This is a genomic window from Streptomyces sp. GL_141 (assembly GCF_057834385.1).
The window spans coordinates 6,974,914-7,032,584 of sequence record NZ_CM174402.1; the positions used below are offsets into that span (position 1 = coordinate 6,974,914).

General features: G+C 71.0%; 53 protein-coding genes (2 of these 53 only partly in view). 42 read left to right on the forward strand and 11 right to left on the reverse strand.

Annotated elements, in window-relative coordinates:
- Window positions 1-143 carry the end of an HIT family protein gene (locus AC3IX6_RS31085; RefSeq protein ID WP_489366555.1) on the forward strand. The gene continues 418 nt to the left of window position 1, outside the view, so the window shows 143 of its 561 coding nt (coding positions 419-561); its start codon lies beyond the left edge, outside the window; its stop codon occupies window positions 141-143.
- Between the two features lie 68 nt (window positions 144-211).
- Here the strand turns inward: AC3IX6_RS31085 and AC3IX6_RS31090 are convergent, their stop codons facing one another.
- Entirely contained in the window at window positions 212-1,882 is a 1,671-nt protein-coding gene (locus AC3IX6_RS31090) for a hypothetical protein (protein ID WP_489366557.1), read from the reverse strand.
- A gap of 173 nt (window positions 1,883-2,055) precedes the next feature.
- Window positions 2,056-4,269, reverse strand: a complete 2,214-nt coding sequence (locus AC3IX6_RS31095) for an elongation factor G-like protein EF-G2 (protein ID WP_489366558.1) — start codon at window positions 4,267-4,269, stop codon at window positions 2,056-2,058.
- Between the two features lie 349 nt (window positions 4,270-4,618).
- On the opposite strand from AC3IX6_RS31095, the gene pgsA reads away from it, so the two are divergent.
- The 15 genes from pgsA (at window position 4,619) to AC3IX6_RS31170 (ending at window position 20,319) form a co-directional block, all read left to right on the forward strand.
- Window positions 4,619-5,302 (forward strand): phosphatidylinositol phosphate synthase, encoded by a 684-nt coding sequence (pgsA, locus tag AC3IX6_RS31100; protein ID WP_489366559.1) that lies wholly within the window; start codon window positions 4,619-4,621, stop codon window positions 5,300-5,302.
- The gene (locus tag AC3IX6_RS31105) at window positions 5,302-6,225 is read left to right on the forward strand and encodes a phosphatidylinositol mannoside acyltransferase (protein ID WP_489366560.1); all 924 of its coding nucleotides are present in this window, start codon (window positions 5,302-5,304) and stop codon (window positions 6,223-6,225) included. Before pgsA ends, AC3IX6_RS31105 begins: the two co-directional genes overlap by 1 nt.
- Window positions 6,222-7,385, forward strand: coding sequence for a glycosyltransferase family 4 protein (locus tag AC3IX6_RS31110; protein WP_489366562.1), 1,164 nt, complete (start codon window positions 6,222-6,224; stop codon window positions 7,383-7,385). Before AC3IX6_RS31105 ends, AC3IX6_RS31110 begins: the two co-directional genes overlap by 4 nt.
- A gap of 287 nt (window positions 7,386-7,672) precedes the next feature.
- A complete protein-coding gene (locus AC3IX6_RS31115) occupies window positions 7,673-8,212 on the forward strand; it encodes a hypothetical protein (protein ID WP_489366564.1) in 540 nt (179 codons plus the stop codon).
- 153 nt (window positions 8,213-8,365) lie between these two features.
- On the forward strand, window positions 8,366-9,283 hold the full coding sequence (gene pdxS / locus AC3IX6_RS31120) for a pyridoxal 5'-phosphate synthase lyase subunit PdxS (RefSeq protein WP_030294529.1): 918 nt from the start codon (window positions 8,366-8,368) through the stop codon (window positions 9,281-9,283).
- Window positions 9,284-9,291: 8 nt separating this feature from the next.
- Window positions 9,292-9,882: a pyridoxal 5'-phosphate synthase glutaminase subunit PdxT gene (gene pdxT, locus AC3IX6_RS31125; RefSeq protein WP_489366566.1), complete on the forward strand. Its 591-nt coding sequence runs from the start codon at window positions 9,292-9,294 to the stop codon at window positions 9,880-9,882.
- 57 nt (window positions 9,883-9,939) lie between these two features.
- A complete protein-coding gene (locus tag AC3IX6_RS31130; protein WP_243334244.1) occupies window positions 9,940-10,692 on the forward strand; it encodes a YebC/PmpR family DNA-binding transcriptional regulator in 753 nt (250 codons plus the stop codon).
- Window positions 10,693-10,874: 182 nt separating this feature from the next.
- Complete coding sequence (ruvC, locus tag AC3IX6_RS31135) at window positions 10,875-11,411, forward strand: crossover junction endodeoxyribonuclease RuvC (protein ID WP_489366568.1); 537 nt, start codon at window positions 10,875-10,877, stop codon at window positions 11,409-11,411.
- Complete coding sequence (gene ruvA, locus AC3IX6_RS31140) at window positions 11,408-12,040, forward strand: Holliday junction branch migration protein RuvA (protein ID WP_489366570.1); 633 nt, start codon at window positions 11,408-11,410, stop codon at window positions 12,038-12,040. Before ruvC ends, ruvA begins: the two co-directional genes overlap by 4 nt.
- 285 nt (window positions 12,041-12,325) lie before the next feature.
- Complete coding sequence (gene ruvB / locus AC3IX6_RS31145; protein ID WP_489366572.1) at window positions 12,326-13,387, forward strand: Holliday junction branch migration DNA helicase RuvB; 1,062 nt, start codon at window positions 12,326-12,328, stop codon at window positions 13,385-13,387.
- Between the two features lie 165 nt (window positions 13,388-13,552).
- The gene (gene yajC / locus AC3IX6_RS31150; protein WP_489366574.1) at window positions 13,553-14,020 is read left to right on the forward strand and encodes a preprotein translocase subunit YajC; all 468 of its coding nucleotides are present in this window, start codon (window positions 13,553-13,555) and stop codon (window positions 14,018-14,020) included.
- Window positions 14,021-14,173: 153 nt separating this feature from the next.
- Window positions 14,174-15,961: a protein translocase subunit SecD gene (secD, locus tag AC3IX6_RS31155; protein WP_489366576.1), complete on the forward strand. Its 1,788-nt coding sequence runs from the start codon at window positions 14,174-14,176 to the stop codon at window positions 15,959-15,961.
- Window positions 15,962-15,964: 3 nt separating this feature from the next.
- A complete protein-coding gene (secF, locus tag AC3IX6_RS31160; RefSeq protein WP_489366578.1) occupies window positions 15,965-17,017 on the forward strand; it encodes a protein translocase subunit SecF in 1,053 nt (350 codons plus the stop codon).
- Window positions 17,014-17,568, forward strand: coding sequence for an adenine phosphoribosyltransferase (locus AC3IX6_RS31165; protein ID WP_489366579.1), 555 nt, complete (start codon window positions 17,014-17,016; stop codon window positions 17,566-17,568). The genes secF and AC3IX6_RS31165 overlap by 4 nt, the downstream gene beginning before the upstream one ends.
- A gap of 300 nt (window positions 17,569-17,868) precedes the next feature.
- A complete protein-coding gene (locus tag AC3IX6_RS31170; protein ID WP_489366581.1) occupies window positions 17,869-20,319 on the forward strand; it encodes a RelA/SpoT family protein in 2,451 nt (816 codons plus the stop codon).
- A gap of 72 nt (window positions 20,320-20,391) precedes the next feature.
- Here the strand turns inward: AC3IX6_RS31170 and AC3IX6_RS31175 are convergent, their stop codons facing one another.
- Together AC3IX6_RS31175 and AC3IX6_RS31180 are read right to left on the reverse strand one after the other, a co-directional pair.
- Entirely contained in the window at window positions 20,392-21,621 is a 1,230-nt protein-coding gene (locus AC3IX6_RS31175; RefSeq protein WP_489366583.1) for a DUF349 domain-containing protein, read from the reverse strand.
- 207 nt (window positions 21,622-21,828) lie between these two features.
- Entirely contained in the window at window positions 21,829-22,611 is a 783-nt protein-coding gene (locus AC3IX6_RS31180; RefSeq protein ID WP_489366584.1) for a peptidylprolyl isomerase, read from the reverse strand.
- Between the two features lie 154 nt (window positions 22,612-22,765).
- Here AC3IX6_RS31180 and AC3IX6_RS31185 point away from each other — a divergent pair, with 154 nt between their 5' ends.
- Together AC3IX6_RS31185 and hisS are read left to right on the forward strand one after the other, a co-directional pair.
- The gene (locus AC3IX6_RS31185; protein ID WP_489366585.1) at window positions 22,766-23,476 is read left to right on the forward strand and encodes an MBL fold metallo-hydrolase; all 711 of its coding nucleotides are present in this window, start codon (window positions 22,766-22,768) and stop codon (window positions 23,474-23,476) included.
- Window positions 23,477-23,486: 10 nt separating this feature from the next.
- Complete coding sequence (hisS, locus tag AC3IX6_RS31190) at window positions 23,487-24,746, forward strand: histidine--tRNA ligase (RefSeq protein ID WP_489366587.1); 1,260 nt, start codon at window positions 23,487-23,489, stop codon at window positions 24,744-24,746.
- A gap of 138 nt (window positions 24,747-24,884) precedes the next feature.
- Here hisS and AC3IX6_RS31195 read toward each other — a convergent pair whose 3' ends face one another.
- The 4 genes from AC3IX6_RS31195 to AC3IX6_RS31210 all read right to left on the reverse strand — a co-directional run bounded on the left by AC3IX6_RS31195 (window position 24,885) and on the right by AC3IX6_RS31210 (window position 28,495).
- The gene (locus AC3IX6_RS31195) at window positions 24,885-25,517 is read right to left on the reverse strand and encodes a response regulator (RefSeq protein ID WP_489366588.1); all 633 of its coding nucleotides are present in this window, start codon (window positions 25,515-25,517) and stop codon (window positions 24,885-24,887) included.
- Window positions 25,518-25,530: 13 nt separating this feature from the next.
- Entirely contained in the window at window positions 25,531-26,769 is a 1,239-nt protein-coding gene (locus AC3IX6_RS31200) for a sensor histidine kinase (protein WP_489366589.1), read from the reverse strand.
- Window positions 26,727-27,500, reverse strand: coding sequence for an ABC transporter permease (locus tag AC3IX6_RS31205; RefSeq protein WP_489371614.1), 774 nt, complete (start codon window positions 27,498-27,500; stop codon window positions 26,727-26,729). Before AC3IX6_RS31205 ends, AC3IX6_RS31200 begins: the two co-directional genes overlap by 43 nt.
- Before the next feature lie 116 nt (window positions 27,501-27,616).
- Complete coding sequence (locus AC3IX6_RS31210) at window positions 27,617-28,495, reverse strand: ABC transporter ATP-binding protein (protein WP_489366591.1); 879 nt, start codon at window positions 28,493-28,495, stop codon at window positions 27,617-27,619.
- Between the two features lie 136 nt (window positions 28,496-28,631).
- Here AC3IX6_RS31210 and AC3IX6_RS31215 point away from each other — a divergent pair, with 136 nt between their 5' ends.
- From AC3IX6_RS31215 to AC3IX6_RS31225, 3 genes are all read left to right on the forward strand, one after another.
- The gene (locus AC3IX6_RS31215; protein ID WP_489366593.1) at window positions 28,632-29,252 is read left to right on the forward strand and encodes a vitamin K epoxide reductase family protein; all 621 of its coding nucleotides are present in this window, start codon (window positions 28,632-28,634) and stop codon (window positions 29,250-29,252) included.
- A 53-nt stretch (window positions 29,253-29,305) separates the two neighbouring features.
- Entirely contained in the window at window positions 29,306-30,661 is a 1,356-nt protein-coding gene (locus AC3IX6_RS31220) for a replication-associated recombination protein A (protein WP_489366595.1), read from the forward strand.
- Window positions 30,662-30,929: 268 nt separating this feature from the next.
- Window positions 30,930-31,640, forward strand: a complete 711-nt coding sequence (locus AC3IX6_RS31225) for an HNH endonuclease family protein (protein ID WP_489366597.1) — start codon at window positions 30,930-30,932, stop codon at window positions 31,638-31,640.
- Between the two features lie 10 nt (window positions 31,641-31,650).
- On the opposite strand, the gene AC3IX6_RS31230 is transcribed toward AC3IX6_RS31225, so the two are convergent.
- Entirely contained in the window at window positions 31,651-32,541 is an 891-nt protein-coding gene (locus AC3IX6_RS31230; RefSeq protein ID WP_489366599.1) for a DUF2470 domain-containing protein, read from the reverse strand.
- A gap of 55 nt (window positions 32,542-32,596) precedes the next feature.
- Here AC3IX6_RS31230 and rpsD point away from each other — a divergent pair, with 55 nt between their 5' ends.
- Entirely contained in the window at window positions 32,597-33,208 is a 612-nt protein-coding gene (gene rpsD, locus AC3IX6_RS31235; RefSeq protein WP_008740451.1) for a 30S ribosomal protein S4, read from the forward strand.
- Window positions 33,209-33,245: 37 nt separating this feature from the next.
- On the opposite strand, the gene AC3IX6_RS31240 is transcribed toward rpsD, so the two are convergent.
- Window positions 33,246-35,522 carry an ATP-binding protein gene (locus AC3IX6_RS31240; RefSeq protein WP_489366600.1) on the reverse strand — a complete coding sequence of 759 codons (2,277 nt, stop codon included), beginning with the start codon at window positions 35,520-35,522 and terminating at the stop codon, window positions 33,246-33,248.
- 169 nt (window positions 35,523-35,691) lie between these two features.
- Here AC3IX6_RS31240 and AC3IX6_RS31245 point away from each other — a divergent pair, with 169 nt between their 5' ends.
- The 13 genes from AC3IX6_RS31245 to nusB all read left to right on the forward strand — a co-directional run bounded on the left by AC3IX6_RS31245 (window position 35,692) and on the right by nusB (window position 48,553).
- A complete protein-coding gene (locus AC3IX6_RS31245; protein ID WP_274547934.1) occupies window positions 35,692-36,132 on the forward strand; it encodes a DUF948 domain-containing protein in 441 nt (146 codons plus the stop codon).
- Window positions 36,133-36,140: 8 nt separating this feature from the next.
- Window positions 36,141-36,503: a DUF6167 family protein gene (locus AC3IX6_RS31250; RefSeq protein WP_489366602.1), complete on the forward strand. Its 363-nt coding sequence runs from the start codon at window positions 36,141-36,143 to the stop codon at window positions 36,501-36,503.
- Window positions 36,503-39,172 carry an alanine--tRNA ligase gene (alaS, locus tag AC3IX6_RS31255; RefSeq protein ID WP_489366603.1) on the forward strand — a complete coding sequence of 890 codons (2,670 nt, stop codon included), beginning with the start codon at window positions 36,503-36,505 and terminating at the stop codon, window positions 39,170-39,172. The genes AC3IX6_RS31250 and alaS overlap by 1 nt, the downstream gene beginning before the upstream one ends.
- A gap of 2 nt (window positions 39,173-39,174) precedes the next feature.
- Window positions 39,175-39,645 carry a Holliday junction resolvase RuvX gene (gene ruvX, locus AC3IX6_RS31260; RefSeq protein ID WP_243334308.1) on the forward strand — a complete coding sequence of 157 codons (471 nt, stop codon included), beginning with the start codon at window positions 39,175-39,177 and terminating at the stop codon, window positions 39,643-39,645.
- A gap of 127 nt (window positions 39,646-39,772) precedes the next feature.
- A complete protein-coding gene (gene mltG, locus AC3IX6_RS31265; protein ID WP_489366605.1) occupies window positions 39,773-41,518 on the forward strand; it encodes an endolytic transglycosylase MltG in 1,746 nt (581 codons plus the stop codon).
- Window positions 41,519-41,524: 6 nt separating this feature from the next.
- On the forward strand, window positions 41,525-42,352 hold the full coding sequence (locus tag AC3IX6_RS31270; RefSeq protein ID WP_489366607.1) for a shikimate dehydrogenase: 828 nt from the start codon (window positions 41,525-41,527) through the stop codon (window positions 42,350-42,352).
- A 180-nt stretch (window positions 42,353-42,532) separates the two neighbouring features.
- The gene (gene aroC, locus AC3IX6_RS31275) at window positions 42,533-43,717 is read left to right on the forward strand and encodes a chorismate synthase (protein WP_399382164.1); all 1,185 of its coding nucleotides are present in this window, start codon (window positions 42,533-42,535) and stop codon (window positions 43,715-43,717) included.
- Between the two features lie 44 nt (window positions 43,718-43,761).
- Window positions 43,762-44,244, forward strand: coding sequence for a shikimate kinase (locus AC3IX6_RS31280; protein WP_489371615.1), 483 nt, complete (start codon window positions 43,762-43,764; stop codon window positions 44,242-44,244).
- Window positions 44,241-45,332: a 3-dehydroquinate synthase gene (aroB, locus tag AC3IX6_RS31285; protein WP_489366608.1), complete on the forward strand. Its 1,092-nt coding sequence runs from the start codon at window positions 44,241-44,243 to the stop codon at window positions 45,330-45,332. Before AC3IX6_RS31280 ends, aroB begins: the two co-directional genes overlap by 4 nt.
- A gap of 167 nt (window positions 45,333-45,499) precedes the next feature.
- Window positions 45,500-46,258, forward strand: a complete 759-nt coding sequence (locus tag AC3IX6_RS31290; protein WP_489366610.1) for an AAA family ATPase — start codon at window positions 45,500-45,502, stop codon at window positions 46,256-46,258.
- Between the two features lie 119 nt (window positions 46,259-46,377).
- Window positions 46,378-47,487 (forward strand): M24 family metallopeptidase, encoded by a 1,110-nt coding sequence (locus AC3IX6_RS31295; protein WP_489366612.1) that lies wholly within the window; start codon window positions 46,378-46,380, stop codon window positions 47,485-47,487.
- A 59-nt stretch (window positions 47,488-47,546) separates the two neighbouring features.
- On the forward strand, window positions 47,547-48,113 hold the full coding sequence (gene efp / locus AC3IX6_RS31300) for an elongation factor P (RefSeq protein ID WP_383953834.1): 567 nt from the start codon (window positions 47,547-47,549) through the stop codon (window positions 48,111-48,113).
- A 2-nt stretch (window positions 48,114-48,115) separates the two neighbouring features.
- The gene (nusB, locus tag AC3IX6_RS31305; RefSeq protein ID WP_214948214.1) at window positions 48,116-48,553 is read left to right on the forward strand and encodes a transcription antitermination factor NusB; all 438 of its coding nucleotides are present in this window, start codon (window positions 48,116-48,118) and stop codon (window positions 48,551-48,553) included.
- Window positions 48,554-48,728: 175 nt separating this feature from the next.
- Here nusB and bldD read toward each other — a convergent pair whose 3' ends face one another.
- Window positions 48,729-49,229: a transcriptional regulator BldD gene (gene bldD, locus AC3IX6_RS31310; RefSeq protein ID WP_069929708.1), complete on the reverse strand. Its 501-nt coding sequence runs from the start codon at window positions 49,227-49,229 to the stop codon at window positions 48,729-48,731.
- 300 nt (window positions 49,230-49,529) lie between these two features.
- Between bldD and pyrR the strand changes: the two genes are divergently transcribed.
- From pyrR to AC3IX6_RS31345, 7 genes are all read left to right on the forward strand, one after another.
- On the forward strand, window positions 49,530-50,078 hold the full coding sequence (gene pyrR / locus AC3IX6_RS31315; protein ID WP_266881614.1) for a bifunctional pyr operon transcriptional regulator/uracil phosphoribosyltransferase PyrR: 549 nt from the start codon (window positions 49,530-49,532) through the stop codon (window positions 50,076-50,078).
- A gap of 180 nt (window positions 50,079-50,258) precedes the next feature.
- Entirely contained in the window at window positions 50,259-51,248 is a 990-nt protein-coding gene (locus tag AC3IX6_RS31320; protein WP_489366614.1) for an aspartate carbamoyltransferase catalytic subunit, read from the forward strand.
- A 2-nt stretch (window positions 51,249-51,250) separates the two neighbouring features.
- A complete protein-coding gene (locus tag AC3IX6_RS31325) occupies window positions 51,251-52,537 on the forward strand; it encodes a dihydroorotase (RefSeq protein WP_489366616.1) in 1,287 nt (428 codons plus the stop codon).
- Window positions 52,534-53,118, forward strand: coding sequence for a PH-like domain-containing protein (locus AC3IX6_RS31330; protein WP_489366617.1), 585 nt, complete (start codon window positions 52,534-52,536; stop codon window positions 53,116-53,118). Before AC3IX6_RS31325 ends, AC3IX6_RS31330 begins: the two co-directional genes overlap by 4 nt.
- On the forward strand, window positions 53,115-54,263 hold the full coding sequence (gene carA / locus AC3IX6_RS31335) for a glutamine-hydrolyzing carbamoyl-phosphate synthase small subunit (protein WP_489366619.1): 1,149 nt from the start codon (window positions 53,115-53,117) through the stop codon (window positions 54,261-54,263). The genes AC3IX6_RS31330 and carA overlap by 4 nt, the downstream gene beginning before the upstream one ends.
- Window positions 54,256-57,564: a carbamoyl-phosphate synthase large subunit gene (gene carB / locus AC3IX6_RS31340; protein WP_489366621.1), complete on the forward strand. Its 3,309-nt coding sequence runs from the start codon at window positions 54,256-54,258 to the stop codon at window positions 57,562-57,564. The genes carA and carB overlap by 8 nt, the downstream gene beginning before the upstream one ends.
- A 79-nt stretch (window positions 57,565-57,643) precedes the next feature.
- Window positions 57,644-57,671 carry the start of a quinone-dependent dihydroorotate dehydrogenase gene (locus AC3IX6_RS31345; protein WP_489366623.1) on the forward strand. The gene runs 1,082 nt beyond the window's last position, so only the first 28 of its 1,110 coding nucleotides appear in the window; its start codon is at window positions 57,644-57,646; the stop codon falls past the right edge of the window.

Sequence of the window (57,671 nt, forward strand, 5' to 3'; positions counted from 1 at the left end):
TCGCCGCGCACCTGCACCAGCACATCGTGCCCCGCTGGGGCGGGGACACGAACTTCATGCCGGTCGTGGGCCACACCAAGGTGCTGCCCCAACTCCTCGCGGACACCCGCCAGATGCTCGCCGACGCCTGGCCCTCCGACTAGGTTCCCGGGGCCCACCGGCCGGGCCCCGGCCCACCGGCCAGGGTGCGCCGGCGGGCGTCCGCGCGGGCTCACGCGTCGTAGACGTCGGCCTTGCGCGGTGCGGCGTCCTGGACCAGACCGCTGACGATCATCGAGCGGTTGGTGAAGCGTTCGGTGTCGACCCCGTTCTCGTCCAGGACCCGCATCGCGGCGGTGTGCACCGCCCGCAGGACCGGGGTCGCGGCGCGCATCGCGTCGTCCGCCATGAAGCGGTGGCGCCACGGCTGGCCGGCCCAGACGTGGCGGACGCCGAAGGGCTCCGGGAGGACGAGCTTGCCGCCCAGGAAGTCCAGGAGCGGCGGGTACCAGGTGAAGGGCGCGCGCACGGCGAGGCGTACGACCTCGCTCGTGTCGACCACGGGCCGCTTGAGCTCCACGGTTTCCCAGAAGCGCACGGATTTGGCGACCTCGTCGACCGGCGCCGCCGATTTGGTGGTGAACAGGCCGTGCACCGGGCCGAGCGCGTGCCCGGTGACCTCCACGCGCAGGGTCTTGTAGAGCACGGTGACCGTGACCAGCATGGTGATCACGAGCTGGCCGTCCCAGAGCGGGTACTGGATGCCGAGGTAGTGCCGGTTGCCCGCGCTGAACTGCTGCTCGTTGCAGATCCGGGTGATCTCGTGCGGCTTGACCAGGAAGGTGTCCACGTCCGCTCCGCTGGGGCGGGTCACTTCCTTGGCGCCCTCGCCGACCGGGGAGACGACCCAGTGCTGGATCGACGCGGGCGGGAGGCCGCCGGTGTGCAGGGGGCCGCGCTCCAGCTTGCGCAGCTGGGTGTCGATCGCGCGTATGACGTCCCAGCTGCGGAACGGGTGGATCTCGTGGCCCTCGTTCTTGGGGGCGAGCTCCTCGGCCATCTGCCAGCTGCCCCAGCGGGTGCCCATGCCGAGTATGCCCTTGGGGCCGGCGTAGAAGACGGCATTGCTGCGGCCCTCGGCGGTGAGCTTGGCCAGGGAGTGGCGCAGGTCCTCGCGGGCCTTCTCGTCGGGGTTGCCGGGGACGGCCTCCGGGATCTTGGCGGCCACCCCGCCGCCGCCCGCGAGGAGCCCGTCCCAGCGGGAGCGCAGGTCCTCGGCGGTGGCCTCGCAGAGCCGGCGGGCCAGGAACCAGCCGACGACCGGGGCGATGACCATGGCGCGGACGTAGATGCCCGGGATGCCGGTCACGGGGAGCCGGAACATGAGGACGGCGACCACCAGGCCGACGCCGACGAGGAGCGCGGTGCCCATCCAGGAGGCCCGCTTGGCCTCGGAGGCCGCCAGGGCCTTGCGGGCCCAGAACAGGCCGAGCCACAGCAGCAGGCCGGGGAGGAACACGACCCCGCAGACGAGCATGATCATGCGGAGCTTGCGGTCGCGCTCCTTGCGGATGCGGGAGGCGGCCAGGCAGTGCTCGACGACGGTCTGCGGGTCGGCGCCGAAGGACTGGATGAGGGGCTTGCGGGTGGGCGGGATGGTGCGCGCCTCGACGGCGCGGCAGAAGGCCTCGCCGAGATTGGGGGCGAGCAGGGACACCTTGGCGGGTTTGACGACGGACTCGTGGTACTCGTTGTTGGCCTTGAGTATCTCGTCCAGCTTGGTGTCGCGTCCGCCGTCCCGGTAGGCGGCGGATGCGAGGGCGTTGGTCGCGGCGGTCTGGCCGCCGCCGCCCTGGAGTGGGATCTGTGCCCCGGGCCTGAAGTCGAATCCGTCGTCCGCCACCGCTGCCCCCATCGCTGTGCGTCGTGCTCGTGTGCGGGCCCACCCGCTTGGTCTACCCGTTCGGTCTGCCCGCCTCACGCGCGGACGAGCCTATCGGCCGATTCCTCCCCGTGGTCATGGGACAGGTAAATGCCGCCCATCGCAAGCGGGTTGGATGGGCGGCCGGGGTGATGCTATGTCAGCTGGCTTCCCTTCTCGGGCTGTTCGCGCAGCTTGTCCGCTATCTGCGGCGGCATCGGCTCGTGTCGCGCGTACGTACGGCTGAACAGCCCCGTGCCGTGCGATACGGAGCGCAGCTCCACGGCGTACCGGCCGATCTCGATCTCGGGGATCTCGGCGAGGACCCGGGTGCGGCCGGTGCCCGCCGCATCGGTGCCCACGACGCGGCCCCGGCGGCCGGCGAGGTCGCTCATGACGGGGCCGACGTACTCGTCGGGAACGAGCACGGCGAGCTCGGCGACCGGTTCGAGGAGCCGCACGGAGGCCCCGGCGGCGGCTTCGCGCAGGGCGAGGGCGCCCGCGGTCTGGAAGGCGGCGTCGGAGGAGTCCACCGAGTGGGCCTTGCCGTCGAGCAGGGTGATGCGTACGTCGACCAGCGGGTAGCCGGCCGCGAGCCCCCGGGCGGCCTGCGCCCGGACGCCCTTCTCCACGGACGGGACGAACTGGCGCGGAACCGCTCCGCCGACGACCTTGTCGACGAACTCGATGCCGCTGCCCGGCGGCAGCGGCTCCACCTCGATCTCGCAGATGGCGAACTGGCCGTGCCCGCCGGACTGTTTCACGTGCCGTCCGCGGCCGCCGGCCCTGGTGGCGAAGGTCTCGCGGAGGCTGACCTTGTGCGGGACCGGGTCGACCTGGACCCCGTACCGGGTGCGCAGCCGTTCGAGAGCGAGGTCCTGATGTGCCTCGCCGAGGCACCACAGGACGAGCTGGCGGGTGTGCGGGTTCTGTTCGAGCCGCATGGTCGGGTCCTCGGCGACCAGCCGGGCCAGGCCCTGGGAGAGCTTGTCCTCGTCGGGCTTGCTGTGGGCCTCGATGGCGAGGGGCAGCAGCGGGTCGGGCATGGACCAGGCCTCCATGAGGAGGGGGTCGTCCTTGGCGGAGAGGGTGTCGCCGGTCTCGGCGCGGGTGAGTTTGGCCACGCAGGCCAGATCGCCGGCGATGCAGTGGGCGAGGGTGCGCTGCTGTTTGCCGAAGGGCGAGGTCAGGGCGCCGACGCGCTCGTCGACATCGTGGTCCTCGTGCCCCCGGTCGGTCAGCCCGTGCCCGCTGACGTGGACCGTCTCGTCGGGGCGCAGGGTGCCGGAGAAGACGCGGACGAGCGAGACGCGGCCGACGTAGGGGTCGGAGGAGGTCTTCACCACCTCGGCGACGAGCGGGCCGCCGGGATCGCAGGTGACCGCGGGGCGGGCCGCGCCGTCGGGGGTGGTGACGCTGACCGGCGCGCGCTCCAGGGGGGTGGGGAAGCCGCCGGTGATCAGTTCGAGGAGCTCTACGGTGCCCAGGCCCTTGCGGGCGCCTTCGGCGGCGGGGGCGGCCATCAGGACGGGGTGGAAGGTGCCGCGGGCCACGGCGCGCTCCAGGTCGTCGACCAGGGTCTTGAGGTCGATGTCCTCGCCGCCGAGGTAGCGGTCCATGAGGGTCTCGTCCTCGCTCTCGGCGATGATCCCCTCGATCAGCCGGGCGCGGGCGTCGGTGATCAGGGCGAGCTCGCCGGGGTCCGGGTCGCGTTCGACGCGGTCGCCGGAGGTGTAGTCGTAGACGCGCTGGGAGAGCAGCCCGAGCAGTCCGGCCACCGGGGCGTGGCCGTCGGGGGCGGTGGGGCCGTGCAGGGGCAGGTAGAGCGGGCGCACGGCGTCGGGGTCGTCCGCCCCGAAGGCGTCGCCGCACACCGTGGTCATCTGCGTGTAGTCGGCGCGGGCGGCTTCCAGGTGGGTCACGACGATGGCGCGCGGCATGCCGACGGCGGCGCATTCGTCCCAGACCATCCGGGTGGCCCCGGAGAGCCCGTCGCCGTCCTCGGCGGCCGAGACCACGAAGAGGGCCGCGTCGGCGGCGCGCAGTCCGGCCCGGAGCTCTCCGACGAAGTCGGCGTAACCGGGGGTGTCCAGGATGTTGATCTTGATTCCGGCCCACTCCACGGGGACCAGGGAGAGCTGGATGGAACGCTGGCGGCGGTGCTCGATCTCGTCGTAGTCGGAGACGGTGGCGCCGTCCTCGACGCGCCCGGCCCGGTTCACGGCGCCGGCGGTCAGGGCCAGGGCTTCGACCAGGGTGGTCTTGCCGGATCCGCTGTGGCCGACCAGCACGACGTTCCGTACGGAGGCCGGGTGGTCGGCCGCCGGTGCTCTTCCGGCGGCTCCGGTTTGGTGTGATGCGGCTCCCACGATGCTCGTGCCTCCCGACTTGGAGGGGATGGAGGGGAAAAGGCCCCCTTCGAGCTTTGCACTGCCGTCACACCGCGTCCATACGTCGTACCGGAAGGGCCGGGGGCGGCGGAGGGGAACGCGGAGGGGCCGGGTCCGGGAGCGTGCCGGGGAAGGTGTCCGGATACGTGCCCGGAAACAGGCCGGGAAACAGACCCGGCAGGGCGTGCGGAACGTGGCGAACGGCCCGAGAACGGCCCACGTCGTGTGAACCGGTGGGTGCGCGGCGCCGATGGCCCGGGGCCCTGGCTACGATGGGCCAGCCGGTGGCCGTGGTGGCCGTGCGGCCCAGCGACCCTCCGGGAAGGCCATGCTGAACAAGTACGCGCGTGCATTCTTCACGCGTGTTCTCACGCCATTCGCCGCATTTCTGCTCCGGATGGGAGTGAGTCCCGACGCGGTCACCCTCATCGGCACGGCCGGAGTGGTGGCCGGAGCCCTGGTCTTCTTCCCCATGGGCGAGTTCTTCTGGGGCACGATCACCATCACGCTCTTCGTCTTCTCCGACCTGGTGGACGGGAACATGGCCCGCCAGGCCGGCATCTCCAGCCGGTGGGGCGCGTTCCTCGACTCCACCCTCGACCGGGTGGCGGACGCGGCGATCTTCGGCGGACTCGCACTCTGGTACGCGGGTTCCGGGAACAACAACGCGCTCTGCGCGGTCGCCATCTTCTGCCTGGCCAGCGGCCAGGTGGTCTCGTACACCAAGGCCCGCGGCGAATCGATCGGCCTGCCGGTCGCCGTCAACGGGCTCATCGAACGCGCCGAACGCCTCGTGATCACGCTGGTCGCGGCCGGTCTGTCCGGGCTGGAGACCTTCGGCGTCCCCTCGTGGATCGGCCTGCTGCTGCCGATCGCGCTGTGGGTGGTCGCGGCGGGCTCGCTCGTGACCCTGATCCAGCGCGTGGTGACCGTACGGCGCGAATCGGCGGAGGCCGACGCCGCCGCTGCGGCCGCCGGTGCCGGTGCTCCCTCCGAAGGCGGTACGCCCTGATGGGCAAGGCACAGGACAAGCTGGTCGACGGGCTCTACGGGCTCGGCTGGGCCGGGGTCAAGAAGCTGCCCGAGCCGGCCGCGGCCGCCCTCGGCCGGCGGATCGCGGACTTCGCCTGGAAGCGGCGCGGCAAGAGCGTGCTGCGCCTGGAGTCGAACCTGGCCCGCGTGGTGCCGGACGCGACGCCCGAGCGGCTGCGCGAGCTGTCGCACGCGGGCATGCGCTCCTACATGCGGTACTGGATGGAATCCTTCCGCCTGCCGACCATGGCCAAGGAACGATTCAGCGCCGACGTGGAGATGAAGGACGACCACATCCTGCGCGAGGCACTGGCCTCCGGACGCGGAGTGGTCGTCGCCCTCCCGCACCTGGCCAACTGGGACCTCGCCGGCGCCTGGGCCGTCACCCACATCGGAGTCCCCTTCACCACCGTCGCCGAGCGGCTCAAGCCGGAGACCCTCTACGACCGCTTCGTCGCCTACCGCGAGAGCCTGGGCATGGAGGTGCTCCCGCACAACGGCGGCGCCGCCTTCGGCACGCTCGCGCGACGGCTGCGCTCCGGCGGGCTCGTCTGCCTGGTCGCGGACCGGGACCTGTCGGCTTCCGGGGTGGAAGTGGACTTCTTCGGCTCGGCCGCGCGGATGCCGGCCGGCCCGGCGCTGCTCGCCCAGCAGACGGGCGCGGTCCTGCTCCCGGCCACCCTGTACTACGGGAACGCGCCGAAGATGTACGGCCGGATCCACTCCCCGGTGGAGGTGCCCGAGAAGGGCACCCGCCAGGAGAAGACGGCCGTCATGACGCAGGCGGTCGCCGACGCCTTCGCGCAGGGCATCGCCGAACACCCGCAGGACTGGCACATGCTCCAGCGGCTGTGGATCGACGATCTGGAGACCGCCGGCCGGCCCGAGGAGCACTCCGCGTGAAGATCGGCATCGTCTGCCCGTACTCCTGGGACGTCCCCGGCGGGGTCCAGTTCCACATCCGGGACCTGGCGGAACACCTGATCGGCCTCGGCCACGAGGTGTCCGTCCTGGCCCCGTCGGACGACGAGACCGGCCTGCCCCCCTACGCGGTGTCGGCGGGACGGGCGGTGCCGGTGCCGTACAACGGCTCGGTGGCCCGGCTCAACTTCGGCTTCCTGTCGGCGGCCCGCGTACGGCGCTGGCTGCACGACGGGGTCTTCGACGTGGTCCACATCCACGAGCCGATGGCCCCCTCGCTGGGGCTGCTGACCTGCTGGGCGGCGCAGGGACCGATCGTGGCCACCTTCCACACCTCCAACCCGCGCTCCCGGGCCATGCTCGCGGCGTACCCCATCCTGCAGCCGGCGCTGGAGAAGATCAGCGCCCGGATCGCGGTGAGCGAGTACGCGCGGCGCACGCTGGTCGAGCACCTCGGCGGGGACGCGGTGGTCATCCCCAACGGCGTGGACGTCGACTTCTTCGCCAAGGCCGACCCGAACCCGGCCTGGTCGGGCCAGACCCTCGGCTTCATCGGCCGCATCGACGAACCCCGCAAGGGCCTCCCCGTCCTGATGGCGGCCTTCCCGCGCATCGTGGCGCAATGCCCGGACGTACGCCTCCTCGTGGCGGGCCGCGGCGACGAGGAGGAGGCCGTCGCCTCCCTGCCGCCCGAGCTCCGCTCCCGGGTCGAGTTCCTCGGCATGGTCTCGGACGAGGACAAGGCGCGGCTGCTGCGCAGCGTCGACGTGTACGTGGCCCCGAACACGGGCGGCGAGAGCTTCGGCATCATCCTCGTCGAGGCCCTCTCGGCCGGGGCGGCCGTCCTGGCCGCCGACCTCGACGCCTTCGCGCAGGTCCTGGACCAGGGCGCGGCGGGGGAGCTCTTCTCGAACGAGGACCCCGAATCCCTGGCGGCCTCGGCGATCGCCCTCCTCCGCGACCCCGCCCGCCGCGAGGAACTGAGCACCCGCGGCTCCGCCCACGTACGCCGCTTCGACTGGTCGACGGTGGCGGCGGACATCCTGGCCGTCTACGAAACGGTGACGGACGGCGCGGCAGCGGTCGCCGAGGACGAGCGGATCCCACTCCGCACCCGCCTGGGCCTCACCCGCGACACGTAACCCCACCGGCCGGGTCCCGGACCGGGTGCGGTCGCGGCGGCCCGTCCCCCGCGGGACCCCGGCTGCGGGTGTGCCGCTGCGCGGAACGGAGTCCCCCACCCGCCCTCGCCCGTTCCCCGGGGCTCCGCCCCGGACCCGCTGCCGGGTGCGGCGCCGTTCCCGGGGTCCAGCCCCCGGACCCCCGCCCGACCACCGCCGGACGGAGTCCGGCGCAGCGGGGCGAAGCCCGGGAAGCGCGCCGGCGCTGAGCGGTGCGAGCTCCGCGTCGAAAGGTAGAGTCGCGGCCCGTGATCGAAACCCTTGTCTGGATTGCCCTCGGCCTCGGCCTCGTCGGGGTTTACCTCAGTTGGACCGCCGGTCGGCTCGACCGGCTGCACTCGCGGATGGACGCCGCGCGGGCCGCGCTCGACGCGCAGCTCGTCCGGCGGGCGTCCGTGGTGCTGGAGGTCGCGACCTCCGGGGTGCTCGACCCCGCCTCCTCCCTCGTGCTGTACGAGGCCGCGCACGCCGCCCGCCAGGCGGAGGAGGAGCACCGCGAGGTTGCCGAGAGCGAGCTCAGCCAGGCACTGCGCGCGGTGTTCGCCGACGTCGGGCAGGTGGACGCGCTCAAGGCGGCCCCGGGCGGCGCGGAGGCCGCCGAGGAGCTCGCGGCGGCGGTCCGGCGGGTACCGATGGCGCGGCGGTTCCTCAACGACTCCGTCCGCGCGGCCCGGGCCCTGCGCCGCCACCGCAAGGTCCGCTGGTTCCGGCTGGCGGGCCACGCGGCGTTCCCGCTGGCCTTCGAGATGGACGACGAGCCTCCGGTGGATCTGGCGGAACGGCCGTAACTTGTACCCAATGGCCAAATCGCAAAGGGCCACCGGCTGCACATTGGCCCTTGCCGTGGACTGGTCGAGAAGGTTTCCTCGGTCGAGTACCACCAGATCGCCAGCCGCGATCGCCAGTAGCGCCTGAATCTTCCTTTCGAGTGAGGTCAATCCGTGAGCACGCTTCCCTCCACCCCGCAGTCCGCTGAGTCGGCGATCGGCACCTCCCGCGTCAAGCGCGGCATGGCCGAGCAGCTCAAGGGCGGCGTGATCATGGATGTGGTCAACGCCGAGCAGGCGAAGATCGCCGAGGACGCCGGCGCCGTGGCCGTCATGGCCCTGGAGCGGGTTCCCGCCGACATCCGCAAGGATGGCGGCGTCGCCCGGATGTCCGACCCGAACATGATCGAAGAGATCATCGAGGCCGTCTCCATCCCCGTCATGGCCAAGTCCCGCATCGGCCACTTCGTCGAGGCCCAGGTGCTCCAGTCCCTCGGCGTCGACTACATCGACGAGTCCGAGGTCCTGACCCCGGCCGACGAGGTCAACCACTCCGACAAGTGGGCGTTCACCACCCCCTTCGTCTGTGGCGCCACCAACCTGGGCGAGGCCCTGCGCCGCATCGCCGAGGGCGCGGCCATGATCCGCTCGAAGGGCGAGGCCGGCACGGGCAACGTGGTCGAGGCCGTCCGCCACCTGCGCCAGATCAAGAACGAGATCGCCCGCCTGCGCGGCTACGACAACAACGAGCTGTTCGCCGCCGCCAAGGAGCTGCGCGCGCCGTACGAGCTGGTCAAGGAAGTTGCCGAGCTCGGCAAGCTCCCGGTCGTGCTGTTCTCCGCCGGTGGCGTCGCCACCCCGGCCGACGCCGCGCTGATGCGCCAGCTCGGTGCCGAGGGCGTCTTCGTCGGCTCCGGCATCTTCAAGTCGGGCGACCCGGCCAAGCGCGCCGCCGCCATCGTGAAGGCCACCACCTTCTACGACGACCCGAAGATCATCGCGGACGCCTCCCGCAACCTGGGCGAGGCCATGGTCGGCATCAACTGCGACACCCTCCCCGAGTCCGAGCGCTACGCCAACCGCGGCTGGTAGTCATCACCATGACCACCCCCGTGATTGGTGTCCTGGCACTCCAGGGCGACGTACGGGAGCACCTGATCGCCCTGGCCTCGGCTGACGCCGTGGCCAGGCCGGTCCGGCGTCCCGAGGAGCTCGCCGAGGTCGACGCCCTGGTGATCCCCGGCGGCGAGTCCACGACCATGTCGAAGCTCGCCGTGCTGTTCGGCATGCTGGAGCCGCTGCGCGAGCGGGTACGCGCCGGGATGCCGGTCTACGGCACCTGCGCCGGCATGATCATGCTCGCCGACAAGCTGCTGGACGGCCGTGAGGACCAGGAGACCCTGGGCGGCATCGACATGATCGTGCGCCGCAACGCCTTCGGCCGTCAGAACGAGTCCTTCGAGGCGCAGGTCGACTTCGCCGGCATCGAGGGCGGCCCCGTCGAGGGCGTCTTCATCCGGGCACCCTGGGTCGAGTCCGTCGGCGGCGCCGTCGAGGTGCTCGCCACGTACGACGGCCACACCGTCGCCGTGCGCCAGGGCAATGTCCTCGCCACCTCGTTCCACCCGGAGCTCACGGGTGACGACCGGGTCCACGCGTACTTCGTCGACATGGTGCGCGCGGGGCTGTAACGGCGTCCCGGTAGGATCTGAGGCGAACATTGTTGGTGACGCGAAGGAGACAGGCAGATGTCCGGCCACTCTAAATGGGCTACGACGAAGCACAAGAAGGCCGTGGTTGACGCCAAGCGCGGCAAGCTCTTCGCGAAGCTGATCAAGAACATCGAGGTCGCGGCCCGTATGGGCGGCGCCGACATCGATGGCAACCCGACCCTCTTCGACGCCATCCAGAAGGCGAAGAAGAGCTCGGTCCCGAACAAGAACATCGACTCCGCGGTCAAGCGCGGCGGCGGCCTCGAGGCCGGCGGCGCCGACTACGAGACGATCATGTACGAGGGCTACGGCCCGAACGGTGTCGCGGTGCTCATCGAGTGCCTCACCGACAACCGCAACCGTGCCGCGTCCGACGTGCGGGTCGCCATGACCCGCAACGGCGGTTCGATGGCCGACCCGGGCTCGGTCTCGTACCTGTTCAACCGCAAGGGCGTCGTGCTGCTGCCCAAGGGCGAGCTGTCCGAGGACGACGTCCTGGAGACCGTGCTGGAGGCGGGGGCCGAAGAGGTCAACGACCTCGGCGAGCAGTTCGAGATCATCAGCGAGGCCACCGACATGGTCGCGGTCCGTACCGCGCTCCAGCAGGCCGGCATCGACTACGACTCGGCCGACTCCAACTTCCTGCCGACCATGCAGGTCGAGCTGGACGAAGAGGGCGCGCGCAAGATCTTCAAGCTGATCGACGCGCTGGAGGACAGCGACGACGTGCAGAACGTCTTCGCCAACTTCGACGTCTCGGACGAGGTCATGGAGAAGGTCGACGCCTGAGCTCGCCTTTGCGGCTAAACCGCCGCCGCTCTCGCGGATGTGGTTGCTCGCCGTTGGGGTTGCTCAATTGATGGCTGCTGTTTTCGGCGGGCCGACAGGACACACCTGTCGGCCCGCTGCTTTGTCAGTGGCACCCGATAGCCTGCATAGCTGCACGTACAGGCGATCGAAGGAGGGGCACGGTGCGCGTACTGGGCGTTGACCCCGGCCTGACCCGATGCGGTGTCGGCGTGGTCGAGGGGGTGGCGGGCCGCCCCCTGACGATGCTGGGCGTGGGGGTCGTACGGACGCCCGCGGACGCCGAGTTGGGGAACCGGCTCGTCGGGATCGAGCAGGGCATCGAGGAGTGGCTCGACGAGTACCGGCCCGAAGTCGTCGCCGTGGAGCGGGTGTTCAGTCAGCACAACGTCAGCACGGTGATGGGCACCGCCCAGGCCAGTGCCGTTGCCATGCTGTGCGCGGCGCGCCGCGGCATACCGGTCGCGCTGCACACCCCGAGCGAGGTCAAGGCCGCCGTCACCGGCAGCGGGCGCGCCGACAAGGCACAGGTCGGAGCCATGGTCACCCGGCTGCTGCGGCTGTCCGCCCCGCCCAAGCCCGCCGACGCCGCGGACGCCCTCGCCCTCGCCATCTGCCACATCTGGCGCGCCCCCGCGCAGAACCGCCTCCAGCAGGCCGTCAACCGGCATGCCAGCGCCCTGAAAGGCCGCACCACATGATCGCCTTCGTCAGCGGCCCGGTCGCCGCGCTCGCCCCCAACCTGGCCGTCATCGAGGTCGGGGGAGTGGGCATGGCCGTGCACTGCACGCCGAACACCCTCGCCGGCCTGCGGACCGGTGAGCCGGCCCGGCTGGCGACCTCTCTGGTCGTACGGGAGGACTCGCTGACCCTGTACGGCTTCGCCGAGGACGACGAGCGCCAGGTCTTCGAGCTCCTGCAGACCGCCAGCGGGGTCGGGCCGAAGCTCGCACAGGCGATGCTGGCGGCGCACAGCCCGGACGCGTTGCGCATCGCCGTCTCGGTGGGGGACGAGAAGGCGCTGATGGCCGTCTCCGGCATCGGGAAGAAGGGCGCGCAGAAGCTCCTGCTGGACCTCAAGGACAAGCTGGGCGCGCCGCTGGGATCGAGCGGGATGGTCGGCGCGCAGCGCGCGGCCGCCTCCGGCCCGGCGCCGTGGTCGGAGCAGCTGTCCGCCGCGCTGGTCGGACTGGGCTACGCGCCCCGCGACGCGGAGGACGCGGTCTCGGCCGTCACCCCGCAGGCGGAGGCCGCGATCGCCGCCGGCGGGGCGGCCCCCGTCCCGCAGCTCCTGAGGGCGGCCCTCCAGTCCCTGAACCGGGCCCGGTGACCGAGGTGCGGCGCCATTGAGGTCGCCTCAAACGCAGGCGGGGCCGAAGGTGGCCGGCGTCCGGCCGCACGTGCGCGCAGCGCTGTGCGTGCCCGGCGGGCCGGGATTCCTCCGAAGGGCACGCTCAGGCCCCGCCCGGGTACCCCTCCCGGCCCCGCAGGCGTGTGAGGCGCGGGTCAGGGGCGGAGCCCGGGAAACGGAGAAGGGGCGGGGCGGGGAGAATGCCCCGCAGGGCCACCCGCAGGCGACGGACCACCGCATCACCCGAGAAGGCAGACTGACACCGTGAACTGGGATGACGAGAGCGACGACCGGATCGTCGCAGCCGCGGCGGACGGCGAGGACACCGCCGTCGAGGCGGCCCTGCGGCCCAAGGACCTCGGCGAGTTCGTCGGGCAGGAGAAGGTCCGCCAGCAGCTGGACCTCGTCCTGAAGGCGGCCCGCCAGCGCGGTGCCACCGCCGATCACGTGCTGCTGTCGGGCGCCCCGGGCCTGGGGAAGACCACCCTGTCCATGATCATCGCGGCCGAGATGGGCGCGCCCATCCGGATCACCTCCGGCCCCGCCATCCAGCACGCGGGCGACCTCGCCGCCATCCTCTCCTCCCTCCAGGAGGGCGAGGTCCTCTTCCTCGACGAGATCCACCGCATGTCCCGGCCCGCCGAGGAAATGCTCTACATGGCCATGGAGGACTTCCGCGTCGACGTGATCGTGGGCAAGGGCCCGGGAGCCACCGCCATCCCGCTGGAGCTGCCCCCGTTCACCCTGGTCGGGGCCACGACCAGGGCCGGTCTGCTCCCGCCCCCGCTGCGCGACCGCTTCGGCTTCACCGGGCACATGGAGTTCTACGCCCCCGAGGAGCTGGAGCGCGTCATCCACCGCTCCGCCCGCCTCCTCGACGTGGAGATCGACACCGCCGGGGCCGCCGAGATCGCCGGCCGCTCGCGCGGAACCCCCCGTATCGCCAACCGGCTGCTGCGCCGCGTCCGCGACTACGCCCAGGTCAGGGCCGACGGCGTGATCGACCGCGCGGTCGCCGGCACCGCCCTGAAGGTCTACGAGGTCGACGAGCGCGGACTCGACCGGCTGGACCGGGCCGTCCTGGAGGCGCTCCTGAAGCTCTTCGGCGGGGGACCCGTCGGCCTGTCGACGCTCGCCGTCGCCGTCGGCGAGGAGCGGGAGACCGTGGAAGAGGTGGCCGAGCCGTTCCTCGTCCGGGAGGGGCTGCTGGCCCGGACCCCGCGGGGGCGGGTCGCGACCCCGGCCGCATGGGCTCACCTGGGACTTGTTCCGCCGCAGCACGGCGGGAACGGATCAAGCGGACAACAGGGCCTCTTCGGGACCTGACGGCGCGGAGGTTGGCCCCCTCAGGAACTGCGGTGACATGCTGGGCGTTGTTCCATCGGTGCGGACTCGCCTAGACTCCGCCGATGCCGACCCTTACGGTCGGCGTACCCACCCCCCGTACAAAGGCCGTGCGCTTGTGCGGTCGATGCGAAGGACCTGCGTCCCGTGAATATCATGTCCCTCCTTCCGTTCGTGCTGATCATCGGGGCGATGTTCCTGCTGACCCGCAGCCAGAAGAAGAAGCAGCAGGCGGCCGTGCAGATGCGCGACCAGCTGACCGCCGGCACCGGCGTCCGCACCATCGGTGGCATGTACGCCACGGTGAAGGAGATCGGCGAGGACACCGTCACGCTCGAGGTGGCCCCCGGCGTCCACGCGATCTACGCGAAGAACTCCATCGGCGCCGTACTGGAGGACGAGGAGTACAACCGCATCGTCCACGGCATCACCGATGATCTGACGATCGACACGCCGGTCGTCCCGGACGACGCGTCCTCCCTGACCGGGGACGAGGCCCCCAAGCTCGACCTGGGCAAGAAGGACGAGCCCCAGGCCGACGAGCCCGCGGCGGAGGAGTCCAAGGGCGACGAGCCCAAGGACGGCAAGAGCGACGGCGAGCCCGGCGCGAAGTAGCGCTGGGCCGGGGATCGTGCGGAGCGCCTGACCGGCAGCTCCGACGGTCCCCGCCAGTGACCCTTCTGCGGGGGGCAGGGGTCCCCACACACATTTCGTGGCCGTCCACGCGCTGACCCGGCGCGGGGCGGTTGGACAGGGAGATACGACAAGGTGGCAGCACCGAAGAAGGGCCGGCGGCCCACGGGGGCTCAGGGGAGGCCGGGGCGTTCCCTGGCCATCATCCTGATCGCGATGGTGGCGCTCACCGCGGGGATGTTCCTCACGAAGCAGACGACTCCGCGACTCGGCATCGACCTCGCCGGCGGCACGAGCATCACGCTCAAGGCCAAGAGCGAGCCCGGCAAGCCGGACGCGATCAACGAGACCAACATGAACACGGCGGTCGGCATCATCGAGCGCCGCGTCAACGGTCTCGGTGTGTCGGAGGCCGAGGTCCAGACCCAGGGCCGCGACCACATCATCGTGAACATCCCCAAGGGGACGAACGACCAGCAGGCGCGCGAGCAGGTCGGCACCACCGCCCAGCTCTACTTCCGCCCCGTGCTCGCCACGGCGGACGGTGCCCCGGTCGCCCCCGAGGCCAATCCGAGCGGCTCCCCGAGCGCCGCCCCGAGCGGCTCCGGCAGCCCGTCCGCCAGTGCGCCCACCCCGTCGTCCAGCGCCACTTCCCAGGGCCGTGCGGTCAGTGAGGCCCTCAAGGCCCCGAACGCCCCCTCTCCCTCGCCCTCGGCGAGCGAGTCGAAGAAGGCAGACGACAAGGCCACCCCGTCCACGTCGCCGTCCGCACCGACCGCCGACCAGGCCGCGGCCGCGGACCTGCAGGCGAAGTTCGCCGCGCTGGACTGCAGCAACGAGGCGCAGCGCACTGCCGTCAAGCAGAACGTCAAGCCCGAGGACCCGACGCTCGCCTGTGGCAAGCGCGGGGACGCCTGGGGCAAGTGGGTGCTCGGTCCGGCCCAGGTCAACGGCCAGGACGTGAAGGACGCCAAGGGCATCATCGACCCGCAGCGCGGCATCTGGATCGTCACGATGCAGTTCACCGACAAGGGCGCCGACAAGTTCGCCAAGATCACCGGTGAGCTCGCGGCCAAGCAGTCCCCGCAGAACCAGTTCGCCATCGTGCTCGACGGCGAGGTCATCTCCGACCCGTCCGTCAGCCAGGCGCTGACCGGCGGCAACGCCGAGATCTCCGGCGGCTTCACCCAGCAGTCCGCGATGGACCTGGGCAACATGCTCTCGTACGGCGCCCTGCCGCTGTCCTTCCAGGAGGACAGCGTCACCACCGTCACCGCCGCGCTCGGCGGCGAGCAGCTGAAGGCCGGCCTCATCGCCGGCGCCATCGGCCTCGCCCTCGTCGTGATCTACCTGCTGGCGTACTACCGGGGCCTGGCGTTCGTCGCCATCATCAGCCTCATCGTCTCCGGCATCCTCACGTACACGATCATGGTGCTGCTCGGTAAGGGCATCGGCTTCGCGCTGAACCTGCCGGCCGTCTGCGGTGCGATCGTCGCGATCGGCATCACCGCCGACTCGTTCATCGTGTACTTCGAACGCATCCGGGACGAGATCCGCGAGGGCCGCACCCTGCGTCCGGCCGTCGAGCGCGCCTGGCCGCGCGCCCGTCGCACCATCCTGGTCTCCGACTTCGTGTCGTTCCTGGCCGCCGCGGTGCTGTTCATCGTCACCGTCGGCAAGGTGCAGGGCTTCGCCTTCACCCTCGGTCTGACCACCCTGCTCGACGTGGTCGTGGTGTTCCTCTTCACCAAGCCCGTCATGACGCTGCTGGCCCGTACGAACTTCTTCGCCAGCGGTCACCCGTGGTCCGGGCTGGACCCGAAGCGACTGGGCGCGAAGCCGCCGCTGCGACGCTCGCGTCGTACCGGCTCCGACGCGGCCGCCGCGACCGTCTCCGTTCCCGTCGACGCAAAGGAGGCGTGAGAGATGTCGAAGCTCGGAGATCTCGGCGCCAAGCTGTACCGAGGTGAGGTCGGCTACGACTTCGTCGGCAAGCGCTTCGTCTGGTACGGCGTTTCCATCCTGATCACCATCACGGCGATCGCGGCCGTGGCCGTCTCGGGCCTCAACATGGGCATCGAGTTCAAGGGCGGTGCCGTCTTCACCACCCCGAAGACCTCCGTCTCGGAGGCCCAGGCCCGCGAGGACGCGGAAGAGGCCTCCGGCCACGCCGCGATCGTCCAGAAGCTCGGCACCGGCGGCCTGCGCATCCAGATCTCGGAACTGGGCACCGAAGCCGCGGCCGAGGTGAAGGCCAAGCTCGCCACCGACCTCAAGGTCGACGCGGCCCAGATCAACGCGGACCTGGTCGGCCCCAGCTGGGGCGAGCAGATCGCCAACAAGGCCTGGACCGGCCTCGGCGTCTTCATGGTCCTCGTGGTGATCTACCTGGCCATCGCCTTCGAGTGGCGGATGGCGGTCGCGGCGCTCATCGCGCTGATCCACGACCTCACGATCACCGTCGGCGTCTACGCGCTGGTCGGCTTCGAGGTCACCCCGGGTACGGTCATCGGTCTGCTGACCATCCTCGGTTACTCCCTCTACGACACCGTCGTCGTCTTCGACGGTCTCAAGGAGGGCTCGAAGGACATCACCAAGCAGACCCGGTACACGTACAGCGAGATCGCGAACCGCAGCATCAACGGCACGCTGGTCCGCTCGATCAACACCACCGTGGTGGCGCTGCTCCCCGTCGGCGCGCTGCTCTTCATCGGTGGCGGCATCCTCGACGCCGGCATGCTGAACGACATCTCGCTGTCGCTGTTCGTCGGCCTCGCGGCCGGCGCCTACTCGTCGATCTTCATCGCGACCCCGCTGGTCGTGGACCTGAAGGAGCGCGAGCCGGCGATGAAGGCCCTGAAGAAGCGGGTGCTCGCGAAGCGGGCGTCGGCGGAGGCCAGGGGCGAATCGTCCGAGGGTGCCGGGACCGAGGACGCGCCGGAGGTAGTGGCGCAGGGCCGTTCGGGACGCCGCCGGTGACCGCGGAGCTGCCCTCCGGCGTACGGGACCTGCTGCTCAGCCGGATCACGGACGTGGCGGACTACCCGAAGCCGGGCGTGATGTTCAAGGACATCACCCCGCTGCTGGCCGACCCGAAGGCGTTCGGCGCCCTCACGGACGCGCTGGTGGCCCTGGCCGGGCAGTACGGCGCGACGAAGATCGTCGGGCTGGAGGCGCGGGGATTCATCCTGGCGGCTCCGGTGGCCGTGCAGGCGGGCATCGGCTTCGTGCCGGTCCGCAAGGCCGGGAAGCTGCCCGGGGCGACGCTCCTGCAGTCCTACGACCTGGAGTACGGGTCGGCGGAGATCGAGATCCACGCGGAGGCGCTGTGCGCCGACGACCGGGTCATGGTCATCGACGACGTGCTGGCCACCGGTGGTACCGCGGCCGCCTCGCTGGAGCTGATCCGGCGGGCCGGGGCGGAGGTCGCCGGGGTCGCGGTCCTGATGGAGCTTTCGTTCCTCCCGGGTCGTGAGCGGCTGGCCGGGGCCCTTGGCGGGGCTCCGCTGGACGCGCTGATCGTCGTCTGACGACGCTGTTCCGCCGAAGCGGGCGTGCACCGGGATTTCCCGGAGCGCGCCCGCTTCGGCGTGTGCGGGCCGCTGCGCGGGGTTGAGTCCCCTACCCGCCCTTCCGCCGTTCCCCGGGGCTCCGCCCCGGACCCCGGTCCTCAAACGCCGGACGGGCTGGATGTGGCCGGGCCGGCAGGAGTCGCGGTGGACTCGGGGAACGGGGTGGCGGAACCCTCGCTACGATGGGTTATCCGGACCGGACACGGGCACCGGATCCTTCCCCACACTCCGTGCGGGGGGACCCCCTGAGGAGCGCTCTTGCCAGACGAGGTCCAGCCAATCTCCGCCGCGCAGCCCGATCCGCAGGCCGAGCCGGCCGCGGCGGGCCCCGCCACGCCGCCCGCCGCCCCGGCTGCGCCGACCCCGGCGCCCGCGCCTCCGGTCAAGCCCGCGTCCGCGAAGTCGGCCGGGTCCTCCAATCGGGTGCGCGCCCGGCTGGCCCGCCTCGGCGGTCAGCGTTCCAGCCCGTACAACCCGGTTCTGGAACCGCTGCTCCGCATAGTCCGCAGCAACGACCCGAAGATCGAGACGGCCACCCTGCGCCAGATCGAGCAGGCGTACCAGGTCGCCGAGCGCTGGCACCGCGGCCAGAAGCGCAAGAGCGGTGACCCGTACATCACCCACCCGCTCGCGGTGACCACGATCCTCGCCGAGCTGGGCATGGACCCGGCCACGCTGATGGCGGGGCTGCTCCACGACACCGTCGAGGACACCGAGTACGGGCTGGAGGACCTGCGGCGCGACTTCGGCGACGCGGTGACCCTGCTCGTCGACGGAGTCACCAAGCTCGACCGCGTCAAGTTCGGCGAGGCCGCCCAGGCCGAGACCGTCCGCAAGATGGTCGTGGCCATGGCCAAGGACCCCCGGGTCCTGGTCATCAAGCTCGCCGACCGCCTGCACAACATGCGCACCATGCGCTACCTCAAGCGGGAGAAGCAGGAGAAGAAGGCCCGCGAGACCCTTGAGATCTACGCCCCGCTGGCGCACCGGCTGGGCATGAACACCATCAAGTGGGAGCTGGAGGACCTCGCCTTCGCGATCCTCTACCCCAAGATGTACGACGAGATCGTGCGGCTGGTGGCCGAAAGGGCACCCAAGCGGGACGAGTACCTCACCGTCGTCACCGACGAGGTGATGGCCGACCTCCGGGCCGCCCGCATCAAGGCCACCGTCACCGGGCGCCCCAAGCACTACTACAGCGTCTACCAGAAGATGATCGTGCGCGGCCGCGACTTCGCCGAGATCTACGACCTGGTCGGCATCCGGGTCCTCGTCGACACCGTCCGGGACTGCTACGCCGCCCTCGGCACCGTGCACGCGCGATGGAACCCGGTCCCCGGCCGGTTCAAGGACTACATCGCGATGCCGAAGTTCAACATGTACCAGTCGCTCCACACGACGGTCATCGGACCCAGCGGCAAGCCCGTAGAGCTCCAGATCCGCACCTTCGACATGCACCGCCGTGCCGAGTACGGCATCGCCGCGCACTGGAAGTACAAGCAGCAGACCGTCGCCGGCGCCTCGAAGGTGCGGACCGACGTGCCGCAGGCCGCCAAGGGCACCGCGGGCCACGACACGGTCAACGACATGGCCTGGCTGCGCCAGCTCCTGGACTGGCAGAAGGAGACCGAGGACCCGAGCGAGTTCCTCGACTCGCTGCGCTTCGACCTCTCGCGCAACGAGGTCTTCGTCTTCACGCCCAAGGGCGATGTCATCGCCCTGCCGGCCGGAGCCACCCCGGTCGACTTCTCGTACGCCGTCCACACCGAGGTCGGCCACCGGACCATAGGGGCCAGGGTCAACGGCCGCCTCGTCCCGCTGGAGTCCACCCTCGACAACGGCGATCTCGTCGAGGTCTTCACCTCCAAGGCCGAGGGCGCCGGCCCGTCCCGCGACTGGCTGGGCTTCGTCAAGTCGCCGCGGGCCCGCAACAAGATCCGGGCCTGGTTCTCCAAGGAGCGCCGCGACGAGGCGATCGAACACGGCAAGGACGCCATCGCGCGGGCGATGCGCAAGCAGAACCTGCCGATCCAGCGCATCCTGACCGGGGACTCCCTCGTCACCCTCGCGCACGAGATGCGCTACCCCGACATCTCCTCGCTCTACGCGGCGATCGGCGAGGGCCACGTCACCGCGCAGAACGTCGTGCAGAAGCTGGTCCAGGCCCTCGGCGGCGAGGACGCGGCCAACGAGGACATCGAGGACAGCATCCCGCCGGCCCGCGGCCGCAGCACCCGCCGCGGCAACGCCGACCCCGGCGTGGTGGTCAAGGGCGTCGAGGACGTGTGGGTCAAGCTGGCCCGCTGCTGCACCCCGGTGCCGGGCGACCCGATCGTCGGCTTCGTCACGCGGGGCAGCGGCGTATCGGTCCACCGCGCGGACTGCGTCAACGTGGACTCCCTCTCGCAGGAGCCCGAGCGGATGCTCGAGGTCGAGTGGGCGCCCACCCAGTCCTCCGTCTTCCTGGTCGCCATCCAGGTCGAGGCGCTGGACCGGTCCCGGCTGCTGTCGGACGTCACCCGGGTCCTGTCGGACCAGCACGTGAACATCCTGTCGGCGGCCGTGCAGACCTCCCGCGACCGGGTGGCCACCTCCCGGTTCACCTTCGAGATGGGCGACCCGAAGCACCTGGGCCACGTCCTGAAGGCCGTACGGGGCGTCGAGGGCGTCTACGACGTCTACCGCGTGACCTCGGCCCGCAGGCCTTAGCGGGGCACATGGGAAAGGGCCCCGGTACGCAGTGCGTACCGGGGCCCTTTCACAGGCCGGGCGGCCGGGAGATCAGCCCCCGAACTCCTCCAGGCCCTTCAGCGCCTGGTCCAGCAGGGCCTGACGGCCCTCCAGCTCCCGGGACAGCTTGTCGGCCTTGGAGTTGTTGCCCTGCGCGCGGGCCGTGTCGATCTGGCCGCGCAGCTTGTCGACCGCCGCCTGCAGCTGACCCGTCAGACCGGCCGCACGGGCCCGCGCCTCCGGGTTCGTACGGCGCCACTCGCCTTCCTCGGCCTCCTGGATGGCCCGCTCGACGGTGTGCATCCGGCCCTCGACCTTGGGACGCGCGTCCCGCGGTACGTGGCCGATGGCCTCCCAGCGCTCGTTCAGGGAGCGGAACGCGGCACGGGCCGCCTTCAGGTCCGTGATCGGGACGAGCTTCTCGGCCTCGTCGGCCAGCTCTTCCTTCAGCTTCAGGTTCTCCACCTGCTCCGCGTCGCGCTCCGCGAAGACCTCGCTGCGCGCCGCGAAGAACACGTCCTGGGCGCCGCGGAAACGGTTCCACAGGTCATCCTCGGACTCGCGCTGCGCGCGGCCCGCGGCCTTCCAGTTCTCCATCAGCTCGCGGTAGCGCGCGGCCGTCGGACCCCAGTCGGCCGACTTCGACAGCGACTCGGCCTCCGCGACCAGCTTCTCCTTGACCTTGCGGGCGTCCTCGCGCTGCGCGTCGAGCGAGGCGAAGTGGGCCTTGCGGCGCTTGGAGAAGGCGGAGCGGGCGTGCGAGAAGCGGTGCCACAGCTCGTCGTCCGACTTGCGGTCGAGACGGGGCAGACCCTTCCAGATGTCCACCAGGGCCCGCAGCCGCTCGCCGGCACTGCGCCACTGGTCGCTCTGCGCCAGCTCCTCGGCCTCGGCCACCAGCGCGTCCTTGGCCGTACGGGCCTCGTCCGTCTGCTTGGCCTTCTGGACCTTGCGCTCCTCGCGGCGCGAGTCCACGGTCGACACCAGCTTGTCGAGCCGGACGCGCAGCGCGTCGAGGTCACCGACGGCGTGGTGCTCGTCCACCTGCGTGCGCAGGTGCTCGATGGCCGTCTGGGCGTCCTTGGCGGCCAGATCGGTGGTCCGCACCCGTCGTTCGAGGAGGCCGATCTCGACCACCAGGCCCTCGTACTTGCGCTCGAAGTAGGCCAGGGCCTCCTCCGGGGTGCCGGCCTGCCACGAGCCGACGACCTTCTCGCCATCGGCAGTACGCACGTACACGGTGCCGGTCTCGTCGACTCGGCCCCACGGGTCGCTGCTCACAGCGCCTCCTCCACCTGATGCCTTGCGAGGGGTTCACCCCCTGGGCATCGTCCACAGTTTCCTGGGGCGGGCCGCGCCCGCCCTGCACAACGCCAACATAGGCGACCGCCGGGCCGGCTGTCCGCATCCAGCACGACGGAATATCGACGTACCGGCGTAAGAAGCGCCATCGCGGATACAGCCCGGGCCCGGGGCGCCCGGTCCCGGTCAGTTCTGGGTGACGGTGCCCTTCTCGATCGTCACGGGGGTCTTGGGGGCCCCGTCCTGACCGCCGTCGGCGGTACCGGCCTTGGCCACCTCTTCGAGCACCTTCAGACCGGCCGCGTCGATCTTGCCGAAGGGGGTGTACGAGGGAGCCAGCGGGCTGTCCTTGTAGACCAGGAAGAACTGGCTGCCGCCCGAGCCGGGCTGGCCAGTGTTGGCCATCGCCACCGTGCCCGCCGGGTAGATGACCTGGCCGGTCTCGTTGGGCTTGCCCAGCGAGTCGAGGTTCTCGTCCGCGATGGTGTAGCCGGGGCCGCCCATGCCGGTGCCCTGCGGGTCACCGCACTGCAGGACGAAGATGCCGCCCGTCGTCAGACGGTGGCACTTGGTGTTGTCGAAGAACTTCTTGTCGGCGAGCGACTTGAACGAGTTGACCGTCTGCGGGGTCTTCGCCGCGTCCATCTCGAACTTGACGTCGCCCGCGCTGGTCTTCAGGTCGAAGGTGTACTTCGCCTTGGCGTCGATCGCCATCGCCGGGGAGGGGGACTGCTGCGGGGTGGGCGAGGCCGAAGGGGTCGCGGCCGGATCGGCCGCCTCGTCCTTCTTGTCCTTGTCGAAGACACCGCCGGCCACGAGGCCGACCAGCGTCGCCACGACCACGGCCACCGCCGCACCGATCACGGCGAGCCGCTTGCGCGACTTCTGCCGCGCTTCGGCACGCCGCTTCTGCTGGCGTTCGTACTTCTCCCTGGCGAGCTGGCGCCGCCGCTGATCGCTCGTGACCACCGGGTCGTCTCCTTGTGCGTATCTGGTACCACTGTCCGGGCTGGGTTAGGCCGTACCGTATATGGGTTCGCTGTGTAATGAGCGGCGCCGGTAGGCTCTGAGCAGCAGCATTCCGATCTGCAAGCCTCCCGCCGGACGACGATTGAGGACGAACGTGCTGATTGCCGGATTCCCCGCCGGGGCCTGGGGGACCAACTGTTACGTGGTCGCCCCCGCCGCCGGTGAGGAGTGCGTCATCATCGACCCGGGCCACCAGGCCACCCAGGGTGTCGAAGAGACGCTGAAGAAGCATCGGCTCAAGCCCGTCGCGGTCGTCCTCACCCATGGCCACATCGATCATGTGGCCTCGGTGGTCCCGGTGTGCGGAGCACACGACGTACCGGCCTGGATCCACCCCGAGGACCGCTTCATGATGAGCGACCCGGAGAAGGCGCTGGGCCGTTCCCTCGGAGCCCAGCTCATGGGCGAGCTCACGGTGGGGGAGCCCTCCGACGTCAAGGAACTGACCGACGGAGCGAAGCTCGCCCTCGCGGGCATGGAGCTCACCGTGTCGCACGCCCCCGGACATACCAGGGGGTCGGTGACCTTCGGGATGCCCGAGGCGGCGGACATCCCGCCGCTGCTGTTCTCGGGCGACCTGCTCTTCGCCGGCTCCATCGGGCGTACCGACTTCCCCGGCGGCAGCCACGCCGACATGCTCGAGTCGCTGGCCCGCGTGTGCCTGCCGCTCGACGACGCGACCGTGGTGCTGCCCGGACACAACGAGCACACGACCATTGGCCGTGAGCGAGCCACCAACCCGTACCTGCGGCAGGTGGCCGCCGGCCTGGGAGACGGCTTCACGTCTCCACGACGAGGAATGTGACGAGAGTTTCGTGAGTACTTTTCAGGCCCCCAAGGGCACGTACGACCTGCTGCCGCCCCGCTCCGCCACCTTCCTGGCGGTCCGCGAGGCGATCTCCGCGCCCCTGAAGAACTCCGGCTACGGGTACGTCGAGACCCCCGGCTTCGAGAACGTCGAGCTGTTCTCGCGCGGCGTCGGCGAGTCCACCGACATCGTCAGCAAGGAGATGTACACCCTCACCACGAAGGGCGGCGACCAGCTCGCCCTGCGCCCCGAGGGCACCGCCTCCGTGCTCCGCGCCGCCCTCCAGGGCAACCTGCACAAGCTCGGCGGCCTGCCCGTCAAGCTCTGGTACTCCGGCTCGTACTACCGCTACGAGCGGGCCCAGGCGGGCCGCTACCGCCACTTCTCCCAGGTCGGCGCCGAGGCCATCGGAGCCGAGGACCCGGCCCTGGACGCCGAGCTGATCATCCTGGCCGACCAGGCGTACCGCTCGCTGGGCCTGCGCAACTTCCGCATCCTGCTGAACTCGCTCGGCGACAAGGAGTGCCGCCCGGTGTACCGGGAGGCCCTCCAGGCCTTCCTGCGCGGGCTCGACCTCGACGCGGAGACCGTGCGCCGGGCCGAGATCAACCCGCTGCGCGTGCTCGACGACAAGCGGACCGACGTGCAGAAGCAGCTCGTCGGCGCACCGATGCTGCGCGACTACCTCTGCGACGCCTGCAAGGCGTACCACGAGGAGGTGCGGGCGCTGGTGACGGCGGCCGGGGTCGTCTTCGAGGACGACGAGAAGCTCGTGCGCGGCCTGGACTACTACACCCGCACCACCTTCGAGTTCGTCCACGACGGTCTGGGCTCCCAGTCCGCGGTGGGCGGCGGCGGCCGCTACGACGGCCTCTCCGAGATGATCGGCGGCCCGGCGCTGCCTTCGGTGGGCTGGGCGCTGGGCGTCGACCGTACGGTGCTGGCGCTCGAAGCGGAGGGCGTCGAACTGGACATCCCGTCCGCGACCTCCGTCTTCGCGATCGCCCTGGGCGCGGCGAAGCCGGTGCTGTTCGGTCTGGTGACCGAGCTGCGGCGGGCCGGTGTCGCCGCGGACATCTCCTACGGGGGCAAGGGCCTCAAGGGTGCGATGAAGGACGCGAACCGCAGCGGGGCCCGCTTCGCGGTGGTCGCCGGGGACCGTGACCTCGAAGAGGGCGTGGTCCAGCTGAAGGACATGCAGTCCGGGGAGCAGACGCCGGTGGCCGTCGCCGACGTGGTCGCCACCGTTCAGGCCCGCCTGGCCTGACGTTTGCCGCCTGCTGGGGCGGGGCCGGGGGGAGCCGCTTCGCGGACCTCTCCCCGCCCCGCCCCTTCGCCGTTTCCCGGGGCTCCGCCCCGGACCCCGCGCCTCAAACGCAGGCGAGGCTGAAATGAGCGGCCGCCGTCACAGCAAGCCGTGCCGCATGGCCGTGGTCACCGCCGCCGTGCGGTCGGTGACTTCGAGCTTTCCGAAGATGCGGAGCATGTGGGTCTTGACCGTGGACTCCGCCACGAACAGGCGGCGGCCGATCTCGGCATTGGTCGCGCCCTCCGCGACCAGGCGGAGCACCGCCACTTCCCGGTCGGAGAGCCGCGGCAGCGACGGGCGGGTGCGGAGCCGGTCCACCAGGCGGCCCGCCACCGTCGGGGCGAGGACGGTCTCGCCGCGCACGGCCGCCCGGATCGCGGCCGCCAGTTCCGCCCGCGCCATGTCCTTCAGCAGGTAGCCCGCCGCCCCGGCCTCCACCGCGCGCAGGATGTCCCGGTCCTCCTCGTACGTGGTCAGCACCACCACCCGTACCGGCAGCCGGGCCGCCGTGATGCGGGCGATCGATTCGACTCCGTCGCCGCCCGGCATCCGCAGGTCCATCAGGATCAGGTCCAGGCCGCCTTCGGGGACCAGCCGCGCGGCCAGCGCCTCCGCCTGCGGGCCGTTCGAGGCCTCCGCGACGACCTCCAGGTCCGGTTCGGCGCTGAGCATGCCGCGCAGCCCCTCGCGTACCACCGGGTGGTCGTCGGCCAGCAGGATGCGGATCATGTCGTACGGCTCCTCAGCGGATCGGGAGGGTGACGGTGACGGTGGTGCCGGCCGAGGCGGCGCTGTCGACCGCCGCCGTGCCGCCCACCTCGGCCGCGCGGGCGAACAGGCCCCGCAGGCCGTAGCCCGGTGCGGGGGCCGCCGGGTCGAAGCCCCGGCCGGTGTCCCGGACCGTGAGGGTCAGTTCGGAGCCGCCGTAGGCGAGGGACACCGCGCAGCGCGCCTGCGGTCCGGCGTGCTTGGCGGCGTTCGACAGGGACTCCTGGCAGGACCGCAGGGCCACCACCTCCAGGACCGCGGCCAGCGGCCGGACCTCCCCGGTCACCGAGACGTCCGCCGGCGGATCGTGCCGGGCCGCGAGCCGCCGTACCGCGTCGGGCAGCGAACCGCCGTCGAGGTCCGCGGGCGCGCCGCCCGCCACCAGGGCGCGGGCCTCGGCCAGGTTCTGCCGGGCGGTGACGGCCATCAGCTCCAGATGGTGCCGGGCCCGCTCCGGATCGGTGTCCAGTTCCGACTGCACGGCCTGTACGAGCATCAGCAGACTGGTGAAGCCCTGGGCGAGGGTGTCGTGGATCTCGCGGGACATGCGTTCCCTTTCGGCGTGTGCGCCGCGTTCGGCGGAGAGCCGGGCCACCTCCTCCCGGCTGGCGTCGAGTTCCGCGATGAGGGAGGCCCGGTGCCCGCTCTGCTCGATGATCCGGACGATCCAGGCACCGAAGAAGGCGGAGAAGAGGAAGGTGACGAGCGCACCGAGCGCGCTCGCGAAGACGGTGTGCCCCTCCGGCCGCCACACCAGCGCCCAGCCCGCCACCGGCAGCAGACACAACAGGCCCGCCGCGCCGACCGCGCGCCGCAGGGGCAGCAGCATGAAGCACTGCGGGGCGAGGGCGAAGGTGATCAGCCGGGACTCGCCGGCCAGGGCGGCGGCCGGCAGGAAGAGGGCCAGGGCCACGCCCAGGTAGCGGGCGGAGCGCCGGGACGCGGCGCCGGGCGCCAGCTGGAGCAGCGGGCGTCCGGCGCCGAGGTAGCAGGGGATCAGGAGGGCGAGCAGGGCGACGGCGGTGATCCGGTACGCCGGCCCGGGGGAGTCCGCGCCGAGGACGAAGGCCGCGGTCGCGAGCCACACCACCGCGAAGTAGAGGTCCCACGGCCCGAACGCGCGGTCCCAGACGTGGGACTCGCGCGCTCCGGCCGCCCCGGCGAAGGCGGTCAGCCGTCGCGGTGGTTCTTCCACCTGAAGGTCAGCAGGCACAGCACCAGCCCTCCGAGCACCCAGGCGCCCAGGACCAGGGCGACCCGGCCATACTCCCAGGCGCCGGCCTGTTCGAAAACGGCCGCGGACTCGGGAAGGAACACCCCGCGCAGCCCCTGGCACATCCACTTGAGCGGGAACAGCGCACCGATGTTCAGCAGCCAGTCCGGGATCTGGTGGACCGGGATGAAGACGCCGGAGATGAACTGGAGGATCAGGAACGGCAGGACCACCACCGAGCTGGCGCTCTTGCCGGACTTGGGCAGGCTGCTGATGGCGATGCCGAGCAGGGCGCAGCCGGCCAGACCCAGGACGAAGATCCAGGCGAAGGTCAGCCACTTGGAGGCGGACGTCGGCAGATCGAGGTCGAACAGGGTGGAGCCGACCAGCAGCAGGATCGCGGTCTCGGCGAGGCCGGTGGCCAGCACCATCCACACCTTGCCGAGGAAGTACGCCGCCGGCGGCATCGGGGTCCCGCGCAGCCGGCGCAGCACCTTCTCGTCGCGTTCGACGGCGATGGAGATGCCGAGGGACTGGAAGCTGGTGGACATGATGCCGGCGGCGACCATGCCGGCCGCGTACATCTGGGAGGCGGTGACCCCGCTGCCCTCCATGCCCTCGCTGAAGATCGAGGCGAAGAGCGCGAGGAAGACGATGGGGAAGGCGAAGGTGAAGATCACCGCGTCGCGCTGGCGGACGAACTGCCGGATCTCCAGCACTCCGCGGCCCATGCCGAGGGACCAGGCACCGGGCAGCGCCCCGGCCGCGCTCTTGCCCGTACCTGTGCCTGTGCCTGTGCCTGTGCCTGTGCCCGTGCCTGTGCCCGTGCCCGTACCGGTCTCCGTGCTCATCGGGACTCCTCCTGCCGCGTCGTGTTCCGGTCGAGCTGGCCCGTGAGGCGCAGGTACACGTCCTCCAGGGTGGGGCGGGTGATCCTCAGGTCGGGGACCTCCCCGTCGAAGCGGGCCGCCAGCTCGGCGACCGTACGGGTGGGCGTCTCGGTGGAGCTGCTGCGCGGGCTGCCGTCCCGGTCCGTCCACTCGACGGTGGCGCCGGTTCCGAGACGGGCGCGCAGCGCGGCCGGTTCGCCCTCCGCCACGACCTTGCCGCGGGCGATGACCGCGAGCCGGTCGGCGAGGGCCTCGGCCTCCTCCAGGTAGTGGGTGGTGAGCACGATGGTGGTGCCCGAGTCGGACAGCAGCCGGATCAGGTCCCAGAACTGCCGCCGGGCCGCCGGGTCGAAGCCGGTCGTGGGCTCGTCCAGGAGCAGCAGTTCGGGGTCGCCGATGACCCCGAGCGCCACGTCGAGGCGGCGCCGCTGCCCGCCGGAGAGGCTCTTGATCCGGTGGCCGCGCTTGTCCTCCAGACCGACCAGGGCGATCACCTCCGCCGGATCGCGAGGGGCCGGGTAGTAGCGGGCGAAGTGCTCCACCGTCTCCCGTACCGTCAGTTCGGCGGGCGCCGACTCGTCCTGCCAGACGATGCCGACGCGCGAGCGCCAGGCCCGGCCGGCGGTCGCGGGGTCCGCGCCGAGGACGAGAACCTCGCCGCCGTCCCGCTCCCGGTGCCCCTGGAGTATTTCCACCGTCGTGCTCTTGCCGGCGCCGTTGGGCCCCAGGAGGCCGAAGACCTCGCCCCGCCGGATCGTCAGGTCCAGTCCGTCCACCGCGGTGACTTCGCCGTACTGCTTGCGGAGCCCCCGTACTTCCACCGCGTTCTGTGTCATGTCATCCATGGTGTGGCGGAAGCCCGTCCACCGGTCCCCCCGTGCGTACCTCCTCCTGTCCGTCGAACGGTGGACAGTGGTCGGGTACGGCACAATGGCCCGTGCTTGTTGACCTTGCAGATGTGGAGCGGGCGGGATGACGACACGAGGGACCGATACGGACACCGCCGAGCCGCGGACGGCCGTCGGCGGCAGCCGGGCGCTCGCCCTGCTGCTGGTGATCACGGGAGCCGCGGGACTGCTCGCCGCCTGGGTCATCACGATCGACAAGTTCAAGCTGCTGGAGGACCCGAACTTCACCCCGGGCTGCAGCCTCAACCCGATCGTCTCCTGCGGCAACATCATGAAGAGCGACCAGGCGGCCGTCTTCGGCTTCCCGAACCCGATGCTGGGGCTGGTCACCTACGGCATGGTCGTGTGCGTGGGCATGAGCCTGCTCGCCCGGGCGCGCTTCCCGCGCTGGTACTGGCTCACCCTGAACGCCGGGATGCTCTTCGGCGTCGGCTTCTGCACCTGGCTGATGTACCAGTCGCTCTACACGATCAACTCCCTGTGCCTGTGGTGCTGCCTGGCCTGGGTCGCCACCATCGTCATGTTCTGGTACGTCACCTCGCACAACGTGCGCAACCGCCTGCTGCCCGCCCCGGGCTGGCTGCGCGCCCTCTTCGACGAGTTCACCTGGGTGCTGCCCGTCCTGCACATCGGGATCATCGGCATGCTGATCCTGACCCGCTGGTGGGACTTCTGGACCTCCTGAGCCCGGCCGGCGCTACGGGCGGGAGTGTCGGTGGCCTCGCATAGGCTTCCGGTGTGGAACCAGATCTCTTCACCGCAGCCGCCGAAGACCGCCAGGCGAAGGACCCCTCCAGTTCTCCGCTCGCCGTCCGGATGCGCCCGCGCACCCTGGACGAGGTCGTCGGCCAGCAGCACCTGCTGAAGCCCGGCTCCCCGCTGCGGCGGCTGGTCGGGGACGGGGCGGGCGGTCCCGCCGGCGCCTCCTCGGTGATCCTCTGGGGCCCGCCGGGCATCGGGAAGACCACGCTCGCGTACGTGGTGAGCCAGGCGACGAAGAAGCGGTTCGTCGAGCTGTCCGCGATCACCGCCGGCGTGAAGGAAGTACGGGCCGTCATCGAGGGCGCCAAGCGGGCCGCCGGCGGATACGGCAAGGACACCGTCCTCTTCCTCGACGAGATCCACCGCTTCAGCAAGGCGCAGCAGGACTCCCTGCTGCCCGCCGTGGAGAACCGCTGGGTCACGCTGATCGCCGCGACCACGGAGAACCCGTACTTCTCGATCATCTCCCCGCTGCTGTCGCGCTCGCTGCTGCTGACCCTGGAACCGCTGACGGACGAGGACCTGAGCGCCCTGATGCACCGGGCGCTCACGGAGGAGCGCGGCCTGGGCGGCGCGGTCACCCTGCCGGCGGACGCGGAGGCGCACCTGCTGCGGATCGCCGGCGGCGACGCGCGGCGCGCGCTGACGGCCCTGGAGGCGGGCGCGGGATCGGCGATCGCCAAGGGCGAGCCCGAGATCAGCCTCCAGACGGTGGAGGAGGCCGTCGACCGGGCCGCGGTGAAGTACGACCGGGACGGCGACCAGCACTACGACGTGGCCAGCGCGCTGATCAAGTCGATCCGGGGCTCGGACGTGGACGCGGCGCTGCACTATCTGGCGCGCATGATCGAAGCGGGGGAGGACCCCCGGTTCATCGCGCGCCGGCTGATGATCTCGGCGAGCGAGGACATCGGACTGGCCGACCCGACGGCCCTGCCCCTCGCGGTGGCGGCCGCCCAGGCCGTGGCGATGATCGGCTTCCCGGAGGCCTCGCTCACGCTGTCGCACGTGACGATCGCGCTGGCGCTGGCCCCGAAGTCGAACACCGCGACGACGGCGATCGGCGCGGCGCTGGCCGACGTCAAGGCGGGGCTGGCGGGGTCCGTGCCGACGCACTTGCGTGACGGGCACTACAAGGGGGCGGCCAAGCTGGGGCACGCGGTGGGGTACGTGTACCCGCACGACGTGCCCGGAGCGATTGCTGCGCAGCAGTACGCGCCGGATGCGGTGCACGGGAAGCGGTACTACGAACCGACGCGGTACGGCGCGGAGGCCCGCTACGCGGACGTGGTGGAGAAGGTCCGCGAGCGGCTCCGGGGCGCCGGGTCCTGACCCGCGGCGCCGTTCCCGGGGGCCAGCCCCCGGACCCCCGCTCCTCAAACGCCGGAGGGGCTGAGGGTGGCCTCAAACGCCGGCCGGGCTGGATTTGGCCGGCGTCAGCCGACATGTGACCGCTGGAATATCCAGCCCCTCCGGCGTTGAGGAGCGGGGTCTGGGGCGGAGCCCCAGGGAACGGTGGAAGGGCGGGTAGGGGACGGCCCCGCGCAGCGGCGTCGTGTCGCGGGCGCCGGGCACGAGGGCCGGGCCTAGGCTCCGTCGCATGGGACGTGCCACCGCGTGGATCGCCGCAGGCGCAGCCGTGCTGCTGCTCAGTGGGTGTCACCACGGAGACGGCGAGAGGGCGCAGGCCAGCGCCGCCGCACTCGTCGCCCAGGTCCCCCTCGCGAGCGCCGGGTTCCCGCCCGCCGCGGCCGCCGCCAAGGCCGAGCTGGGCAAGCTCACGGTCGAGTGGGGCAAGAACTGGGAGACGTACAAGCGCGAGAACTTCGGCAGGTACTGGTCCGACGAGACCGACGCCATCGGCGGCCGCAACGGGTGCGACACCCGGGACGACGTCCTGCGCCGGGACCTCCGGGAGCTGCGCGAGGGCGACAGGAACCCCTGCGTCGTGCTCTCCGGAGTGCTGAAGGACCCGTACACGGGGAAGGAGCTCCCCTATTACTACCGCCGCGCCTCGCAGATCCAGACCGACCACGTCGTCGCCCTCGGCGCCGCCTGGCGCGGGGGCGCGTACGCGTGGACCCCGCAGCGGCGCCTGGAGTACGCCAACGACCTGGACGTGCTGCTCGCCGTGGACAAGCAGACGAACTACGACAAGAGCAGCAAGACCGCGGACAAGTGGAAGCCGCCCCAGAAGGGCTACTGGTGCGAGTACGCGCGGCGGTACACCGGGATCAAGGCGAAGTACGGGCTCTCCGTGACCCCGCCGGAGAAGCAGGCGCTCCAGGAGATGCTCGGCACCTGCCCGTAGGCCCCGCGGCCTAGCCGGAGAAGAGCGTGCTCATCGCCCGGCGCAGGCCGCCGACGTCGGTCACCGGCTCCGGAAAGTCGAAGCGGGCGTCGAAGGCGGTGGCGCCGCGGGTGAAGCGCACGCGCAGGCCCAGCCGGTCCAGGGCGAGGGGGACCGCCGTCAGGCCCGCCGTCTCCCGGGTGCCCAGCAGGCCGCACAGGTCACCCATCCGGTCTCCGTGCGAGGAGGCCAGGTGCTGGAGGAGCTCCGTCTCGTGGGCCACCATCGGGTCGGGCTCGGCCGCGGCCAGCAGCTCCGGGTCCACGTGCTCGGCGCCCCACAGGTCGTCCACCGAGATCTCGCCGACCTCCAGGCGCAGCAGCATCCACTCGGGCCGGCCGGCGGACGGTGCGTCGAGCGATTCGGTCAGCCCGAGGAGCTCTCCGACCGGGTGCCGCTCCGCCAGCAGCGCCGCGCAGGCCGCCCGGTCGGCGGCCCCGCGCACCGGGGTGAGCCACCCGGCGAGCCACGCTCGGCCTCGGATACGATGGGGCACGGACACCGGCGCCACATCCGTGATCTCGATCACGGCCGTGAGGTCGTCGTCCTGGGCGTGAGCGGCTGCCCTGGCAGCCGCGGATTCCCCTGATACCAGGAGAATCACGTCCCCGTCCGGGGTGACGGTCCTAGCGGCCGGCATCCCTGTCCCGAGCTCCTCCCGGTCATAAGCACCCGGGAGCGTGAGGGATACTGAGGCGTTGGACTCTACGAGGGTTCGTACGCGTTCGGCTCCGGTGAGCTGCCGAACGCCTTCCCTGGGACGCGGCTGACCTTGCTTATCGTCGCCGAAAGCAGATCCTGTTTCGTTTGGATCTGAACTTCGGTGCGCACTGGGCAGGGGGATCCCATGTGGTCGAGACATTACGTCCTCCTCGCTAAGGTAAGCCTCACCTAACTTACATGGAGGTAGGTTCCACGTGAACCAGAAGCGACCCAAGGTCAAGAAGTCGCGTGCCCTCGGCATTGCGCTGACCCCGAAGGCCGTCAAGTACTTCGAGGCCCGCCCCTACCCGCCGGGCGAGCACGGCCGTGGCCGCAAGCAGAACTCGGACTACAAGGTTCGTCTGCTGGAGAAGCAGCGTCTGCGCGCTCAGTACGACATCTCTGAGCGTCAGATGGCCCGCGCGTACGACCGCGCCAAGAAGGCCGAAGGCAAGACGGGCGAGGCGCTGGTCGTCGAGCTCGAGCGTCGCCTCGACGCCCTGGTCCTGCGTTCGGGCATCGCCCGCACCATCTACCAGGCTCGCCAGATGGTCGTTCACGGCCACATCGAGGTCAACGGCGACAAGGTCGACAAGCCGTCGTTCCGCGTCCGTCCGGACGACGTCATCACGGTGCGCGAGCGCAGCCGCGAGAAGGTTCCGTTCCAGGTTGCCCGTGAGGGTGGCTACGCAGGCGAGGGCGAGACCCCCCGTTACCTGCAGGTCAACCTGAAGGCCCTGGCCTTCCGCCTGGACCGCGACCCGAACCGCAAGGAAATCCCGGTCATCTGCGACGAGCAGCTCGTCGTCGAGTACTACGCCCGCTGATCGAGCAACACCAGCGGACGTAGCCTCACAGGCTGGTTCAGCCCGCCGGTTCCCCTTCGGGGGAGCCGGCGGGTTTCCTGCTTTTCGCCCCCGGGCGCGCCATCGGCCGCTCCGCCCGCCCGTCCCCGCCGCGCGGCCTCGGCAGCGGACCCGCCGGTACGGGAGCCGGCTCCGGTCCCCGCAGGGCGCGCTCCACGAGGGCGTCCAGGGGCAGGGTCCGGCCGTGCCGGGCGCAGGACGCGTACCGCTCGGCGCCCAGCAGTTCGCCCGCCCGCTCCTGGCACATCAGCCGCGGGGCGTTGAAGTACCCCGAGCCGAACAGCCGCATCCCCACCCCGTCCCACAGGGGCTCCGCCGCGCCCTGCAGGACCGCCGCCTCCGCCGGATGCCCCTCGGCCACCGTGACCAGCGCCAGCAGCTCCACCGCCAGCACCAGCCCGACCAGATCGCGGAACGTGTGGTTGATGGCCACGCACTCGGCCAGCAGCCGCCGCGCCTCGGCCGTGCCCCCGGCGTCCAGCGCCGCGTACGCCAGGACGTACAGGGCGTACGCCTTGGTCCAGCGCTCCCCGCGCTCCTCGCAGATGTCCCGGACCTCCCGGCACAGGGAGAGCGCACCCGCCAGATCCCCCTGGAAGGCCAGCGCCATCGCCAGCTCCACCTGGCACATCAGCACGTTGCTGTTGAGCTCCCCGGCCTCCCGGTAGCGCTCCAGCGCCGAGCCCAGCAGCTCCCCGGCCCGGGCCATGTCGTCCGAGATCAGGGCCAGGCAGCCCATCCGGTGCACGGCGTACGCGCCCGCCACCGGGTTCTCGCTCCGCGCGGCCCCGTCCCGGCACTCGTACAGCGCGCTCATCGAGGCCACCGAGTCGCCCTGCAGGGCCGCGACGTACCCGAGCACCCACAGCGCCTTCAGCCGGGAGCTCTCGTACTCCACCCCCGTCGAGCCGCTGTGTCCGAGGTCGCCCTCCAGGGTCCGGTCCAGCCAGTGCCGGCCCTCGGTGAGCCGGCCGCAGCCCGCCCAGAAGAACCACAGGGTGCCCGCGAGGTACTGGCCCAGGTGGACCTCCTCCGGCTCGTCCAGGCAGCACTCCAGCGCGAGCCGCAGGTTCGGCAGTTCCGCCTCCACCAGCGCGGCCACCTCCTCCTGGCGCGGACTGAACCAGTCCAGCTCGCACCAGGTCGCCAGCCCCATGTACCAGTCCCGGTGCCGGCGCCGCAGCCGCCGGGCGTCGCCCAGCGACTCCAGCCAGCCCGCCCCGTAGATCCGTACGCTCTCCAGCATCCGGTAGCGGACCCCGGCCGCCGTCTCCTCCCGGACCAGCAGGGACTGCCCCAGCAGTTCCCCGACCAGGTCCAGCACCGAATCCACCGGCAGGTCCGGCCCCGCACACACGTACTCGGCGGCGTCCAGGTCGAACTGCCCGGCGAACACCGAGAGCCGCGCCCACAGCAGCCGCTCCCCGGCCGTGCACAGCTCGTGGCTCCAGCCGATCGCCGTGCGCAGCGCCCGGTGCCGGGGCAGCGCGCCGCGCGAGCCGCCCGTCAGCAGGGCGAAGCGGTCCTCCAGCCGGGACAGCACCTGGTCCGGCGACAGGGTGCGCAGCCGGCCCGCCGCCAGCTCCAGCGCCAGCGGCAGGCCGTCGAGGCGGGCGCACAGCTCGGCCAGCGCCGCCCGGTTGGCCTCCGTCAGGGCGAAGGCCGGATCGGCCGCGGAGGTCCGCTCGATCAGCAGGGCCAGGGACTCCTCCGGATCCAGCGGGGCCAGCGGCCAGGACAGCTCCCCGTCGAGGGTCAGCGGTCGCCGGCCGGCGGCGAGCACGCGCAGGCCGGGGGAGCGGCGCAGCAGGTCCCGTACCAGGTCGGCGGTCTCGTCGACCAGTTGCTCGAAGCCGTCCAGGACCAGCAGCAGCCGCCGCTCGGCCAGGTGTTCGGCAAGGACCGTCCGGGGCGGCCGGGTGGTGTGGTCGGTCAGCCCGAGCGCCTCGGCGAGCGTCAGCTCCAGCAGCGCCGGATCCCGTACGGCGGCCAGCTCGGCCAGCCACACCCCGTCGCAGTAGCGTTCCTGCGCCGCATCGGCGGGGCCGCCCGCGTCGGAAGGGCGGCCGGGACCGGCCGCCGCGTCGGCGGCCGCCCTGGCCGCCGCGAGTACCAGGCGGGTCTTGCCCACGCCGCCCGCACCGGTCACCGTGACCAGGCGCGAGGCGTCCAGCAGCCGCCCCAGCTCGGAAAGTTCCCCGCCCCGCCCGACAAAGCCGCTCAGGTCCGAGGGAAGATTGCCCGGCGTCCTTCGTGGAATGGGTCTTTGTCGCATGGGACACGGAGCGTACTGGTCCGCATGCGCTGCGTACAAGGCGGGTCGACCGCGGACGCCCGGCAGGGGTGGCGCCCCGGATTTCCGGTACTGCGGCGGATCTCCGGCGCGATAGGGTCGGAGGACGACTTTTTCGCTTGGTGATCAATCTGTAGAGAGCGGTGTGAACGTGTCCGGTGGAGAGGTGGCCGGGATCCTCGTGGCCGTCTTCTGGGCCATCCTGGTCTCGTTCCTCGCCGTGGTGCTGGTGAGGCTGGCCCAGGTGCTGAAGGCGACCACGAAGCTGGTGGCCGACGTGACCGAACAGGCCGTCCCGCTGCTCGCGGACGCCTCCACCACCGTCCGCTCCGCCCGCACCCAGCTCGACCGGGTCGACGCCATCGCGAGCGACGTACAGGAAGTCACCTCCAACGCCTCCGCGCTGTCCTCCACCGTGGCGTCCACCTTCGGCGGCCCGCTCGTCAAGGTCGCGGCCTTCGGCTACGGCGTCCGCAAGGCGCTGGGCAAGGGCGGTGCGACCCCGCAGGACGCACCGGCCAAGACCTCCCGACGGACCGTGATCGTCGGCCGTACGGTGCCGGCGGCCCGGCGCCGGAAGCAGAAGGGCTGAGATCTCCGATGTTCCGCCGAGCCTTCTGGTTCACCGCCGGCGCGGCCGCCGGCGTGTGGGCCACCACCAAGGTCAACCGGCAGCTCAAGAAGCTGACGCCGGAGAGCCTCGCCGCCCAGGCCGCCGACAAGGCGATCGAGGCGGGCCACCGCCTCAAGGACTTCGCCCTCGACGTCAAGTCGGGAATGTCGCAGCGCGAGGACGAGCTGAACGACGCACTGGGACTCCACCAGGATCCCGACCTGCCCGGCAACGTCACCGCCCTTCCCGGGCCGCGGCGACTGCGGGCCATCGAGCAGGACCAGAACGACCAGAACTCGTACCGTCCGAACCACTCGGGCGGGACGTACAACCGGAATGAGGACCACTGATGGAGTCGGCTGAAATCCGCCGCCGCTGGCTGAGCTTCTTCGAGGAGCGCGGTCACACCGTTGTCCCTTCGGCGTCGCTCATCGCGGACGACCCGACTCTGCTGCTGGTGCCCGCGGGCATGGTGCCGTTCAAGCCGTACTTCCTCGGCGAGGTCAAGCCGCCCGCGTCCACGCTCACCAGCGTGCAGAAGTGCGTCCGTACGCCGGACATCGAAGAGGTCGGCAAGACCACCCGCCACGGCACGTTCTTCCAGATGTGCGGCAACTTCTCCTTCGGTGACTACTTCAAGGAAGGCGCCATCAAGTACGCCTGGGAGCTGCTCACCAGCTCCGTGGCGGACGGTGGCTACGGCCTGGAGCCCGAGAAGCTCTGGATCACGGTCTACCTCGACGACGACGAGGCCGAGGCCATCTGGCGCGACGTCGTCGGCGTCCCGCAGGAGCGCATCCAGCGTCTGGGCAAGAAGGACAACTTCTGGTCCATGGGCGTCCCGGGCCCCTGTGGTCCCTGCTCGGAGATCAACTACGACCGCGGTCCCGAGTTCGGCGTCGAGGGCGGCCCCGCCGTCAACGACGAGCGCTACGTGGAGATCTGGAACCTGGTCTTCATGCAGTACGAGCGCGGCGCCGGCGACGGGAAGGAAGACTTCCCGATCCTCGGCGACCTGCCGTCGAAGAACATCGACACCGGTCTCGGCCTCGAACGCCTCGCCATGATCCTGCAGGGCGTACAGAACATGTACGAGACCGACACCCTGCGCGTGGTCATGGACAAGGCCACCGAGCTGACCGGCGTGCAGTACGGCGCCGAAAAGGGCACGGACGTCTCGCTGCGCGTGGTCGCCGACCACATCCGCACCTCGACCATGCTCATCGGCGACGGAGTCAGCCCCGGCAACGAGGGCCGCGGCTACGTGCTGCGCCGCATCATGCGCCGCGCCATCCGCAACATGCGCCTCATGGGCGCCACCGGCCCGGTCGTCCAGGACCTGGTCAACGTGGTCATCGAGACGATGGGGCAGCAGTACCCGGAGCTCGTGACCGACCGCAAGCGCATCGAGACCGTCGCGCTCGCCGAAGAGGCCGCCTTCCTCAAGGCCATCAAGGGCGGCACGAACATCCTCGACACCGCCGTGTCCGAGACCAAGGCCGCCGGCGGCACGGTCCTGGCCGGCGACAAGGCGTTCCTGCTCCACGACACCTGGGGCTTCCCGATCGACCTCACCCTGGAGATGGCCGCCGAGCAGGGCCTCGCCGTGGACGAGCCCGGCTTCCGCCGCCTGATGCAGGAGCAGCGGGACCGCGCCAAGGCCGACGCCAAGGCCAAGAAGACCGGCCACGCGGACATGTCCGCCTACCGGGAGATCGCCGACGGCTCCGGCGCCACCGAGTTCACCGGCTACGCCACCAACCAGGGCGAGTCCACCATCGTCGGCCTCCTGGTCAACGGCGTCTCCGCGCCCGCCGCCTCCGAGGGCGACGAGGTCGAGGTCGTCCTGGACCGCACCCCCTTCTACGCCGAAGGCGGCGGCCAGCTCGCCGACCAGGGCCGCATCAAGCTCGACTCGGGCGCCGTCATCGTCGTCCGCGACGTGCAGCAGCCGGTCCCGGGCGTCTCCGTGCACAAGGGCTCCGTCCAGGTCGGCGAGGTGACGGTGGGCGCCTCCGCGTACGCCGCCATCGACATCCAGCGCCGCCGGGCCATCGCCCGCGCCCACTCGGCCACGCACCTGACGCACCAGGCCCTGCGCGACGCGCTCGGCCCGACGGCCGCCCAGGCCGGTTCCGAGAACTCGCCCGGCCGCTTCCGCTTCGACTTCGGCTCGCCGAACGCGGTGCCCGGCTCGGTCCTCACCGACGTCGAGCACAAGATCAACGACGTGCTCTCCCGCGAGCTCGACGTCACCGCCGAGATCATGAGCATCGACGAGGCGAAGAAGCAGGGCGCCATCGCCGAGTTCGGCGAGAAGTACGGCGAGCGCGTGCGCGTCGTGACCATCGGCGACTTCTCCAAGGAGCTGTGCGGCGGCACGCACGTCGGCAACACCAGCCAGCTCGGCCTGGTGAAGCTGCTCGGCGAGTCCTCCATCGGCTCCGGCGTGCGCCGCGTCGAGGCCCTCGTCGGCGTGGACGCGTACAACTTCCTGGCCAAGGAGCACACGGTCGTCGCCCAGCTCCAGGAGCTGGTCAAGGGCCGTCCGGAGGAGCTGCCGGAGAAGATCGCCTCCATGCTCGGCAAGCTGAAGGACGCCGAGAAGGAGATCGAGAAGTTCCGCGCGGAGAAGGTCCTCCAGGCCGCCGCCGGTCTCGCCGCCGGAGCCCAGGACATCCGCGGTGTCGCCCTCGTCGTGGGCACCGTCCCGGACGGCACCGGCGCCGACGACCTGCGCAAGCTGGTCCTCGACGTCCGCGGCCGCATCCAGGGCGACCGCCCGGTGGTCGTGGCCCTGTTCACCACGGCGAACGACCGCCCGCTGACCGTCATCGCCACCAACGAGGCCGCCCGCGAGCGCGGTCTCAAGGCCGGCGAGCTGGTCCGTACGGCCGCCAAGACCCTCGGTGGCGGCGGTGGCGGCAAGCCGGACGTGGCCCAGGGCGGTGGCCAGAACCCGGCCGCCATCCCCGAGGCCATCGCCGCGGTCGAGCGCCTCGTCGTAGAGACGGCCTGACGATGACACTGCGCCGCGGCCGCCGTCTGGCCATCGATGTCGGTGACGCCCGGATCGGGGTCGCCTCGTGCGACCCCGATGGGGTGTTGGCCACACCGGTGGAGACCGTTCCGGGTCGGGACATCCCCTTCGCCCACCGGCGGCTGCGGCAGCTCGTCGCGGAGTACGAGCCCATCGAGGTGGTGGTCGGTCTGCCCCGTTCGCTCAGCGGGCGGGAGGGGCCGGCCGCGGCCAAGTGCCGGGCCTTCGCCACCGAACTCGCCAAGGGCATCAAGCCCGTGACGGTGCGTCTGGTGGACGAGCGGATGACGACGGTCACCGCCGCCCAGGGCCTGCGGGCCTCGGGGAAGAACGCGAAGAAGAGCCGGTCGGTCATCGACCAGGCGGCCGCCGTGGTGATCCTTCAGAACGCTCTGGAGACCGAACGGGTATCAGGTAATCCGCCCGGTGAGTGCGTCGAAGTGGTTGTCTGATCGCGATACGGTAACGTTCCGCGCGATGTGACGGCATTCGAACAGCCGTCGCCCATCAGAAGAGGCGGAACCGTGTGTCGCGGCAGACGGAGTCGCGGCCAACGCCCTGCGGCGCGCTAGGGGATCGATGACTGAGTATGGCCGGGGCCCTGGCCCCGAACCGTGGCACCCCGAGGACCCGCAGTACGGGGACCAGGGGTGGACCGGGCACGAGGCCCAGCAGGGTCAGATGCCCTATGTCGGAGGCCCGCAGCAGTACCAGCAGGAGCCTCAGCCCCAGCAGGCCTACTACCCGCAGCAGCAGGGCCAGTACCCCCAGGCCCAGCAGATGCCGTACCAGCAGCAACAGCAGCAGCAGGTGCCGTATCCCCAGCACCCGCAGCAGCAGCACCAGCAGCAGCACCCCCAGTACCAGCAGAACCAGGAGACGTACGGGGGCCAGGGCCAGGTCTGGGACACCGGGCAGGGTCAGTACGCCCCGGTCCCGCAGGCCGCCGACCCGTACGCGGGCGCGGATCCGTACGCGCAGCAGCAGACGAGCGGCTACCCCGGCGAGGCCCCCGACCTCTACGGCACCTCCGAGGCCTTCCCGCCGCCGCGGCCCCCGAGTCAGCGGCACCTCGACACGGAGGAAGACTGGCAGGAGGAGGACTCCAAGGCCGACCAGGCCGCGGACTCCTTCCTCGCGGGCGGAGACGGTGGCGAGGACGACGGTGACGGCGACGACAGCGGGCGCGGCGGGCGCGGCGGCCGCCGGTCGGGCCGCTCCGGCGGCCAGCCGAAGAAGCGCAGCGGCATGGCCTGCCTCATCGCGGCCGTGGTCATCGTCGGTGTGCTCGGCGGTGGCGGCTACTACGGCTACAGCTACCTGAAGGACAAGTTCGGCGCGGCCGAGGACTTCGCGGGCGCCGGCATCGACGAGACCGTCGACGTGGAGATCCCCAAGGGCGCGGGCCTGGGCCAGATGGGCCGCATCCTGAAGGAGAAGGGCGTCGTCGCGAGCGCCCAGGCGTTCGTGGACGCGGCGAGCAGCCGCCCCGAGGGCAAGTCGATCCAGCCCGGCGTCTATCCGCTCAAGAAGAAGATGTCGGCCGCCGCGGCGGTCGAGGTCATGATCGACCCAACCAAGCTCCACGTGCTGACCATCACCGAGGGCATGCGCAACAGCACGGTCTACGACCTGATCGACAAGAAGCTCGAGCAGCCGGCCGGCACCACCAAGGACGTCGCCTTCAAGCAGGCCAAAACCCTCGGCCTGCCGGCCTGGGCGAACAACGACCCGAAGATCATGGACCCCCTTGAGGGCTTCCTGTTCCCGATGCGCTACGACCTGACCAAGGACAACAGCACCCCCGAGGCGCTGCTCAAGCAGATGGTCAAGAACGCCACGGACAAGTACACGGAGCTCGGGGTCGAGGGCAAGGCCAAGGAGCTGGGCCTCGACAACCCGCTCCAGGTGATCACGGTCGCCAGCCTCGTCAACGCCGAGGGCAAGAACCACGACGACTTCCGGAAGATGGCGGAGGTGGTCTACAACCGCCTCAAGAAGACCAACGACGTCACGAACCGGAAGATCGAGTTCGACTCGACGTACAACTACGTCAAGGGCACGAGCGAGATCAACTTCAACGTCAAGGAAGCCAAGGCGTTCGTCCACCCGTACAACACGCACAACGTGGCGGGGCTGCCCCCGGGCCCGATCGGGAACCCCGGCCTGGACGCGCTGAACGGTACGCTCAGCCCGGACCACGGCGGCTGGATGTTCTTCGTGGCGGTCGACGAAAACAAGACGACCTTCACCAAGACCTACGACGAGCACCTCAAGCTCGTGGCCGAGTTCCAGGAACGGCAGAAGCAGAAGAACGGCGGGTAGCAGGACATGTCACGGATACGGGCCGCGGTGCTGGGTTCGCCCATCGAGCACTCCCTCTCGCCGGTGCTGCACCGCGCCGCGTACCAGGAGCTCGGCCTCGGGGAGCGGTCGTACGACCGCTTCGAGATCGACGAGGCCGCGCTCCCCGGTTTCATCGCACAGCTCGGCCCCGAGTGGGCCGGGCTGTCGCTGACCATGCCGCTGAAGCGGGCGATCATCCCGCTGCTCGACGAGATCAGCGACACGGCCGCCTCCGTGGAGACGGTCAACACCGTCGTCTTCACCGAGGACGGCCGCAAGGCCGGTGACAACACCGACATCCCCGGCCTGCTCGCCGCGCTGAGCGAGCAGGGCGTCGGGAAGGTGGAGTCAGCCGCCGTCCTCGGCGCGGGCGCCACCGCCTCCTCGGCGCTCGCCGCGCTGGCCCGGATCTGCACCGGCGAGGTGACCGCGTACGTACGCTCCGAGGCCCGGGCCGCGGAGATGCGCGAATGGGGCGAGCGGCTCGGCGTGGACGTCCGTACGGCCGACTGGTCGCGGGCGGCCGAGGCGCTGGCCGCGCCGCTGGTCATCGCCACCACCCCGGCCGGGGCCACGGACGAGCTGGCCGCCTCCGTGCCCGACTCCGCGGGCACCCTCTTCGACGTCTTGTACGACCCCTGGCCCACGCCCCTGGCCGCGGCCTGGACGGACCGGGGCGGCAAGCTCCTCGGCGGCCTCGACCTCCTGGTCCACCAGGCGGTCCTCCAGGTCGAGCTGATGACCGGCTGCCCCACCGCCCCCCTCGCGGCCATGCGCGCCGCGGGCGAGGCGGCGCTGCGCGCCCGCCACTGAAGGGGACCGGAAACCCTTCCTAGATCCACATCTCGCCCCGGGCAGAGGTGCACCGCCGTCCGATAGCTGGACCGGAGGGCGGTGTACGGGCCCGGACATGGGAGGATCGGGTGAAGGCGGGTCAGGGCCGCGCACCCGATCGCGCCATCGATGAATCAGGCGCGAGCACGAGGAGCATCGTTGAGCAGGTTGCGTTGGCTTACGGCCGGGGAATCGCACGGCCCGGCGCTGGTGGCGACGCTGGAGGGTCTTCCCGCCGGCGTCCCGGTCACCACGGAGCTGGTGGCCGAACACCTGGCCCGGCGCCGGCTCGGCTACGGTCGCGGTGCCCGGATGAAGTTCGAGCAGGACGAGATCACCTTCCTCGGCGGTGTGCGCCACGGCCTGTCCCAGGGCGGCCCGGTCGCCGTGATGATCGGCAACAGCGAGTGGCCCAAGTGGGAGACCGTGATGTCGGCCGACCCGGTCGACCCCTCGCTCCTCAAGGAGACCGGCCGCAACGCCGCGCTGACCCGCCCCCGCCCCGGCCACGCCGACCTCGCGGGCATGCAGAAGTACGGCTTCTCCGAGGCCCGGCCGATCCTGGAGCGCGCCAGCGCCCGTGAGACCGCCGCCCGCGTCGCCCTCGGCGCCGTCGCGCGCTCCTTCATCAAGGAGGTGGCCGGCATCGAGATCGTCTCCCACGTCGTGGAGCTGGCCGCCGCCAAGGCCCCGTACGGCGTCTACCCGACCCCCGCCGACGTCGAGAAGCTCGACGCCGACCCGGTCCGCTGCCTGGACGCGGACGCGTCGAAGCAGATGGTCGCGGAGATCGACCAGGCCCACAAGGACGGCGACACCCTCGGCGGCGTCGTCGAGGTCCTCGCCTACGGCGTGCCCGTCGGCCTCGGCTCGCACGTGCACTGGGACCGCCGCCTCGACGCGCGCCTCGCGGCCGCGCTCATGGGCATCCAGGCCATCAAGGGCGTGGAGGTCGGCGACGGCTTCGACCTGGCCCGCGTGCCCGGCTCCAAGGCGCACGACGAGATCGTCTCCACCCCCGAGGGCCTCAAGCGCACCTCCGGCCGCTCCGGCGGCACCGAGGGCGGTCTGACCACGGGTGAACTGCTGCGCGTGCGCGCCGCGATGAAGCCGATCGCGACCGTGCCGAAGGCCCTCGCGACCGTGGACGTCGCCACCGGCGAGGCCACCGTCGCGCACCACCAGCGTTCCGACGTCTGTGCCGTGCCCGCCGCGGGCATCGTCGCGGAAGCGATGGTGGCTCTGGTGCTGGCCGATGCCGTCGTGGAGAAGTTCGGCGGCGACTCGGTCCCCGAGACCCGCCGCAACGTCCAGTCCTACCTCGACAACCTGCAGATCCGGTGACCGGCGCCCGAGCGACCGGACCCCTGGTGGTCCTCGTCGGCCCCATGGGGTCCGGCAAGTCCACCGTGGGCGAGCTGATCGCCCAGCGGCTCGGAGTCTCCTACCGGGACACCGACGCCGACATCGTCGCGGCCCAGGGCCGGGAGATCTCCGACATCTTCGTCGACGACGGCGAACCGTACTTCCGTGAGCTGGAGCGGGAGGCGGTCGCCGCCGCCGTCGCCGGACACGAGGGAGTCCTCGCCCTCGGCGGTGGCGCCGTCCTCGACGAGAAGACGCGCGAACTGCTCACCGGGCTGCCCGTCGCCTACCTCTCGATGGACGTCGAGGAAGCCGTCAAGCGCGTGGGCCTCGGCGCCGCGCGCCCGCTGCTCGCCGTCAACCCGCGCCGCCAGTGGCGCGAGCTGATGGACGCGCGGCGCCCCCTGTACACCGAAGTCGCGCGCGTCGTGGTGGCCACCGACGCCCGTACCCCCGAAGAGGTCGCCCAGGCGGTCCTCGACGCTCTGGAGTTGAAGAACGCATGACAGACCAGGTGACGCGGATCCAGGTCGGCGCGAGCGCCGGGCACGACGCGTACGAGGTGCTGGTCGGCCGGCAGTTGCTCGGCGAGCTCGGCTCCCTGATCGGTACGAAGGCCCAGCGGGTCGCCATCATCCACCCCGAGGCCCTGGCCTCGACCGGTGAGGCCCTGCGGGACGACCTCGCCGCGCAGGGGTACGAGGCCATCGCCATCCAGGTGCCGAACGCCGAAGAGGCCAAGACGGCCGAGGTGGCGGCGTACTGCTGGAAGGCGCTGGGCCAGTCCGGCTTCACCCGCAGCGACGCCATCGTCGGCGTCGGCGGGGGATCCACCACCGACCTCGCGGGCTTCGTCGCGGCCTCCTGGCTGCGCGGGGTGCGCTGGATCGCCGTCCCGACCACCATCCTGGCGATGGTGGACGCGGCCGTCGGCGGCAAGACCGGCATCAACACCGCCGAGGGCAAGAACCTCGTCGGCGCCTTCCACCCGCCGGCCGGCGTGCTCTGCGACCTGGCGGCGCTGGAGTCGCTGCCGGTCAACGACTACGTCAGCGGTCTCGCCGAGATCGTCAAGGCCGGATTCATCTCCGACCCGGTGATCCTCGACCTGATCGAGGCGGACCCCGAGGCGGCGCGCACGCCCGCCGGCCCGCACACGGCCGAGCTGATCTGCCGCTCCATCCAGGTCAAGGCCGACGTGGTCTCCAGCGACCTCAAGGAGTCGGGCCTGCGGGAGATCCTCAACTACGGGCACACCCTCGCGCACGCCATCGAGAAGAACGAGCGCTACAAGTGGCGCCACGGTGCGGCCGTCTCGATCGGCATGGTCTTCGCCGCCGAACTCGGCCGGCTCGCGGGCCGGCTCGACGACGCGACCGCGGACCGGCACAAGGCCGTCCTCGCCTCGGTGGGGCTGCCGCTGACCTACCGCGGCGACCAGTGGCCCAAGCTGCTGGAAACCATGAAGCTCGACAAGAAGTCCCGGGGCGACCTGCTGCGCTTCATCGTCCTGGACGGGCTGGCGAAGCCGACCGTCCTGGAGGGCCCCGACCCGGCCGTCCTCGTGGCGGCCTTCGGCGAGGTCACTGCCTGAGCCGCTTCGGGCCGGTGCCGGTTCGGATCGGTGCCGGTTCGGGCCGGTGTGAACCGTCCCGAACCGGCCTGAACCGGACCACCTCTTGACCGCGTGACCCGGCGAGCCGCCGTGGTCATATAACGTTCTCGCATCAGTCGTGGTGGAACGAGACGGAGTGGCAGCGGATGCAGCAGGGAGTGGGAGGCGGTGGCTGGGAGCCGCCGGGGAGTCGGCACCCGGCGGCGCCCCCGCAGCCGGGGGTACCGCCCGTGGCGGGCTGGCCCGTGCCTCCCATGCCCTCCGCACCCGCGGCGCCGCTGGCCGCGCCGGGTCCGCCGGACGGGTTCACCGGGCACGTCCCGCTGCCGCCCGCCGCTCCCGGCACCGGCGGAGCCACCCTCGCGGTCCTGCTGATCGGCCCCGCGGGCGCCGGCAAGACCACGGTGGCCCGCCACTGGGCCGGCACCCGGCCCGTCCCCACGGCGCACGTCAGCCTGGACGACGTACGGGAATGGGTGTGCTCGGGCTTCGCGGATCCGCAGGCCGGGTGGAACGACCACTCCGAGGCCCAGTACCGCCTCGCCCGCCGCACCTGCGGCTTCGCCGCCCGCAACTTCCTGGCCAACGGGATCTCGTGCATCCTCGACGACGCCGTGTTCCCGGACCGGCCGGTGGTCGGCCTCGGCGGCTGGAAGCGCCACGTGGGACCCGCGCTGCTGCCCGTCGTCCTGCTGCCCGGCCTGGAGATCGTGCTGGAGCGCAATGCCGCCCGCTCCGGGAACCGCCGCCTCTCCGACGAGGAGGTCGCGCGGATCCACGGCCGCATGGCCGGCTGGTACGGATCCGGGCTGCCGATCATCGACAACTCCCACCTGGACGTCGAGGGCACCGCCCGCGCCCTGGACGAGACCCTGGCCCGGGTCATCTCGCAGCCGGCCTACTGAGCGGCCGGCCCGCCGGATCCCTGCCCGCGGATCCCTGCCCGCGGCGCCCTGCCGGGCCCGGCCCCCGTACGGCTGCGCTCACCAGGCCGGATGCGCGCCGCGCTCGTAGGCTCGGAAACATGTCAGACGTGTACGCGGCCCGCCGGGGCCTGCTTCGCGACCGCTGTGCGGCCGCCGGAAACGCCGCCGCACTCATCACGCGTCCGGCGAACGTCCGTTACCTCTCCGGGGCGTCGCCGCTGGGCGCGGTCCTGCTGGTCGGTCCGGGCGGAGAGGACATGCTGTTCTGCGCCGGGCAGCCCTCCGGGGAGGCCGACGAGGGACGGCTCGACGAGCACCTGCGGCTCTCCGTGCTGGCCGGCCCGGGAGCGGATCCCGCCGTCGCGGCCGCCGACGCGGCCTCCGCCGCCCGGGCCGATTCCCTCGCCGTCGAGGAACACCACCTCACCGTCGGCCGGCACCGCGCCCTGAGCTCGGTGGCTCCGGGGCTGCGCCTCGCTGATCTGGGCACCGCCGTGGAACAGCAGCGCCTCGTCAAGGACGAGGAGGAGATCGCCTGCCTGCGGATCGCCGCCGAGATCGCCGACCAGGCCCTCGGGGAGCTGCTCGAATCGATCCTGGTGGGCCGCACCGAACGGCACCTCGCCCTGGAGCTGGAACGCCGGCTCGTGGACCACGGGGCCGACGGCCCGGCCTTCCCGACCTCCGTCGGCACCGGCCCGCACTCCGGCCGCTCCCGGCACCGGCCCTCGGACAGACGGGTCGAGGAGGGTGATTTCCTCTCCGTCTGCCTCGGCGCGAACTACCGGGGCTACCGCTGCGAGATCGGCCGCACCTTCGTGATCGGCACGACCCCCGCCGACTGGCAGATCGAGCTGTACGACCTGGTCTTCGCCGCCCAGCGGGCGGGCCGGGAGGCCCTGCTGCCCGGGGCCGCGTACCGCGATGTGGATCACGCGGCCCGCTCCGTACTCGACTCCGCAGGTCACGGCGAGGCCCTCGCGGCGTGGACCGGACACGGAGTCGGTCTCGAAATCGACGAGGACCCGCAGCTTGCACCTACGGCCATGGGTAAACTGGACGCTTGCGTGCCGGTCACCGTCGAACCGGGGGTTCACCTCCCTGGCCGGGGTGGTGTCCGGATCGATGACACGCTCGTCGTACGCCCCGAGGCGGACGGCGGTCCCGAGCTACTCACCATTACGACCAAGGAGCTGCTCGCGCTCTAGCCCGCCCCGGCGGACTGTGCGCGCACCCGTGGTCTTCCAGTGCAGGAGAATTCCAAACCGTGGCTTCCACGAACGACCTCAAGAACGGCATGGTGCTCAAGCTCGACGGTGGCCAGCTCTGGTCCGTCGTCGAGTTCCAGCACGTCAAGCCCGGCAAGGGCCCGGCCTTCGTGCGCACCAAGCTCAAGCACGTGCTCTCCGGCAAGGTCGTCGACAAGACGTTCAACGCCGGCACGAAGGTCGAGACGGCCACCATCGACCGCCGTGACATGCAGTTCTCGTACATGGACGGCGAGTACTTCGTCTTCATGGACATGAACACCTTCGACCAGCTGATGGTCGACCGCAAGGTCGTCGGCGACGCCGCCAACTTCCTCATCGAGGGCTTCACCGCCTCCGTCGCCCAGAACGAGGGCGCGGTGCTCTACGTCGAGCTGCCGACCTCCGTCGAGCTGGTCATCGAGCACACCGACCCGGGTGTCCAGGGCGACCGCTCCACCGGTGGTACCAAGCCCGCGAAGCTGGAGACCGGCTACGAGATGCAGGTCCCGCTCTTCGTCAACACCGGCGAGAAGGTCAAGGTCGACACCCGCAACGGCGACTACCTCGGCCGGGTGAGCAGCTAACCGTGGCTGCCCGGAGCAACGCGCGCAAGCGCGCTTTCCAGATCCTGTTCGAGGCCGACCAGCGCGGGGTCTCCGTGCGCGAGGTCCTCGCGGACTGGGTCCGCCACTCGCGGTCGGACACCGACCGCCAGCCCGCGGTGAACGAGTTCACCATGGAACTCGTCGAGGGGTACGCCGACAAGGTGGACCGCATCGACGATCTGATCGCCACCTACGCCGTGGACTGGGACCTCGACCGCATGCCGGTCGTGGACCGGAACATCGTGCGCCTCGGTGCCTACGAGCTGATCTGGGTCGACGGAACCCCGGACGCCGTGGCCATCGACGAGGCCGTCCAGCTGGCCAAGGAGTTCTCCACGGACGAGTCGCCCTCGTTCGTGAACGGACTGCTCGGCCGCTTCAAGGACCTCAAGCCGAAGCTGCGCCGCAGCGAGAGCTGACAGGCGCCGGTACGGCGAGAACGGAGGGCCCGCAGCGCACGCGCGCTGCGGGCCCTCCGTCGTACGCCCCGGAGGCGCCGCAGGCCCCTGCGCGGGCATGAAAAAACCGGTGGGTGCCGGGAGCCTGTCGGCTCCCGGCACCCACCGGTAAACGTTTCTGCTGAGGCTTGGGGGACTAGATGTCCTCGTGCGCCACCGCGCGACGCGCGTCCGCGTCCAGCACGCCCCAGCTGATGAGCTGCTCGGTCAGGACCGAGGGCGACTGGTCGTAGATGACGGCGAGGGTGCGCAGGTCGTCCTGGCGGATCGAGAGCACCTTGCCGTTGTAGTCGCCGCGCTGGCTCTGGATGGTCGCCGCGTAACGCTGCAGCGGGCCGGCCTTCTCGGCGGGGACGTGGGCGAGGCGCTCCAGGTCCAGGCGCAGCTTCGGCGGCGGCTCGGCAGCTCCGCCGGGGGTCGTGCCCGGCAGCAGCTCCTGCACCGGCACCCCGTAGAAGTCCGCCAGCTCGGCGAGACGCTGGACGGTCACGGCGCGGTCTCCGCGCTCGTAAGAACCGACCACCACGGCCTTCCACCGGCCCTGGGACTTCTCCTCGACACCGTGGAGGGAAAGGCCCTGCTGGGTGCGGATGGCGCGGAGCTTGGCCCCGAGCTGTTTGGCGTATTCGCTGGACATAACGCTCCCGGACGCTGTGACGACATGACCACGTGCGGCTCCGCCGCGCGGCTGGTAACTCACTGTGAGGTTACGCAGCGTTACTTGGATGCGTCAAGCCGAATGGTCTCCAACGCCCACGTAAGAGGGGTCCTGGTCTGCCCCGATGCCCGGTCGCGGGAATCCCCCTGGTACCGTGGAACACGTACATCCGACGTCCTTTAAGGTCCGTCCCGTGAGGCGGAGAAGGAGGTCCTTTTCATGGACACTCAGCAGTCTCAGTTCCCGCAGTCCCAGAACGTCGGTATCGATCCCGATGTCATGCGCCCCGTTCTCGAAGCGCAGGACATCGCCCGTGTTCTGACCCGCATCGCCCACGAAATCGTCGAACGCGCCAAGGGCGCCGACGACGTGGTGCTCCTCGGCATTCCCACCCGCGGTGTGTTCCTCGCCCGTCGGCTGGCCGCCAAGCTCGAAGAGATCACCGGTGTGAAGATCCCGGTCGGCTCCCTCGACATCACCATGTACCGCGACGATCTGCGGATGAAGCCGGCCCGGGCGATCGGCCGCACCGAGATTCCCGGCGACGACATCGACGGCCGCCTGGTCGTCCTCGTCGACGACGTTCTCTTCTCCGGCCGCACCATCCGCGCCGCCCTCGACGCCCTCGGCGACATCGGCCGCCCCCGCGCGGTGCAGCTCGCGGTCCTCGTCGACCGCGGCCACCGCGAACTGCCGATCCGCGCCGACTACGTCGGCAAGAACCTCCCCACGTCGCTGCGGGAGAACGTCCAGGTCCAGGTCCAGGAGGAGGACGGCCGCGACGCCGTGCTGCTCGGCCAGCGGACCGCCCGGGCAACCGGGCAGTAGCCCCTTGCCTGCGGCCGGGCCCCTCGGGTCCGCGCCGGAGCCTGCCCTGCCCGCACCCCCAGCCAGCCCGTCTGCCCTCCCACGGCTCTGCCTCACCACGGCTCTGCCTCACCACGGCTCTGCCTCACCACGGCTCTGCCTCACCACGGCTTTGACCTCAACGACTTACGGAGCACCCGGATGAAGCGCCACCTCATCTCGGCCGCCGATCTCACGCGCGACGACGCCGTCCTGATCCTCGACACCGCCGAGGAGATGGCCCGCGTCGCGGACCGGCCGATCAAGAAGCTGCCCACCCTGCGCGGCCGCACGATCTGCAACCTCTTCTTCGAGGACTCGACCCGGACCCGGATCTCCTTCGAGGCCGCCGAGAAGCGCCTCTCCGCCGATGTCATCAACTTCGCGGCCAAGGGTTCCAGCGTCTCCAAGGGCGAGTCCCTCAAGGACACCGCCCAGACCCTGGAGGCCATGGGCGTGGACGCGGTCGTCATCCGCCACCACGCCTCCGGCGCCCCCTACCGCCTCGCCACCTCCGGCTGGATCGACGCCCCGGTGATCAACGCCGGCGACGGCACCCACGAGCACCCCACCCAGGCCCTGCTCGACGCCTTCACCATGCGCCGCCGCCTGGTCGGCAAGGACGCCGGGCTCGGCAAGGACCTGAACGGCCGCCGGATCACCATCGTCGGCGACGTCCTGCACAGCCGGGTCGCGCGCTCCAACGTCCACCTGCTCCACACCCTCGGCGCCGAGGTCACCCTGGTGGCCCCGCCCACCCTGGTGCCGGTCGGCGTCGAGGCCTGGCCGTGCGAGATCTCGTACAGCCTGGACGAGGTGCTGCCGAAGTCCGACGCGGTGATGATGCTGAGGGTGCAGCGCGAACGCATGAACGCCGCCTTCTTCCCGACCGAGCGCGAGTACTCCCGCCGCTACGGCCTGGACGGCGCCCGCATGGCGCGGATGCCCGAGCACGCCATCGTGATGCACCCCGGCCCGATGGTCCGCGGCATGGAGATCACCGCCGAGGTCGCCGACTCCGACCGCTGCACGGTCATCGAGCAGGTCACCAACGGCGTCTCGATCCGCATGGCCGTCCTGTACCTGCTGCTCGGAGGCTCCGAGCCCGCCGTCACCACCACCAGTACGCCCCGCACCGAGGAGAGCAAGTAAAGATGAGCAAGATCCTTATCCGTGGCGCGAAGGTACTCGGTGGCGACGTCCAGGACGTCCTGATCGACGGCGAGACCATCGCCGCCGTGGGCACGGACCTCGACGCCGGCGACGCGACCGTCATCGAAGCCGCGGGCCAGGTCCTCCTCCCCGGCCTCGTCGACCTCCACACCCACCTGCGCGAGCCCGGCCGCGAGGACTCCGAGACCGTCCTCACCGGCACCCGCGCCGCCGCCTCCGGCGGCTACACCGCCGTCTTCGCCATGGCCAACACCTTCCCCGTCGCCGACACCGCCGGCGTCGTCGAGCAGGTGTGGCGCCTGGGCAAGGAGTCCGGCTACTGCGACGTGCAGCCCATCGGCGCCGTCACCGTCGGCCTGGAGGGCAAGCAGCTCTCCGAGCTGGGCGCCATGCACGAGTCCGCCGCCCGCGTCACCGTCTTCTCCGACGACGGCAAGTGCGTGGACGACGCGGTCATCATGCGCCGCGCCCTGGAGTACGTGAAGGCCTTCGGCGGCGTCGTCGCCCAGCACGCCCAGGAGCCCCGCCTCACCGAGGGCGCCCAGATGAACGAGGGCATCGTCTCCGCCGAGCTCGGACTCGGCGGCTGGCCGGCCGTCGCCGAGGAGTCGGTGATCGCCCGCGACGTCCTGCTCGCCGAGCACGTCGGCTCCCGCGTCCACATCTGCCACCTCTCCACCGCCGGCTCCGTCGAGATCATCCGCTGGGCCAAGTCCCGCGGCATCGACGTCACCGCCGAGGTCACCCCGCACCACCTGCTCCTCACCGACGAGCTCGTGCGCTCGTACAACCCGGTCTACAAGGTCAACCCGCCGCTGCGCACCGAGCGCGACGTGCTGGCCCTGCGCGAGGCGCTGGCCGACGGCACGATCGACATCGTCGCCACCGACCACGCCCCGCACCCGCACGAGGACAAGGACTGCGAGTGGGCCGCCGCCGCCATGGGCATGGTGGGCCTGGAGACCGCGCTCTCCGTCGTCCAGCAGACGATGGTGGAGACCGGACTGCTCGACTGGGCGGGCGTCGCCGAACGCATGTCCTTCGCCCCGGCGCGCATCGGCAGCCTTCCGAATCACGGACGGCCCGTCTCGGCAGGTGAACCCGCGAACCTGACCTTGGTCGATACCTCGTACCGTGGTGTCGTGGACCCCGCACACTTCGCCTCCCGCAGCCGCAACACGCCTTACGAGGGCCGTGAGCTGCCGGGGCGCGTCACTCACACCTTCCTGCGGGGCCGGGCAACGGTCGTGGACGGGACGCTGGCGTGACACCTGCAGTAATCCAACTGGCCGCCGAGGCCGCAGAGCGACAGTCGGCGGAGGTGACGGACTGGGGCGCCCGCATCGCGTGGGTGATCGGTCTGCTCGTCTTCATCGCCTTCGTGTACTGGCTGATGCGGCAGGGCTGGAAATGGCGCGGCACCCTGCAGAGCGATCTGCCGGAGCTGCCCGCCGCCCCCGACGGTCTCCCCGAGCACCGGCTGGCCCTGACCGGCCGGTACCACGGGTCCACCACCGCCGGGCAGTGGCTGGACCGGATCGTCGCCCACGGACTGGGCGTCCGCAGCCGGGTCGAGCTCACGCTCACCGACGCGGGCCTCGACGTGGTCCGTCCGGGTGCCACCGACTTCTTCGTACCGGCCGCGCAGCTGCGCGGCGCCCGCCTCGACAAGGGAATCGCGGGCAAGGTACTCACCGAGGGCGGTCTCCTCGTCGTCACATGGGCGCACGGCGACAGGCTGATCGACTCCGGATTCCGCTCCGACCGCGCGGCGGAACACGCCGCATGGGTCGAAGCGATCAACGACATGAACCACTCAATCACCACGACGGAAGGCGCCGAACGATGACGACCTCCACCAGGGGAGCAGCCAAAGCTCCCGCCGTACTCGTCCTGGAGGACGGTCGGATCTTCCGCGGCCGCGCCTACGGCGCTGTGGGGGAGACCTTCGGCGAGGCCGTGTTCTCCACCGGCATGACCGGCTACCAGGAGACCCTCACCGACCCGTCGTACCACCGGCAGGTCGTCGTGATGACCGCCCCGCACGTGGGCAACACCGGCGTCAACGACGAGGACCCCGAGTCCTCCCGCATCTGGGTCGCCGGGTACGTCGTACGCGACCCCGCCCGCGTCCCCTCCAACTGGCGCTCCGTGCGCTCGCTGGACGAGGAGCTCGTCCAGCAGGGCGTCGTCGGGATCTCCGGCATCGACACCCGCGCCCTGACCCGCCACCTGCGCGAGCGCGGCGCCATGCGCGTCGGCATCTTCTCGGGCGAGGCCTGGGAGGGCGTCCGCGACGAGGCACTGCTGGCCAAGGTCCAGGCCGCCCCGCAGATGAAGGGCGCCGACCTCTCCGCCGAGGTCGCCACCAAGGAGACGTACGTCGTCCCCGCGATCGGTGAGAAGAAGTTCACCGTCGCCGCCGTGGACCTCGGCATCAAGGGCATGACCCCGCACCGGATGGCCGAGCGCGGCATCGAGGTGCACGTGCTCCCCGCCACCGCCACCGTGGAGGACGTGTACGCGGTCAACCCCGACGGCGTGTTCTTCTCCAACGGCCCGGGCGACCCGGCCACCGCCGACCACGCGGTCTCCGTCATGCAGGGCGTCCTCGCCCGCAAGACCCCGCTCTTCGGCATCTGCTTCGGCAACCAGATCCTGGGCCGCGCGCTCGGCTTCGGCACGTACAAGCTGAAGTACGGCCACCGCGGCATCAACCAGCCGGTGCAGGACCGCACCACCGGCAAGGTCGAGATCACCGCGCACAACCACGGCTTCGCCGTGGACGCGCCCCTCGACAAGGTCTCGGAGACCGCCTACGGCCGCGCCGAGGTCTCCCACGTCTGCCTCAACGACAACGTCGTGGAAGGCCTCCAGCTGCTCGACCAGCCGGCCTTCTCCGTCCAGTACCACCCCGAGGCGGCTGCCGGCCCGCACGACGCCGCGTACCTCTTCGACCGTTTCGTGAATCTGATGGAGGCCGAGCGTGCCTAAGCGCACCGATATCCAGTCCGTCCTGGTCATCGGCTCCGGCCCGATCGTCATCGGCCAGGCCGCCGAGTTCGACTACTCCGGGACCCAGGCCTGCCGCATCCTCAAGGCCGAGGGCCTGCGGGTGATCCTGGTGAACTCCAACCCCGCCACGATCATGACCGACCCGGAGATCGCCGACGCCACGTACGTCGAGCCGATCACCCCCGAGTTCGTCGAGAAGATCATCGCGAAGGAGCGCCCCGACGCGCTGCTCCCGACCCTCGGCGGCCAGACCGCGCTGAACACCGCCATCTCCATGCACGAGCAGGGTGTGCTGGAGAAGTACGGCGTCGAGCTCATCGGCGCCAACGTCGAGGCGATCAACAAGGGCGAGGACCGCGACCTCTTCAAGGGCGTCGTCGAAGCCGTCCGCGCCAAGATCGGCTACGGCGAGTCCGCCCGCTCGGTCATCTGCCACACGATGGACGACATCATCCAGGGCGTCGACACCCTCGGCGGCTACCCCGTCGTCGTGCGCCCCTCCTTCACCATGGGCGGCGCCGGCTCCGGCTTCGCCCACGACGAGGAAGAGCTGCGCCGCATCGCCGGCCAGGGCCTCATGCTCTCCCCGACCACCGAGGTGCTCCTGGAGGAGTCCATCCTCGGCTGGAAGGAGTACGAGCTGGAGCTGATGCGCGACACCAAGGACAACGTCGTCGTCGTCTGCTCCATCGAGAACTTCGACCCGATGGGCGTCCACACCGGCGACTCCATCACCGTCGCCCCGGCGATGACGCTCACCGACCGCGAGTACCAGCGGCTGCGCGACATCGGCATCGCGATCATCCGCGAGGTCGGCGTCGACACCGGCGGCTGCAACATCCAGTTCGCGATCGACCCGGCCGACGGCCGCGTCATCGTCATCGAGATGAACCCGCGCGTCTCGCGCTCCTCGGCGCTCGCGTCGAAGGCCACCGGCTTCCCGATCGCCAAGATCGCCGCCAAGCTGGCCATCGGCTACACGCTCGACGAGGTCCCCAACGACATCACCGAGAAGACGCCGGCCTCCTTCGAGCCGTCCCTCGACTACGTCGTCGTCAAGGCCCCGCGCTTCGCCTTCGAGAAGTTCCCGCTGGCCGACGCCACCCTCACCACCACCATGAAGTCGGTGGGCGAGGCCATGGCCATCGGCCGCAACTTCACCGAGGCCCTGCAGAAGGCCCTGCGCTCGCTGGAGAAGAAGGGCTCGCAGTTCACCTTCGTCGGCCCCACCGGCGACAAGGAAGAGCTCCTCGCCACCGCGGTCCGCCCGACCGACGGCCGCATCAACACCGTCATGCAGGCCATCCGCGCCGGCGCCACCCAGGAAGAGGTCTTCGAGTACACGAAGATCGACCCCTGGTTCGTCGACCAGCTCTTCCTCATCAAGGAGATCGCGGACGAGCTGGCCGCCGCCGACAAGCTCCACCCCGAGCTGCTCGCCGAGGCCAAGCGCCACGGCTTCTCCGACGCCCAGATCGCCGAGATCCGCGGCCTGCGCGAGGACGTCGTCCGCGAGGTCCGCCACGCCCTGGGCGTCCGCCCGGTCTACAAGACGGTCGACACCTGCGCCGCCGAGTTCGCCGCGAAGACCCCGTACTTCTACTCCTCGTACGACGAGGAGTCCGAGGTCGCCCCGCGCGAGAAGCCCGCGGTCATCATCCTGGGCTCCGGCCCGAACCGCATCGGCCAGGGCATCGAGTTCGACTACTCCTGCGTCCACGCCTCCTTCGCCCTCAGCGACGCCGGCTACGAGACCGTGATGGTCAACTGCAACCCGGAGACCGTCTCCACCGACTACGACACCTCCGACCGCCTGTACTTCGAGCCGCTGACGCTCGAAGACGTGCTGGAGATCGTCCACGCCGAGTCGCTGGCCGGCCCCATCGCCGGTGTCATCGTCCAGCTCGGCGGCCAGACCCCGCTGGGTCTCGCCCAGGCCCTGAAGGACAACGGCGTCCCGATCGTCGGCACCCCGCCGGAGGCCATCCACGCCGCCGAGGACCGCGGCGCCTTCGGCCAGGTCCTCGCCGAGGCCGGCCTGCCCGCCCCCAAGCACGGCACGGCCACCACCTTCGCCGGCGCCAAGGCCATCGCCGACGAGATCGGCTACCCCGTCCTCGTACGTCCCTCGTACGTGCTCGGCGGCCGCGGCATGGAGATCGTCTACGACGAGGACCGGCTGTCCTCGTACATCGCCGAGTCCACCGAGATCTCGCCGACCCGCCCCGTGCTGGTCGACCGGTTCCTCGACGACGCGATCGAGATCGACGTCGACGCCCTCTACGACGGCACGGAGCTCTACCTCGGCGGCGTCATGGAGCACATCGAGGAAGCCGGCATCCACTCCGGCGACTCGGCCTGCGCCCTGCCCCCGATCACCCTCGGCGGCTACGACATCAAGCGGCTGCGCGCCTCCACCGAGGCCATCGCCAAGGGCGTCGGCGTCCGCGGCCTGATCAACATCCAGTTCGCGATGGCGGGTGACATCCTCTACGTCCTGGAGGCCAACCCGCGCGCCTCCCGGACCGTCCCCTTCACCTCGAAGGCGACCGCCGTCCCGCTCGCGAAGGCCGCCGCCCGCATCTCGCTCGGCACCACCATCGCCGAGCTCCGCGAAGAGGGCATGCTCCCGAAGACCGGCGACGGCGGCACCCTGCCGCTCGACGCGCCGATCTCCGTCAAGGAGGCCGTCATGCCGTGGTCGCGCTTCCGCGACATCCACGGCCGCGGCGTCGACACCGTCCTCGGCCCGGAGATGCGCTCCACCGGCGAGGTCATGGGCATCGACTCCGTCTTCGGCACGGCCTACGCCAAGTCGCAGGCCGGCGCCTACGGCCCGCTGCCCACCAAGGGCCGCTGCTTCATCTCCGTCGCCAACCGCGACAAGCGCACGATGATCTTCCCGGCGCGCGAGCTCGTCGCCCACGGCTTCGAGCTGATGGCCACCTCCGGCACCGCCGAGGTCCTGCGCCGCAACGGCATCAACGCCACCGTCGTGCGCAAGCTCAGCGAGGGCGAGGGCCCGGACGGCGAGAAGACCATCGTCCAGCTCATCCACGACGGCCAGGTCGACCTGATCGTCAACACCCCGTACGGCACCGGCGGCCGCCTCGACGGCTACGAGATCCGTACGGCCGCCGTGGCGCGCGGAGTCCCGTGCCTCACCACGGTCCAGGCGCTCGCCGCGGCCGTCCAGGGCATCGACGCGCTCAACCGCGGCGATGTGGGCGTCCGCTCGCTCCAGGAGCACGCGGAGCGGCTGACGGCGGCCCGCGACTAGCAGCCCGTACGAAAGGGGGGCACCGGCGACAGCGACCGGTGTCCCCCCTTTCATGAGTGCCAAAGGGATATTTCGGACGATGTACAAACTGTTCTTCAACCTCGTCT

Bases quoted from the DNA above. Each gene is read 5' to 3' on its own strand.
- mltG (WP_489366605.1), top strand. From the start codon at position 39,773: ATGACTGAGTATGGCCGGGGCCCTGGCCCCGAACCGTGGCACCCCGAG.
- AC3IX6_RS31295 (WP_489366612.1), top strand. From the start codon at position 46,378: ATGTCAGACGTGTACGCGGCCCGCCGGGGCCTGCTTCGCGACCGCTGT.
- AC3IX6_RS31225 (WP_489366597.1), top strand. From the start codon at position 30,930: ATGGGACGTGCCACCGCGTGGATCGCCGCAGGCGCAGCCGTGCTGCTG.
- AC3IX6_RS31320 (WP_489366614.1), top strand. From the start codon at position 50,259: ATGAAGCGCCACCTCATCTCGGCCGCCGATCTCACGCGCGACGACGCC.
- AC3IX6_RS31205 (WP_489371614.1), bottom strand. From the start codon at position 27,500: ATGGGCCGCGGAGTGCTGGAGATCCGGCAGTTCGTCCGCCAGCGCGAC.
- AC3IX6_RS31270 (WP_489366607.1), top strand. From the start codon at position 41,525: ATGTCACGGATACGGGCCGCGGTGCTGGGTTCGCCCATCGAGCACTCC.
- AC3IX6_RS31230 (WP_489366599.1), bottom strand. From the start codon at position 32,541: ATGTCTCGACCACATGGGATCCCCCTGCCCAGTGCGCACCGAAGTTCA.
- AC3IX6_RS31325 (WP_489366616.1), top strand. From the start codon at position 51,251: ATGAGCAAGATCCTTATCCGTGGCGCGAAGGTACTCGGTGGCGACGTC.
- pdxT (WP_489366566.1), top strand. From the start codon at position 9,292: ATGACCACCCCCGTGATTGGTGTCCTGGCACTCCAGGGCGACGTACGG.
- pgsA (WP_489366559.1), top strand. From the start codon at position 4,619: ATGCTGAACAAGTACGCGCGTGCATTCTTCACGCGTGTTCTCACGCCA.
- bldD (WP_069929708.1), bottom strand. From the start codon at position 49,229: ATGTCCAGCGAATACGCCAAACAGCTCGGGGCCAAGCTCCGCGCCATC.
- AC3IX6_RS31130 (WP_243334244.1), top strand. From the start codon at position 9,940: ATGTCCGGCCACTCTAAATGGGCTACGACGAAGCACAAGAAGGCCGTG.
- AC3IX6_RS31250 (WP_489366602.1), top strand. From the start codon at position 36,141: ATGTTCCGCCGAGCCTTCTGGTTCACCGCCGGCGCGGCCGCCGGCGTG.
- AC3IX6_RS31240 (WP_489366600.1), bottom strand. From the start codon at position 35,522: ATGCGACAAAGACCCATTCCACGAAGGACGCCGGGCAATCTTCCCTCG.
- ruvA (WP_489366570.1), top strand. From the start codon at position 11,408: ATGATCGCCTTCGTCAGCGGCCCGGTCGCCGCGCTCGCCCCCAACCTG.
- AC3IX6_RS31215 (WP_489366593.1), top strand. From the start codon at position 28,632: ATGACGACACGAGGGACCGATACGGACACCGCCGAGCCGCGGACGGCC.
- AC3IX6_RS31290 (WP_489366610.1), top strand. From the start codon at position 45,500: ATGCAGCAGGGAGTGGGAGGCGGTGGCTGGGAGCCGCCGGGGAGTCGG.
- carA (WP_489366619.1), top strand. From the start codon at position 53,115: ATGACGACCTCCACCAGGGGAGCAGCCAAAGCTCCCGCCGTACTCGTC.
- AC3IX6_RS31210 (WP_489366591.1), bottom strand. From the start codon at position 28,495: ATGACACAGAACGCGGTGGAAGTACGGGGGCTCCGCAAGCAGTACGGC.
- pyrR (WP_266881614.1), top strand. From the start codon at position 49,530: ATGCGCCCCGTTCTCGAAGCGCAGGACATCGCCCGTGTTCTGACCCGC.
- AC3IX6_RS31105 (WP_489366560.1), top strand. From the start codon at position 5,302: ATGGGCAAGGCACAGGACAAGCTGGTCGACGGGCTCTACGGGCTCGGC.
- aroB (WP_489366608.1), top strand. From the start codon at position 44,241: ATGACAGACCAGGTGACGCGGATCCAGGTCGGCGCGAGCGCCGGGCAC.
- alaS (WP_489366603.1), top strand. From the start codon at position 36,503: ATGGAGTCGGCTGAAATCCGCCGCCGCTGGCTGAGCTTCTTCGAGGAG.
- AC3IX6_RS31280 (WP_489371615.1), top strand. From the start codon at position 43,762: ATGGGGTCCGGCAAGTCCACCGTGGGCGAGCTGATCGCCCAGCGGCTC.
- ruvX (WP_243334308.1), top strand. From the start codon at position 39,175: ATGACACTGCGCCGCGGCCGCCGTCTGGCCATCGATGTCGGTGACGCC.
- AC3IX6_RS31195 (WP_489366588.1), bottom strand. From the start codon at position 25,517: ATGATCCGCATCCTGCTGGCCGACGACCACCCGGTGGTACGCGAGGGG.
- secF (WP_489366578.1), top strand. From the start codon at position 15,965: ATGTCGAAGCTCGGAGATCTCGGCGCCAAGCTGTACCGAGGTGAGGTC.